52 protein-coding genes and 2 tRNA genes (2 of these 54 cut by a window edge) are annotated in these 56,040 nt (G+C 64.2%); 27 read left to right on the forward strand and 27 right to left on the reverse strand.

Going from position 1 to position 56,040, the window contains the following annotated elements; all coding sequences use genetic code 11:
* From WKW80_RS01595 to WKW80_RS01615, 5 genes are all read left to right on the forward strand, one after another.
* A protein-coding gene (locus WKW80_RS01595; protein WP_340361771.1) for a cytochrome b crosses the window boundary here: on the forward strand, positions 1–1,039 show its 3' portion. The gene continues 398 nt to the left of window position 1, outside the view; the window shows 1,039 of its 1,437 coding nt (coding positions 399–1,437); its start codon lies off the left edge, out of view; its stop codon occupies positions 1,037–1,039.
* 17 nt (positions 1,040–1,056) lie between these two features.
* Positions 1,057–1,812 (forward strand): cytochrome c1, encoded by a 756-nt coding sequence (locus WKW80_RS01600; protein WP_340361772.1) that lies wholly within the window; start codon positions 1,057–1,059, stop codon positions 1,810–1,812.
* A gap of 90 nt (positions 1,813–1,902) precedes the next feature.
* Positions 1,903–2,514, forward strand: a complete 612-nt coding sequence (locus WKW80_RS01605; protein WP_340361773.1) for a glutathione S-transferase N-terminal domain-containing protein — start codon at positions 1,903–1,905, stop codon at positions 2,512–2,514.
* 30 nt (positions 2,515–2,544) lie between these two features.
* A complete protein-coding gene (locus WKW80_RS01610; protein ID WP_340361774.1) occupies positions 2,545–3,105 on the forward strand; it encodes a ClpXP protease specificity-enhancing factor in 561 nt (186 codons plus the stop codon).
* A 49-nt stretch (positions 3,106–3,154) separates the two neighbouring features.
* Positions 3,155–3,230 (forward strand) — tRNA-Thr (locus WKW80_RS01615).
* A gap of 73 nt (positions 3,231–3,303) precedes the next feature.
* On the opposite strand, the gene WKW80_RS01620 is transcribed toward WKW80_RS01615, so the two are convergent.
* Positions 3,304–3,609, reverse strand: a complete 306-nt coding sequence (locus WKW80_RS01620; protein WP_340361775.1) for a hypothetical protein — start codon at positions 3,607–3,609, stop codon at positions 3,304–3,306.
* Positions 3,610–3,794: 185 nt separating this feature from the next.
* On the opposite strand from WKW80_RS01620, the gene secA reads away from it, so the two are divergent.
* The 4 genes from secA (at position 3,795) to WKW80_RS01640 (ending at position 9,323) form a co-directional block, all read left to right on the forward strand.
* Positions 3,795–6,575, forward strand: a complete 2,781-nt coding sequence (secA, locus tag WKW80_RS01625; RefSeq protein WP_340361776.1) for a preprotein translocase subunit SecA — start codon at positions 3,795–3,797, stop codon at positions 6,573–6,575.
* Between the two features lie 135 nt (positions 6,576–6,710).
* On the forward strand, positions 6,711–7,940 hold the full coding sequence (gene argJ / locus WKW80_RS01630; protein WP_340361777.1) for a bifunctional glutamate N-acetyltransferase/amino-acid acetyltransferase ArgJ: 1,230 nt from the start codon (positions 6,711–6,713) through the stop codon (positions 7,938–7,940).
* An 88-nt stretch (positions 7,941–8,028) separates the two neighbouring features.
* Positions 8,029–8,904, forward strand: coding sequence for an ATP-binding protein (locus tag WKW80_RS01635; RefSeq protein WP_340361778.1), 876 nt, complete (start codon positions 8,029–8,031; stop codon positions 8,902–8,904).
* Positions 8,901–9,323, forward strand: coding sequence for an NUDIX domain-containing protein (locus tag WKW80_RS01640; RefSeq protein WP_340361779.1), 423 nt, complete (start codon positions 8,901–8,903; stop codon positions 9,321–9,323). Before WKW80_RS01635 ends, WKW80_RS01640 begins: the two co-directional genes overlap by 4 nt.
* A 34-nt stretch (positions 9,324–9,357) precedes the next feature.
* Here the strand turns inward: WKW80_RS01640 and WKW80_RS01645 are convergent, their stop codons facing one another.
* The 11 genes from WKW80_RS01645 to WKW80_RS01695 form a co-directional block, all read right to left on the reverse strand.
* Positions 9,358–9,567: a DNA gyrase inhibitor YacG gene (locus WKW80_RS01645; protein ID WP_340361780.1), complete on the reverse strand. Its 210-nt coding sequence runs from the start codon at positions 9,565–9,567 to the stop codon at positions 9,358–9,360.
* Positions 9,564–10,319: a cell division protein ZapD gene (zapD, locus tag WKW80_RS01650; protein WP_340361781.1), complete on the reverse strand. Its 756-nt coding sequence runs from the start codon at positions 10,317–10,319 to the stop codon at positions 9,564–9,566. Before zapD ends, WKW80_RS01645 begins: the two co-directional genes overlap by 4 nt.
* Positions 10,320–10,352: 33 nt before the next feature.
* Positions 10,353–11,372: an alginate O-acetyltransferase AlgX-related protein gene (locus WKW80_RS01655; RefSeq protein WP_340361782.1), complete on the reverse strand. Its 1,020-nt coding sequence runs from the start codon at positions 11,370–11,372 to the stop codon at positions 10,353–10,355.
* Positions 11,373–11,395: 23 nt separating this feature from the next.
* Positions 11,396–12,409, reverse strand: a complete 1,014-nt coding sequence (locus WKW80_RS01660; RefSeq protein WP_340361783.1) for a hypothetical protein — start codon at positions 12,407–12,409, stop codon at positions 11,396–11,398.
* 132 nt (positions 12,410–12,541) lie between these two features.
* Entirely contained in the window at positions 12,542–14,032 is a 1,491-nt protein-coding gene (locus WKW80_RS01665; RefSeq protein ID WP_340361784.1) for an MBOAT family O-acyltransferase, read from the reverse strand.
* A gap of 88 nt (positions 14,033–14,120) precedes the next feature.
* Positions 14,121–14,723 (reverse strand): dephospho-CoA kinase, encoded by a 603-nt coding sequence (gene coaE, locus WKW80_RS01670; RefSeq protein WP_340361785.1) that lies wholly within the window; start codon positions 14,721–14,723, stop codon positions 14,121–14,123.
* Positions 14,724–14,734: 11 nt separating this feature from the next.
* The gene (locus WKW80_RS01675) at positions 14,735–15,697 is read right to left on the reverse strand and encodes a prepilin peptidase (protein ID WP_340361786.1); all 963 of its coding nucleotides are present in this window, start codon (positions 15,695–15,697) and stop codon (positions 14,735–14,737) included.
* Entirely contained in the window at positions 15,697–16,917 is a 1,221-nt protein-coding gene (locus WKW80_RS01680; RefSeq protein WP_340361787.1) for a type II secretion system F family protein, read from the reverse strand. Before WKW80_RS01680 ends, WKW80_RS01675 begins: the two co-directional genes overlap by 1 nt.
* Positions 16,918–16,936: 19 nt before the next feature.
* On the reverse strand, positions 16,937–18,664 hold the full coding sequence (pilB, locus tag WKW80_RS01685; RefSeq protein ID WP_340361788.1) for a type IV-A pilus assembly ATPase PilB: 1,728 nt from the start codon (positions 18,662–18,664) through the stop codon (positions 16,937–16,939).
* A gap of 132 nt (positions 18,665–18,796) precedes the next feature.
* Positions 18,797–18,873, reverse strand: a tRNA-Pro gene (locus WKW80_RS01690).
* Between the two features lie 49 nt (positions 18,874–18,922).
* A complete protein-coding gene (locus tag WKW80_RS01695) occupies positions 18,923–19,852 on the reverse strand; it encodes a polyprenyl synthetase family protein (protein ID WP_340361789.1) in 930 nt (309 codons plus the stop codon).
* Positions 19,853–20,130: 278 nt separating this feature from the next.
* Here WKW80_RS01695 and rplU point away from each other — a divergent pair, with 278 nt between their 5' ends.
* The 4 genes from rplU (at position 20,131) to proB (ending at position 23,108) form a co-directional block, all read left to right on the forward strand.
* Entirely contained in the window at positions 20,131–20,442 is a 312-nt protein-coding gene (rplU, locus tag WKW80_RS01700; protein WP_140839927.1) for a 50S ribosomal protein L21, read from the forward strand.
* A 9-nt stretch (positions 20,443–20,451) separates the two neighbouring features.
* Entirely contained in the window at positions 20,452–20,712 is a 261-nt protein-coding gene (rpmA, locus tag WKW80_RS01705) for a 50S ribosomal protein L27 (RefSeq protein WP_340361790.1), read from the forward strand.
* Positions 20,713–20,808: 96 nt separating this feature from the next.
* Positions 20,809–21,891, forward strand: coding sequence for an Obg family GTPase CgtA (gene cgtA / locus WKW80_RS01710; protein ID WP_340361791.1), 1,083 nt, complete (start codon positions 20,809–20,811; stop codon positions 21,889–21,891).
* 71 nt (positions 21,892–21,962) lie between these two features.
* A complete protein-coding gene (gene proB, locus WKW80_RS01715; RefSeq protein ID WP_340361792.1) occupies positions 21,963–23,108 on the forward strand; it encodes a glutamate 5-kinase in 1,146 nt (381 codons plus the stop codon).
* Positions 23,109–23,162: 54 nt separating this feature from the next.
* Here proB and WKW80_RS01720 read toward each other — a convergent pair whose 3' ends face one another.
* Together WKW80_RS01720 and WKW80_RS01725 are read right to left on the reverse strand one after the other, a co-directional pair.
* Positions 23,163–23,591, reverse strand: coding sequence for a CNP1-like family protein (locus tag WKW80_RS01720; protein WP_340361793.1), 429 nt, complete (start codon positions 23,589–23,591; stop codon positions 23,163–23,165).
* Between the two features lie 112 nt (positions 23,592–23,703).
* Positions 23,704–24,366 carry an RNA pyrophosphohydrolase gene (locus tag WKW80_RS01725; RefSeq protein WP_340362188.1) on the reverse strand — a complete coding sequence of 221 codons (663 nt, stop codon included), beginning with the start codon at positions 24,364–24,366 and terminating at the stop codon, positions 23,704–23,706.
* 118 nt (positions 24,367–24,484) lie between these two features.
* Between WKW80_RS01725 and WKW80_RS01730 the strand changes: the two genes are divergently transcribed.
* Positions 24,485–26,230, forward strand: a complete 1,746-nt coding sequence (locus tag WKW80_RS01730) for a proline--tRNA ligase (protein ID WP_340361794.1) — start codon at positions 24,485–24,487, stop codon at positions 26,228–26,230.
* A 103-nt stretch (positions 26,231–26,333) separates the two neighbouring features.
* On the forward strand, positions 26,334–26,915 hold the full coding sequence (locus WKW80_RS01735; protein WP_340362189.1) for a lytic transglycosylase domain-containing protein: 582 nt from the start codon (positions 26,334–26,336) through the stop codon (positions 26,913–26,915).
* Here the strand turns inward: WKW80_RS01735 and paeA are convergent.
* The 7 genes from paeA to hemA form a co-directional block, all read right to left on the reverse strand.
* Complete coding sequence (gene paeA, locus WKW80_RS01740; RefSeq protein WP_340361795.1) at positions 26,904–28,205, reverse strand: polyamine export protein PaeA; 1,302 nt, start codon at positions 28,203–28,205, stop codon at positions 26,904–26,906. The genes WKW80_RS01735 and paeA overlap by 12 nt on opposite strands.
* A gap of 44 nt (positions 28,206–28,249) precedes the next feature.
* Positions 28,250–29,245, reverse strand: coding sequence for an AAA family ATPase (locus WKW80_RS01745; RefSeq protein WP_340361796.1), 996 nt, complete (start codon positions 29,243–29,245; stop codon positions 28,250–28,252).
* A gap of 111 nt (positions 29,246–29,356) precedes the next feature.
* Positions 29,357–29,866 carry a cupin domain-containing protein gene (locus WKW80_RS01750; RefSeq protein ID WP_340361797.1) on the reverse strand — a complete coding sequence of 170 codons (510 nt, stop codon included), beginning with the start codon at positions 29,864–29,866 and terminating at the stop codon, positions 29,357–29,359.
* Between the two features lie 13 nt (positions 29,867–29,879).
* Complete coding sequence (grxD, locus tag WKW80_RS01755) at positions 29,880–30,206, reverse strand: Grx4 family monothiol glutaredoxin (RefSeq protein ID WP_340361798.1); 327 nt, start codon at positions 30,204–30,206, stop codon at positions 29,880–29,882.
* Between the two features lie 33 nt (positions 30,207–30,239).
* Complete coding sequence (gene prmC, locus WKW80_RS01760; RefSeq protein ID WP_340361799.1) at positions 30,240–31,073, reverse strand: peptide chain release factor N(5)-glutamine methyltransferase; 834 nt, start codon at positions 31,071–31,073, stop codon at positions 30,240–30,242.
* On the reverse strand, positions 31,073–32,188 hold the full coding sequence (gene prfA / locus WKW80_RS01765) for a peptide chain release factor 1 (RefSeq protein WP_340361800.1): 1,116 nt from the start codon (positions 32,186–32,188) through the stop codon (positions 31,073–31,075). The genes prmC and prfA overlap by 1 nt, the downstream gene beginning before the upstream one ends.
* A 173-nt stretch (positions 32,189–32,361) precedes the next feature.
* Positions 32,362–33,633 (reverse strand): glutamyl-tRNA reductase, encoded by a 1,272-nt coding sequence (gene hemA, locus WKW80_RS01770; RefSeq protein ID WP_340361801.1) that lies wholly within the window; start codon positions 33,631–33,633, stop codon positions 32,362–32,364.
* Positions 33,634–33,725: 92 nt separating this feature from the next.
* Between hemA and WKW80_RS01775 the strand changes: the two genes are divergently transcribed.
* Complete coding sequence (locus WKW80_RS01775; RefSeq protein ID WP_340361802.1) at positions 33,726–34,004, forward strand: hypothetical protein; 279 nt, start codon at positions 33,726–33,728, stop codon at positions 34,002–34,004.
* Positions 34,005–34,007: 3 nt separating this feature from the next.
* Here the strand turns inward: WKW80_RS01775 and WKW80_RS01780 are convergent, their stop codons facing one another.
* The 6 genes from WKW80_RS01780 to ugpB all read right to left on the reverse strand — a co-directional run bounded on the left by WKW80_RS01780 (position 34,008) and on the right by ugpB (position 41,725).
* Positions 34,008–36,482 (reverse strand): DUF3772 domain-containing protein, encoded by a 2,475-nt coding sequence (locus tag WKW80_RS01780; protein WP_340361803.1) that lies wholly within the window; start codon positions 36,480–36,482, stop codon positions 34,008–34,010.
* 45 nt (positions 36,483–36,527) lie between these two features.
* Positions 36,528–37,271: a glycerophosphodiester phosphodiesterase gene (gene ugpQ, locus WKW80_RS01785; protein ID WP_422822838.1), complete on the reverse strand. Its 744-nt coding sequence runs from the start codon at positions 37,269–37,271 to the stop codon at positions 36,528–36,530.
* Entirely contained in the window at positions 37,268–38,275 is a 1,008-nt protein-coding gene (gene ugpC / locus WKW80_RS01790; RefSeq protein WP_340361804.1) for a sn-glycerol-3-phosphate ABC transporter ATP-binding protein UgpC, read from the reverse strand. Before ugpC ends, ugpQ begins: the two co-directional genes overlap by 4 nt.
* Positions 38,276–38,284: 9 nt before the next feature.
* Positions 38,285–39,136, reverse strand: a complete 852-nt coding sequence (gene ugpE, locus WKW80_RS01795; RefSeq protein ID WP_340361805.1) for a sn-glycerol-3-phosphate ABC transporter permease UgpE — start codon at positions 39,134–39,136, stop codon at positions 38,285–38,287.
* A gap of 329 nt (positions 39,137–39,465) precedes the next feature.
* Positions 39,466–40,347: a sn-glycerol-3-phosphate ABC transporter permease UgpA gene (ugpA, locus tag WKW80_RS01800; protein ID WP_340361806.1), complete on the reverse strand. Its 882-nt coding sequence runs from the start codon at positions 40,345–40,347 to the stop codon at positions 39,466–39,468.
* Between the two features lie 64 nt (positions 40,348–40,411).
* Positions 40,412–41,725, reverse strand: coding sequence for a sn-glycerol-3-phosphate ABC transporter substrate-binding protein UgpB (gene ugpB, locus WKW80_RS01805; RefSeq protein ID WP_340361807.1), 1,314 nt, complete (start codon positions 41,723–41,725; stop codon positions 40,412–40,414).
* 167 nt (positions 41,726–41,892) lie between these two features.
* Between ugpB and serA the strand changes: the two genes are divergently transcribed.
* The 11 genes from serA to aspS form a co-directional block, all read left to right on the forward strand.
* Complete coding sequence (gene serA, locus WKW80_RS01810; RefSeq protein ID WP_340361808.1) at positions 41,893–43,122, forward strand: phosphoglycerate dehydrogenase; 1,230 nt, start codon at positions 41,893–41,895, stop codon at positions 43,120–43,122.
* A gap of 388 nt (positions 43,123–43,510) precedes the next feature.
* Positions 43,511–47,392, forward strand: a complete 3,882-nt coding sequence (locus tag WKW80_RS01815) for a DUF3683 domain-containing protein (protein WP_340361809.1) — start codon at positions 43,511–43,513, stop codon at positions 47,390–47,392.
* 14 nt (positions 47,393–47,406) lie between these two features.
* On the forward strand, positions 47,407–47,820 hold the full coding sequence (locus tag WKW80_RS01820) for a gamma-butyrobetaine hydroxylase family protein (RefSeq protein ID WP_340361810.1): 414 nt from the start codon (positions 47,407–47,409) through the stop codon (positions 47,818–47,820).
* 90 nt (positions 47,821–47,910) lie between these two features.
* Positions 47,911–48,642: a bifunctional demethylmenaquinone methyltransferase/2-methoxy-6-polyprenyl-1,4-benzoquinol methylase UbiE gene (gene ubiE, locus WKW80_RS01825; RefSeq protein ID WP_340361811.1), complete on the forward strand. Its 732-nt coding sequence runs from the start codon at positions 47,911–47,913 to the stop codon at positions 48,640–48,642.
* Between the two features lie 38 nt (positions 48,643–48,680).
* Positions 48,681–49,706, forward strand: a complete 1,026-nt coding sequence (locus WKW80_RS01830; RefSeq protein ID WP_340361812.1) for a Tim44 domain-containing protein — start codon at positions 48,681–48,683, stop codon at positions 49,704–49,706.
* 46 nt (positions 49,707–49,752) lie between these two features.
* Positions 49,753–50,307: a hypothetical protein gene (locus WKW80_RS01835; protein WP_340361813.1), complete on the forward strand. Its 555-nt coding sequence runs from the start codon at positions 49,753–49,755 to the stop codon at positions 50,305–50,307.
* Positions 50,304–51,869, forward strand: a complete 1,566-nt coding sequence (gene ubiB / locus WKW80_RS01840; RefSeq protein WP_340361814.1) for a ubiquinone biosynthesis regulatory protein kinase UbiB — start codon at positions 50,304–50,306, stop codon at positions 51,867–51,869. Before WKW80_RS01835 ends, ubiB begins: the two co-directional genes overlap by 4 nt.
* Positions 51,870–51,906: 37 nt before the next feature.
* The gene (locus WKW80_RS01845) at positions 51,907–53,355 is read left to right on the forward strand and encodes a high affinity choline transporter 1 (protein ID WP_340361815.1); all 1,449 of its coding nucleotides are present in this window, start codon (positions 51,907–51,909) and stop codon (positions 53,353–53,355) included.
* Between the two features lie 79 nt (positions 53,356–53,434).
* Positions 53,435–53,794 (forward strand): FmdB family zinc ribbon protein, encoded by a 360-nt coding sequence (locus WKW80_RS01850; protein ID WP_340361816.1) that lies wholly within the window; start codon positions 53,435–53,437, stop codon positions 53,792–53,794.
* Between the two features lie 9 nt (positions 53,795–53,803).
* Positions 53,804–54,424, forward strand: coding sequence for a DUF502 domain-containing protein (locus WKW80_RS01855; RefSeq protein WP_340361817.1), 621 nt, complete (start codon positions 53,804–53,806; stop codon positions 54,422–54,424).
* 33 nt (positions 54,425–54,457) lie between these two features.
* On the forward strand, positions 54,458–56,040 hold the 5' portion of the coding sequence (aspS, locus tag WKW80_RS01860) for an aspartate--tRNA ligase (protein ID WP_340361818.1). Its footprint extends 220 nt past the window's final position; 1,583 of the gene's 1,803 nt are visible here — the first part of the coding sequence; it begins with the start codon at positions 54,458–54,460; its stop codon lies beyond the right edge, outside the window.

The following is a 56,040-nucleotide window of genomic DNA, read 5'->3' on the forward strand; positions in this document are numbered from 1 at the left end:
GTTCGGTTGTGCCATCTTCCTGTGCCTGATGGCCGAGGCTTTCATGGGCTACCTGCTGCCCTGGGGCCAGATGAGCTACTGGGGTGCGCAGGTGATCGTGAACCTGTTCGCCGCCGTTCCTTTCGTCGGCCCTGACCTCGCGCTGCTGATCCGCGGCGACTACGTGGTGAGCGACGCCACCCTGAACCGGTTCTTCAGCTTCCACGTGATTGCCGTGCCGCTGGTGCTGCTGGGCCTCGTGGTCGCGCACTTGATCGCGCTGCATGAAGTGGGTTCCAACAACCCCGATGGCATCGAGATCAAGGCCAAGCGCGGCCCGGATGGCCATCCGCTCGACGGCATCCCGTCGCACCCGTACTACACGGTGCACGACATCTTTGGCGTGGTGGTGTTCCTGACCGTTTTCTCGGCCGTGATCTTCTTCGCGCCCGAGGCCGGTGGCTACTTCCTCGAGTACAACAACTTCATCCCGGCCGATTCCCTGAAGACGCCGAACCACATTGCCCCGGTCTGGTACTTCACGCCGTTCTATTCGATGCTGCGTGCGACTACCGATGACATGGTCAAGGTGTTCTCGCTGATCGTGGCGCTTTGCGCGGTCTACGCCTTCGTCAAGGGCAAGATGGGCCTGGGCCTCAAGATTGCAGCCGCCGTGCTTGCGGTCGTGGTGATCTATCTCCTGAACACCTTCGACGCCAAATTCTGGGGCGTGGTGGTAATGGGCGGCTCCGTCATCATCCTGTTCTTCCTGCCGTGGCTCGACAAGAGCGCGGTCAAGTCGATCCGCTACCGGCCGAGCTGGCACAAGTACGTCTACGGTGTGTTCGTCTTCTTCTTTTTGATCCTTGGCTACCTGGGCATCCAGCCGCCGGGCGTCTGGGGCACGATGCCGATCGGTTCGGGCACGCTCGACATTGCACAAACGATCTCGCAAATCGGCACGCTCCTGTACTTCAGCTTCTTCCTGCTGATGCCGGTGTGGAGCCGACTGGGCGAATTCAAGCCTGTCCCTGATCGCGTGGTTTTTGCTGCGCACTGAGACAGGAGACAAGAACAATGAAGAAACTGATCCTCACGCTGATGACCACGCTCGCCCTGATGGGCGGCGCACATGCCAACGAAGAAGGGATTGCCTGGGACAAGGCGCCCAACAAGACCAACGACGTTGCCTCGCTGCAAAACGGCGCGAAATTGTTCGTCAACTACTGCCTCAACTGCCACTCCGCGGCGTTCATGCGCTTCAACCGGCTGCAGGACATCGGCATCACCGAGCAGCAGATCAAGGAAAACCTGCTCTTCACGACCGAGAAGGTCGGTGAAACGATGAAGGCCAACATCGATCCGCGTCAGGCCAAGGAGTGGTTTGGCGCGGTGCCGCCGGACCTCACGCTGGTGGCACGTTCGCGCGCCGGCCATGGCGGCACTGGTGCCGACTATCTCTACACCTACCTGCGCACGTTCTATCGCGACGAGACCAAGGCCACGGGCTGGAACAACCTCGTATTCCCGAGCGTTGCGATGCCGCACGTGATGTGGGAGTTGCAGGGCGATCGCCGGCCGGTGTACGACAAGATCGAGGCACACGGCCACGAGATCGAAGTATTCAAGGGCTGGGAGCAACTCACGCCCGGCACGATGACGCCGCTGCAGTACGACCAGGCCGTTGGCGACCTGGTCAACTACCTCCAGTGGATGGCTGAACCTGCCCAGAACACGCGCGTGCGCGTCGGCGTCTGGGTGCTTCTGTTCCTGGTGATGGCCGTGGTCTTTACCTGGCGCCTCAACGCGTCGTACTGGAAAGACGTCAAGTAGTCCAACGCCGATCGGATGCACCGCGTCCGGTCCCGCAGAGTGGGTTGCCAACGCGACCCACTCTTTTTGATTTTTAGGAGGCCTTTCGCCATGATGGTTTTGTATTCAGGAACAACCTGCCCTTTCTCCCATCGTTGCCGCTTTGTGTTGTTCGAGAAAGGCATGGACTTTGAAATCCGTGACGTCGATCTCTACAACAAGCCAGAAGACATCAACGTGATGAACCCCTACGGCCAGGTGCCGATCCTGGTCGAGCGCGACTTGATCCTGTACGAGTCGAACATCATCAACGAGTACATCGACGAACGCTTCCCGCACCCGCAACTGATGCCCGGTGACCCGGTCGACCGTGCCCGCGTGCGCCTGTTCCTGCTCAACTTCGAGAAGGAACTCTTCGTGCACGTCTCGACGCTCGAGAACCGCACCGCCAAGGGCAATGAGAAGGCGCTCGAAAAGGCCCGTTCGCACATCCGCGACCGCTTGACGCAACTGGCGCCGGTGTTCTTGAAGAACAAGTACATGCTGGGCGACAATTTCTCGATGCTCGACGTCGCGATCGCACCCCTGCTCTGGCGCCTCGACTACTACGGCATCGACCTCAGCAAGAATGCTGCGCCGCTGCTCAAGTACGCCGAGCGCATCTTCTCGCGCCCGGCCTACATTGAAGCGCTGACGCCGTCCGAAAAGGTGATGCGCAAGTAGGTTTGCAAAATTAGGCAAACTACGCTGTAAATGATCAACGCCCTCGAATCGTCTTCCACCCGTCCCTACCTGATCCGGGCCCTGTATGAGTGGTGCACCGACAACGGCTTCACGCCGTATGTGGCGGTGCAGGTCGACGACTCGGTGCAGGTACCGCGCGAGTACGTGAAGAATGGCGAGATCGTCCTGAACATCAGTTTCGATGCCACCAGTTCGCTCAAGCTCGGGAACGATTTCATCGAGTTCAAGGCGCGATTTGCCGGCACGGCGCGTGAAATCAGCGTGCCAGTGGGCCGGGTGATCGCGATCTACGCGAGAGAGAACGGGCAGGGTATGGCTTTTCCGGCGCCTGCGCCGGCAGAACCGCCGGTGCCAGCGCCCGCAATGCCGGCGTTGCCCGTTCCGAATCCCGCCGCGCGCACGCCGCTGCGCGAATCCGGGCGCGGCGCCGCCGATGGCGATGCGGGCAAGGTGGTGCACCTGGTGCCTGACGATGGTGCCGGCACGGTCGGCAGTCACGCAGACCTTGACGAGCCTCCGCGTCCGCCTGCGGGCGGCGGTGCACGGCCCTCCCTCAAGCGCATCAAGTAGTGAAACGCAGCCAAGCGCGGGGGCGCTGCCCGCTAAAATCCGCAATTACGCCGCTTTAGCTCAGTTGGTAGAGCACCCGCCTTGTAAGCGGAAGGTCGTCAGTTCGATTCCGACAAGCGGCACCATTCGGCCGGCAGCAACCAGAGCCGCCTCGGCCATTGGCGCCCGGCAGCCATTGCGGATTTGCCGGTTCTTCATTCAGCGCTTCGACCGCACCTTGATGCGGATCGTGGCGTTGTCCCATCCCTTGTTCTGGAGCCTGGACTGCAGCAACGGCACCAGTTGGCGCAGTTTGGCGGCCGCGGCGCTGCCTTGGACCAACATGCACCACACGCCATCCTCTACCGGTCCGGCCTGGATGGCCGAGCGCATCTCGAGCGGGATCAGATCGAGCACCACGCGCAACCTCTCGTTGGTGTCGCGCACACGGGCCGCCAGGCTCGCGAGCGTCGGTGAAGCTTCGGTCGCTTGCTGAAGGGTGATGGCGTTGAATCGGCTGCTCATGGGGTGTGAAAGGGTTCCGGCAAGCGGGCTAAAATCTGCGGTTGGCCGGCGTTCGCGCTGGCCGGGCGAGCCTGCATTCTTGAAGAACTTGCAATTGCGCAAAGCGCGCCCACTTGCATCCACCATATCTTAGGGATTTCGGCCGCAGTGCCTGACGCTGTCGGGCGCCCGTCCATCCTCCACTCATGGCCACCAACTTCCTGACCCAACTTTTCGGCAGTCGCAACGACCGTCTCCTCAAGCAGTATCGCAAGACGGTCGACCGCATCAATGCGCTGGAGCCTGCTTTTGAAAAACTCGGTGAAGAAGCACTGAAGGCCAAGACCCAGGAGTTCAAGGATCGCCTCGCCAAGGGCGAAACGCTCGACGACCTGTTGCCCGAGGCCTTTGCCACGGTGCGCGAGGCATCCAAGCGCATCATGAAGATGCGCCATTTCGACGTGCAGTTGCTCGGCGGCATGGCATTGCACAACGGCAAGATTTCGGAGATGCGCACGGGCGAAGGCAAGACGCTGACGGCGACGTTGCCGGTGTACCTGAACGCGCTGTCGGGCAAGGGCGTGCACGTGGTGACGGTGAACGACTACCTCGCGAATCGCGACGCACAGTGGATGGGCCGGCTCTATGGCTACCTGGGCCTTAGCACCGGTATCAACCTGCCGAACATGCCGCGCGAGGAAAAGCAGGCCGCCTACCGCTGCGACATCACCTACGGCACCAACAACGAATTCGGCTTCGACTACCTGCGCGACAACATGGTGTACGAAGTGGGGGATCGCGTCGCGCGCGGCCTGAACTACGCCATCGTGGACGAGGTTGATTCGATCCTGATCGACGAGGCACGCACGCCGCTGATCATCAGCGGCCAGGCCGAAGACCATACCGACCTGTACCTCGCCATCAACAAGGTCGTGCCGCTACTGAAGAAGCAGGAGGGCGAGGCCGATCCGCGTACGGGAGAGGGCGTCATCACGCCGGGCGACTTCACCGTCGACGAGAAGACGCACCAGGTGTTCCTGACCGAGGACGGCCATGAGAAGGCCGAGCAGGTCCTGTCGGAATTCAAGCTGCTGCCCGAAGGCGCGTCGCTGTACGACCCGGCCAACATCACGTTGATGCACCACCTGAACGCAGCCTTGCGCGCGCGGCATCTCTACCACCGCGACCAGCACTATGTGGTGCAGCAGGGCGAAGTGATCATCGTCGACGAGTTCACCGGCCGCCTGATGACGGGGCGCCGCTGGAGCGACGGGCTGCATCAGGCCGTCGAAGCCAAGGAAGGCGTCGAGATCCAGGCCGAGAACCAGACGCTGGCTTCGATCACGTTCCAGAACTACTTCCGCCTCTACACCAAGCTGGCTGGCATGACCGGCACGGCCGATACCGAGGCCTATGAGTTCCAGGAGATCTACGGTCTCGAGACCGTCCTGATTCCGCCGAACCGCGCCAGCAAGCGCGACGACCAGCTCGATCGCGTCTACAAGACCACGCGCGAGAAGTACCAGGCCGCCATTGAAGACATCCGCGAGTGCTACGAACGCGGCCAGCCGGTGCTGGTCGGCACCTCGTCGATCGAGAACTCGGAAATCATCGATGGACTGCTGAACGAAGTGGGCCTGCCGCACCAGGTTCTCAACGCCAAGCAGCACGCACGCGAAGCGGAAATCATTGCGCAGGCGGGTCGCCCCAAGATGATCACGATCGCGACCAACATGGCGGGTCGGGGTACCGACATCGTGCTCGGCGGCAATGTCGAGAAGATGATCGAGACGCTCGAGGCCAACCCCGAGCTCGAAGAGGCCACGCGCCAGGCCGAGGCCGAAAAGCTGCGTAACGACTGGGCCAAGGAGCACGAGTTCGTGACGTCTCAGGGCGGCCTGCGCATCATTGCGACCGAGCGCCATGAATCGCGCCGCATCGACAACCAGTTGCGCGGCCGTTCGGGCCGGCAGGGCGACAACGGCTCCTCGCGTTTCTACCTGAGCCTGGACGATCCGCTGATGCGCATCTTCGCGGGCGACCGCGTCAAGGCGATCATGGACCGGCTCAAGATGCCGGACGGCGAGGCCATCGAAGCCGGCATCGTCACGCGCAGCATCGAGAGTGCGCAGCGCAAGGTCGAGGCGCGCAACTTCGATATTCGCAAGCAATTGCTCGAATACGACGACGTGAGCAATGACCAGCGCAAGGTGATCTACCAGCAGCGCAACGACATCCTCGATGCGAGCGACCTCACGGCGCAGATCGCGGCGCTGCGCGAAGGTTGCTTCACCGACCTGGCGCGCCAGTACGTGCCGGCCGAATCCGTCGAAGAGCAATGGGACCTGCCCGGCCTCGAAAAGGCGCTGTCCACCGAATGGGGCCTGGACCTGCCGCTGGTGAAGGAAGTCGAGGCCGCAACGGCGATCTCCGACGAGGACGTGGTCGAAAAGGTGGTTGCAGCCGCCAACGCTGCGTTCGCCGCCAAGGTCGAACTGATCGGCCAGCATAATTTCACCCAGTTCGAACGCATGGTGCTGCTGCAGAGTATCGACACGCACTGGCGCGAGCATCTGGCGTCGCTCGACTACCTGCGACAGGGCATTCACCTGCGCGGCTATGCGCAGAAGCAGCCGAAGCAGGAATACAAGCGCGAGGCCTTCGAGCTGTTTGGCCAACTGCTCGACTCGGTCAAGAACGAAGTCACGCGCCAGCTGATGACCGTGCGCGTGCAGTCGAGTGAGCAACTCGACGAAGCAGCCGACGCCATGGAAAGCCGCGCCGAGGCCATCTCGAACATCACCTACACCGCGCCCACCGAAACGGGCGAGGCCGAGACGCGTGTCGACGAGGAAAGCATTCGCCGTGCGGCAGTTGGCGGTGGCCTCAGCGTCGGCGCGGCCGCGTTCGCGCGCGTCGGGCGCAACGACCCATGCCCGTGCGGCAGCGGCAAGAAGTACAAGCAGTGCCACGGCAAGCTGACCTGAGAACCTGAGTTCACCTCGGCGTTGTGTTGATTGTGTCGCAGCGCCAACCCCCGTCCAGGGGCAGCACCAGCGGTTCGACAAAACCGGTTCCGCGGTGCTTCTGGAATCGAACGTGCCCGTCTGGAGAATCTTTTCATGCCCGTGAACCTGACCGCCCCTGATCCTGCCGCCCTGTTCGCGGTGCCTGGCGTACGCATCGGTGTCGCCGAAGCCGGCGTGCGCAAGGCCAATCGCAAGGACCTGACGGTCGTGCTGATCGACGAAGGTGCCGCGGTCGGTGGCGTCTTCACGCAGAACCGCTTTTGCGCGGCGCCGGTGCAGGTTTGCCGCGAGCATCTTGCGCAGAACTTCGGCATTCGTGCGATGTTGATCAATACCGGGAATGCCAATGCCGGAACCGGCGAAGACGGCTTGGCGCGCACCCGCGCCACCTGCATCGCGCTGGCACGCCACCTGGACATCGCCCCCGAGGAAATCCTGCCGTTCTCGACCGGCGTGATCATGGAGCCGCTTCCCATCGACCGTATCGAGGCGGGCTTGCCTGCCGCGCTGGCGGACGCATCGGCCGACCATTGGGCGCGCGCTGCGGAAGGCATCATGACCACCGACACGTTGCCGAAGGCGTTCAGCCAGCGCGTGCAGATCGGCGGGGCGACCGTCACGATCACCGGCATCAGCAAGGGTGCGGGCATGATCCGCCCGAACATGGCGACCATGCTGGGTTTCATGGCAACGGACGCGAAAATCGACCCGGCATTGATCCAGCCCTTGGCCAGGACGCTTGCCGATTCGTCGTTCAACCGCGTGACGATCGACGGCGACACGTCCACCAACGATTCGTTCGTTGTCATTGCCACGCAGAAGGCCGGGCACGCCACCATCACCTCGCTCGATTCGGCGGACGGCCGCGCGTTGGTCGAGGCGATGCGCAACGTCGCGCGCCTGCTCGCGCAGGCCATCGTGCGCGACGGCGAAGGCGCGACCAAGTTCATCACGATTCGCGTAGAAGGCGGCCGCGATGCGGCAGAGTGCCGGCAGGCGGCCTATGCGGTCGCGCATTCGCCACTGGTCAAGACGGCGTTCTTTGCCAGCGATCCCAACCTCGGCCGCATCCTGGCCGCGGTCGGCTATGCGGGCATCGACGACCTGGACCAGACCGGCATCGACCTGTATCTCGACGATGTGCACGTGGCCATCAAGGGCGGCCGCAACCCTTCGTATCGCGAGGAAGACGGCCAGCGCGTGATGAAGCAGAGCGAGATTACCGTGCGCATCGGCCTCGGCCGTGGCGACGCGAGCGACACGGTCTGGACTTGCGACCTGAGCCACGACTACGTTTCCATCAACGCCGACTACAGATCCTGATGACCCCCACGTTCGTCACATCGCGTACTTCGCTGCCGCCCTTCGAGGGGGCGACCGAGACCCATCGGCCGGCCAGGCCCGCGTCGATATGAACGAGGCATTCCAGCGCCTGATCGAGCGCGCCGAGCAGCTCATCACCCGTATCGAGTCGGTGTTGCCGCAGCCCCTGTCCGCGCCCGCGGACTGGAATGCGTCGATCGCCTGGCGCTACCGCCGCCGCAGCACCGGGCATGGCGTGCTGGAGCCTGTCCACCACGTGGCCGCGATGGCGCTCGACAACCTGAAGGAAATCGACGTCCAGAAGGAGAAGATCGATCGCAACACGCGCCAGTTCGTCGAAGGCAAGCCGGCCAACAATGTGTTGCTCACGGGCGCGCGCGGCACCGGCAAGTCGTCGCTCATACGCGCCTGCCTGCACGCCTATGCGCCGCAGGGCTTGCGCCTGATCGAAGTCGACAAGGCCGAACTCACCGACTTGCCCGACATCGTCGAGGTGGTCGCGAACCGGCCCGAGAAGTTCATAGTGTTCAGCGACGACCTGAGCTTCGACGAGGGCGAGCCGGGCTACAAGGCGCTCAAGTCGATCCTCGACGGCTCGATCTCCGCGTCGACCGCCAACGTGCTGATCTACGCAACGAGCAACCGGCGCCACCTGTTGCCGGAGTACATGAAGGACAACCTCAGCTACACCCACACCGAGGACGGCGAGGTGCATCCGGGCGAGGTCATCGAGGAAAAGATTTCGCTGTCGGAGCGCTTCGGCCTTTGGGTCAGCTTTTATCCATTCAACCAGAACGAATACCTCGCCATCGTCGCGCAGTGGCTTTCGTCGTTCGGCGTGGCGCCAGCTGCCATCGACGCGGCGCGCGCGGATGCGCTGGTCTGGGCGCTGGAGCGGGGTTCGCGCAGTGGGCGCGTGGCCTATCAGTTCGCGCGCGACTACGCCGGAAGGGCGGTGGCATGACCGAGGCGCGCAAGCACACTGAAGTAGCTGTCGGCATCCTGGTGCGCGGCGACGGTGCGATGCTCCTGTCGACACGGCCGGAAGGCAAGGCCTACGCCGGCTACTGGGAGTTCCCGGGCGGGAAGATCGAGGCTGGCGAAACTGTCGAGCAGGCGCTGCGACGCGAGTTGCACGAGGAACTCGGCGTCACGATTGCCGGCGCCTCGACCTGGAAGGTCACTGAACACGACTATCCACATGCGCTGGTGCGCCTGCACTGGTGCAAGGTGCATGCCTGGAGCGGCGAGTTCGAAATGCGCGAAGGCCAGAAGATGTGCTGGCAACAGTTGCCGCTCGAGGTGACGCCGGTATTGCCTGGGGCGATGCCGGTGTTGGCATGGCTTGCGGAAGAACGCGGTCTCCCGACGCTTTCAGCTTGACGCCGGATTGCCCGCCCGGCATGGGCGCCGCGGCCTATTGAAGCTTGGGATCGCCAAAGGGTTCGTCATCGGGCGGCGCGTCGGCCGCCACACGGAACGATTCGCTGGCCCACGCGCCCAGGTCAAGGCCCTTGCAGCGTGCGCTGCAGAACGGGCGATAAGGGTTGCGTGGCGAGTAGTAGGTGTCCTCGCCACAGCCGGGGCAGCGAACGATGCGTTCGCCAAAATTCACCGGATCCGTCATGCGCAGAGCGTGAGTTCGAATGGTGCATTTTCGCTGCTCTGATGCAGCCGATCGTCGTCGCCGAGCTTCATGAGGCGCACCGACACCATCAGGCGATTGCCGCTGATTTCAGGTACGAGGCCCATCGCCGGGTCGATGCGCATGCGCAGCAACTGGAAGGTCCGTCCCTGCGGCAGCGTCTGCTGGAACTGTCCATTGGCTGCGATCACCTTGTAGGGCACGTCGGCATCGCGGAGGAGCTTGAGCAGCAGGTAGATTGATTCGGCCAGCGGCGAGAGCGTGGCGGACCAGCGCTCCAGGTCCACGCGCCGCGCCGATGCCTTGTGATGCTGCCACGCATGGTAGGCAGGAAGATCGAACTCGCATGTGCCGCCCGGGATGCCCGCGCGGCTTCGGATGCTCATGAGCCATTCATTCTCGGTCAGCGACTGACCGGCCTTGCCGGGCACCGTGTTGAGCGTGTTGAAGTTGCGCTCGAGCTGGGCCACCACCTGGTCGAGCACCGCCTCGGAAATCGCCGGGTTGCCGCGATAGCTGTTGAAGACGTGCTTGTGCTTCTCGAGGTCGCGCATCACGTCGGCCTTGAGGTCGGCGCGAGCCGCGACGTCCATGATCTCGAAGATCGTGACGAGCGCGTAGTGGTGCAACAGCGCCGAATCGGCCGGCACCAGTTCGCCGAGTCGGCGAAAAAGGTGCTCGAGGCGCAGGTAGGTCCGGATGCGCTCGTTGAAGGGGTACTCGTAGAGGATCACGCGTATGGGAGGGCTATTGCGGGGATCATAGCTTCAAGGCGGCGTGCCCGGTGCAGGAGGAAGTATCTTGCGTACCTCCTGCAGCATCAGTTGACCTAGCAAGACCTGGCCGTGCATGGAAAGGTGCGTGTCGTTCGGAAAATAAAGGTCGCGGGTCTTGGTGCGCTGCTCGCGCATGAGGGCGAACAGGTCCGGTCCCACGCCGAGTTTGTTGAAGCCCTCGACGAATTCCCTGGAATTGTCCGGCCTCAGGTAGGTTGTGGTCTTGTTGGGAATCACCATCCACAACAGGGGCGTCGTCTTGCGTGCGGCAGTGAAGGCCTTGAAGCGCTCCAGCGTCTTGAGCGTCAGCGGACCGTTGTCGACATCGTCGGAGTAGAAGAGGGCGCGGTCGCACAGGCGGTGGCTGAAGAGTTCGCAGCCCTTGGGCACCAGGCGCACGACGGTGGCTCTGGAAATAAGCTCGTCCGACGTGGCCTCCTTGGCGCGCCGGGTGTTCCGGTAGGTGATGACGCCGGTGGTCAGCCTGGCCGTCCAGTTGAGTCCAAAGGCTGGCACTTCCCTGAAGGGTGGGACGAACGGTTCGGGCTTGGCCGTGAATTTCCTGCTCATCCGGCCATTCGCGCAAGCCTCCGACTTTTGCATGCGGTCGTCCAGCAGGCGCTCGACACTTTGAAAGATGATGAGCTTTCCGTGGAAGCCGGCGTCGGCGAGCCACTGCTCGAAGTCGCCGCACAGCGCCTCGCTGTAGGTGGCCCAATAGGTGGTGGTCACGTGGTAGCCGGCATGCACGAGCACGGACTGCCATTGCTGTGTCATCGAGAAGCTGTCGCCCACGACCAGGATGTCGGCCTCTGTCACAGGCGACTCGTACAGGTCTTTCTCGACGATCGCCGGCGGCTTGAGTTTCCAGCCGAACTCGTGCTCGGACACTCGCCCTATGCGCGACAGGTCGCCATAAGGTACGGGCGTGAACAGCGTGACGACCAGCAGCGCCGCAATGACGACGAAGCCTGCAAGGAAGACGCGCAGCCAAAGTTTGGCGGGATTCATGTCACCACGTTGCGTTCACCACGCTATTGCGGCGCGGCAGCGGGCTTGGCCAGTGCCTCGCGCACCGTTTGCAGCATCATCTTTCCCATGATTTCCTGCCCGTACGTCGATATGTGCGTGTCGTTCGGAAAATAGAAATCCTTGACCTTGTCGTGATTCTCGGCAGCCATCGTGAAAAAGTCGGGCCCGAGTTTCGCGGGCATGTAGACGTCGCGGAACGCCTTCGAATGGCCTGGGTCCAGGTAGGTGGTGGTCTTGTCGGGGAGAACCATCCACACATAGGGGATCAGGGTGTGCTTCGCGTTGAATTCCTTCATGCGCTCGAAGTCGCTGGCATCGAGTTCGCCGGCCTTGAGGTCCTGCTTGAAGAAGAGAGCCTTGGGGCACAGGGCGTTGCTGAACAGGGCGCACCCGTCCGGCACGACGCGGACCTGCGTTTCGTCGAAACTGATGTCGCCCGGGGATTCCCGCGCGCGCCGCGTACGGTCCCAGGTAATGATGCCCGTCGGCAGCGTCGCGGTGGAATTGAGGGCGAAGTCCGGCTTTTCGGCCAGTGCCACGACGGGGGGATTGAGCCGCGGCACGAACGGCGCGGTCATGTGCGCACATTGGTTGCTGAGCTTGAGTCGCTCCTTCAGCAGGCGCTCCACGGACTCGAAGATCACCAGCTTGCCGCGGAAGCCTGCGTCGATCAGCCATTGCTGCACATCGCCGCACATCGTTTCGCGGTAGGAACCCCAATAGATCGTCGTGACCTTGTAGCCGGCGCGCACCAGTTCGGCTTGCCAGACGTGCGTCATCGAAAAGCTGTCTCCGATGACGATGATGTCGGCCTCGGCCAGTGGTACCGCGCGCATGTATGCCTTCTCCGGCAGCTTGGGCGGGGGTTGTTGCCAGCCGAATTCGGCATCGGACAGGCGGCTCAGGCGCGAAAGGTCGCCATAGGGCACGGTGGTGAAAAGCGTCAGTATCAGCATCGCCACGATAACGACGAAACCGGCAAAGTACACCCGCAGCCAAAGCTTTGCCGGACTCATTGCCACGACTCGGTCGCAATGCGCGGGACGTTCGCAAACCGGAAGACGGTCTTCATTCCGGTTGCTGCACCGCGCAGCTGGTATCGCCCTCTCGAGCGGGAGGCGCCGAAAGCGCGTCGGGCGTGTTTCATCCTAAAACTGAAAATAGAGGAAGGGGCTGTACGAGCCGAGTTGCGACACGCAGAAGCCCAGCATCGTCACGGTCACCAGCGCCATCACGACGGTTGCGACCGAGCCCGCCCGTGGGCGCGTCGCGAGGAAGATCGGCTGCGGCACCCAACGCTCCAGCGTGATGGTCGGCGGCAGCGCCAGGCAGACCACCAGCGCCACCAGCAGCGTCTGGAAGAACTCCGGCTTGCGGTAGGGCACGAGGAATTCGCCGAAGGCACCGTCCGGCGTGCCATGCATGCCGAGCAAGCCCTTGTAGATCTCGATGGCCGCGGTCATGCTTTCCGCGCGGAAGACCACCCAAGCCATCATCACGCAGATGAACGTGAGCAGCCAGCCAAGCACCTTCGCGATGGGACCCGGCGGAATGTTGCGGCGGACCTTGGCGTTCCACAGGTGGTTGATCATGAGGAAGGTGCCGTGCAGCGCGCCCCAGATCACGAAGGTCCATGCGGCGCCGTGCCACAGGCCGCCCAGCAGCATCGTCAGGAACAGATTGAGATAGCGTCGCGCCGGCCCCTTGCGGTTGCCGCCCAGCGGCACGTAGAGATAGTCGCGCAGGAAGGTCGACAGGGAGATGTGCCAGCGGCGCCAGAACTCGATGATGTTGGTCGACTTGTAGGGCGAGTTGAAGTTGAGCGGCAGCCGCACGCCGAGGCAAAGCGACAGGCCCACCGCCATGTCGGAGTACCCGGAGAAATCGAAGTAGATCTGCATCGTGTAGGCGAGCACGCCAAACCAGGCCGTGTAGAGCGAAGGCAGGATGCCGCCATGCACGCCGTTGAACACCATGTCGGCGTACTGGCCCATCTTGTCGCCGATGAGCAGTTTCTTGGCCAGGCCGAAGGTGAAGATTGCCAGGCCGAGCGCGACCTTGTTCAGGTCGATGCGATAGGTCGACGGGTTCGCGAACTGGGGCATCATCTGCGCGTGATGCAGCACCGGCCCGGCGATCAGGTGCGGAAAGTAGGTCACGAAGAGCGCGTAGTGCACGAAGCTTCGCTCATGCACCTTGCCCTGCCAGCAGTCGACCAGGAAGGCGATCTGCGTGAAGGTGTAGAAAGAAATACCGATCGGCAATGCGATGTGCAGCATCGAGATCGGCGTGCCACCGGCTGCGGTCAACGCGTCGTTCACGTTCGCGATGAAGAAGTTCGCATACTTGAAGATGCCCAGGACGACCAGGTTGATCGTCAGCGCCACCACCAGCATGCGCTTGCGCTGCTTGTCGGATCGTCCCGGACCTGGTGTCAGGCGCAGGCCCGACCAGTAGTTGAAGCAGATCGACAGCACCAGCAGCGGCATCGCCTTCACGCTCCACCAACCGTAGAAGAACAACGAGGCCAGCGCGAGAAAACCTGCGGCCGCCCGGATGTTGTGCTTGCCGATGAGGAAGAACCCGATCAGCACGATCGGGAAGAAGGCGAAGATGAACGCGTAGGAGTTGAAAAGCATCGAATCGTGTGGCGTTGCCCGGTGAGCCCGGAAGCGCGTCGCATTGTTGTTGGCATCGTTTGCCGGAGCGACACCGGCGGGAGTGCAATTATCGCGCGTCGGCGCCCCACCACTCCAGCCACAGCGCGGCAACTTCGGCTTCGAGTTCCGCGAGGCTCAGGCCCTCGTTGAAGATCACGGCATCCGCTGCGGCGCGCCTTGCCTCACGGTTGGCCTGCTGCGCAATCACTGCCTGCACCGCTTCGCTCGACCACCCGGAACGCGCCATCACCCGGCTCAGTTGGGTGGCCTCGGTGGCATCGACCACCAGCACACGGTCGACGCGCGCGCGCCAACGGCCCGACTCGACCAGCAGCGGCACATCGAACACGACGATGCGGCCTTCCGCCTGCGCCGCCTGGCGATCGCAGGCCGTGCCGATCAGCGGGTGCAGGATGGCCTCCAACCGCCGCTTGGCGGACGCATCCTGGAACACGATTTCGCGCATGCGGTCCCGGTTCAGGCTGCCGTCCGCCTGCACGACGTCCTGACCGAATTGCGTGGCGATCGGCGCCATCGCTTCGCCGCCCGGCAATGTGAGCGAGCGTGCAATGGCGTCCGTGTCGATCAGCGCGGCGCCGCGCTCCACCAGCATGGTGGCGACTGTGCTCTTGCCGCTGCCGATGCCGCCCGTCAGGCCGATGCGACGCATGCCGCCGGCCCTCAAGCCAGCGAAAGGGGAAATGCGAACGGAGCAAGCAGGCGCACCGCATCCGGCCCGATCACGAAGCACACGATCCCCGTGCCGGCCAGGCACGGACCGAAGGAAATGGGAATGTCCTTGTGCGCCACCTTGCCGATGATGCGCAGCACGACCCAGAGGATGACGCCCACGATCGAGGACACGAGCACGATCGCCAGCAGGTAGTCGGCGCCGAGCCATGCGCCGATCGCTGCCAGCAACTTGAAGTCGCCATGCCCCATGCCCTCCTTGCCGCGGATCCTCTGGAACAACCAGGCGATCGTCCAGAAGAACAGGTAGCCGGAGAAGGCGGCCCAGACGGCCGAATTCAGCGTCACCCCGGTCCAGCCCAGTGCCGCACCGATCAGGCCCAGCCACAGCAAGGCGTAGGTGTATTCGTCCGGCAGCAACTGCGTGTCCAGGTCGATCAGGAACTGGCACACCAGCAACGCGATGAAAGCGGCCCACAGCCCCCCCACCGGGCTGATGCCGTAGCGCCACCCCACCAGCGCGAACAGGGCCGCGACGGACAGTTCGACCAGCGGATAGCGAATGCTGATGGATGACTTGCAGGCCGAGCATTTGCCGCGCAGCGCGAGATAGCTGAGCACCGGAATGTTCTCGTACCAGCGGATAGCGTGTCCGCAGGTGCCGCAGCGCGAGCGCGGCGTCGACAGGCTCAGCGGCTTCAAGGCTTCGATCTGCGCCAGGGCAGGGGTGGCGGCGGCTTCCAGCGCGGGGGGCGTGGTCGACTTGCCTCCGAAAACCAGCGCCCACAGGCTCGGCACGTCAGGCGATGGCGTCAGACCCGCCACCGAATCCGTCAGCCATTCCCGGTACATCATGGCCGGCTTGCGGTAGATCACGACATTGAGAAAGCTGCCGATCAGCAGCCCGAGCAGGCCGGCCGCCACAGCGGCCTCAGCCCCCGCCGACATCCACATCAGACGACCTGGCCGAGCTTGAAGATGGGCAGGTACATCGACACCACGATGCCGCCGATGATGACGCCGAGGATCACGATGATGATGGGCTCCATCAGGCTCGAAAGTCCGGCAACCATGTCGTCCACTTCCGACTCGTAGAAGTCGGCGGCCTTGCCGAGCATGTGGTCGATCGAGCCTGACTCCTCGCCGATGGCCGTCATCTGCAGCACCATCGAGGGGAAGATGTTGGCATTGGTCATCGCCGCGGTCAGGCTGGTACCGGTCGACACCTCCTGCTGGATCTTGACCGTTGCATCGGCATACACCGAGTTGCCCGAGGCGCCACCCACCGAGTCGAGCGCCTCGACCAGCGGCACGCCGGCGGCGAACATGGTGGCGAGCGTGCGAGTCCAGCGCGCGATGCACGACTTCTCGATCAGCGTGCCGAAGATCGGCATCTTCAGCAAAAGGCGGTCCATGAACTTCTGCACGCGCTCGTTGCGCTTCCAGGCTTGCATGAAGAAGTAGACGCCGCCGCCGACCACGCCGAAGATCAGCCACCAGTAGGCCACGAAGAATTCGCTGATCGCCATCACGATCAAGGTGGGTGCGGGCAGGTCGGCGCCGAAGGAACTGAACACCTGCTTGAATGCCGGGATCACGAAGATCATGATGACCGCGACCACCACGAAGGCCACCACGATCACCGATGTCGGATACATGAGCGCCGACTTGATCTTGGACTTGATCGCCTCGGTCTTTTCCATGTAGGTGGCCAAGCGGTCCAGCAGATCTTCCAGGATACCGGCCGCCTCACCCGCTTCGACAAGGTTGCAGTACAGGTTGTCGAAGTACTTGGGAAATTTGCGAAACGAGGCGGATAGCGATGTACCCGTTTCGACGTCGCCCCGGATGTCGTTCAGCAGTTTGGCAACGCTCGGATTCGCATTGCCCCGCCCGACGATGTCGAAAGCCTGCAGCAACGGCACGCCGGCTTTCATCATGGTTGCAAGCTGGCGCGTGAAGATCGCGATGTCCTTCGGCTTGATCGTCTTGCCGGAGCGCATCTTGCGCTTCTTGATCTTGGTCGCCAGCACACCCTGGCGCCGCAGCGAGGCCTGCACCTGGTTCTCGCCGGATGCGCGCATCTCGCCGCGTACCTGCTTGCCATTGCGGTCTCGGCCTTCCCATTCGAAGACCGTTTCCTTGATGTTCCGTGCGGATGTTGCGGTTGCCATTCAATCCTCGTGCGCCGTGTTACTCGTTGGTGACCGCCACCACTTCTTCAAGCGATGTCAGCCCCTGAATGACCTTCTTGAGCCCAGACTGGCGCAATGAGCGCACGCCTTCGGCTTCGGCCTGCCTGGCAATGTCCAACGCACTGCCGTCGCGCAGGATGATCTCCTGGATCTTTTCGCTGACCGGCATCACCTGGTAGATGCCGACGCGGCCCTTGTAGCCCCCGTTGCAGGCGGAGCAGCCGACCGGGCGGTACGGCTTCCAGGTGCCGTCGATTTCGCGATCCCTGAAGCCGGCATCGATCAACGCCTTGCGCGGTACTTCGTGCGGCTCCCGGCACACGGTGCACAGTCGCCGTGCCAGGCGCTGCGCGGTGATCAGGATCACGCTCGACGCGATATTGAACGGCGCGATGCCCATGTTGCGCATCCGCGTCAACGTGGTCGGCGCGTCGTTGGTGTGCAGCGTGGACAGCACCAGGTGGCCGGTCTGCGCGGCCTTGATCGAAATGTCGGCCGTTTCCAGGTCGCGGATTTCGCCGACCATGATGATGTCCGGATCCTGTCGCAGGAAAGCGCGCAAAGCCGTGGCAAAGGTCAGCCCGGCCTTTTCGTTCACATTGACCTGGTTGACGCCCGGCAGGTTGATTTCAGAAGGGTCTTCGGCGGTCGCGATGTTCACGCCTGGCTTGTTCAGCAAGTTAAGGCAGGTGTAGAGCGAAACCGTCTTGCCGGAGCCCGTCGGGCCAGTCACCAGCACCATGCCGTAGGGCCGGGCGATGGCTGCCAGCAGGCGCTCTTTTTCGTCGGGGTCGTAACCCAGTGCATCGATGCCGAGACGGGCGCTGCTCGGATCCAGGATACGGATCACGATCTTCTCGCCGAAGAGCGTGGGCAGTGTGCTGACCCGGAAATCGATCACGCGATCGGGGCCGATCTTCAGCTTCATCCGGCCGTCTTGCGGGATGCGCTTTTCGGAGATGTCCAGGCGCGAAATCACCTTGATGCGCGACGCCAGCTTGTCCTTGATGACGATGGGCGGCGTGGCAATCTCGCGCAATTCGCCGTCGACCCGGAAGCGCACGCGGTATTGAGTCTCATAGGGTTCGAAGTGAATGTCCGAGGCGCGCATGCTGAAAGCGTCGAGCAGCATCTTGTGCAGGAAGCGCACAACCGGTGCGTCTTCTACCTCCGCGACCGCTTGCTCGGTGTCTGCACTCTCGGTGGCTGCGTCGTCGAATTCGAATTCGGCGCCGACGATGTTGTCGATGGTTTCCGCAGCGGTGACCGCGGCGGCTTCGACCATGCGCGAGAGCTTGTCGTATTCGGCGATGACCCAGTCGACACCCATCTGCGAGGCGAACTTGATCTTTTCCGCCGCCTGCTGGTCCGAAGGGTCGGCCGTGGCGACGATGAGGCGGTTGCTCCGCTTGCTCAGCACCACGATCCGGTAGGCTTGGCAGAGCTTGGGGTCGAGCAGGTCTTTTGGCAGACGTTGCTGGTCGATCGCATCGAGATCCAGCAATGGCGCGCCAAACGCGTTGGAAAGCGTGTGAGCCAGATCCGCCGCCGACACCGCGCCGGTGCCCGTCAATTCCGCAATGAAGCTCGTTCGGCTCGACTGCGACTTTTGATAGATCTCTTCAGCTGTCTTTGCCGCCAACTTGCCAGCCGATATCAGCGCGCGAGCCAGTCCCGGTAGCGCGACAGGCGAGGTTTCTTTGACAAGAGGTTCGGCAGCGGCCATTCAATCAACGATTGTAAAAAACGTGAAAAATTGATTCACGATCATCGCTGATCGACCCTATGCTGTAAATCGCAGTCGTGCAACAGTGGCAACAACCTGCGAAGCATTTGGCAATTCCCAGCCGCAAATAGCTGGTCGGGGTGAGAGGATTCGAACCTCCGGCCTCTACGTCCCGAACGTAGCGCTCTACCAGGCTAAGCTACACCCCGATGGTTGCAAAAAACAGAGAAACGACCTGCGTAAGACTTTGAAGGTAACTTAGGTGCGACGCTCAAGCAACTGAGCCGCTAATTGTAGCAAACCTTGCGAGTACGAATTCGCGGGCATGCCATGCAGGGCATCGATGGCCCGTTGAGCCTCGGCTGCCGCGGCGGCACGGGTAGCGTCCAGGGCGCCCGTTGCCCGCACGATCGCAACGATGGCGGGGAGCTTTTCGGTGTCGCCGGCCTCGATCGCCTTTCGAATGAGGGCACTGTCTTCCGGCGTCGCGCGCTGCATCGCCAGGATGAGCGGCAACGTCGCCTTGCCTTCGCGCAAGTCGTCGCCGAGGTTCTTGCCGGTTTCGCTGGAGTCGCCGGCGTAATCGAGCACGTCGTCGATCACCTGGAATGCCGTGCCCAGCGCCTGCCCGAACGTGGCGCAGGCTTCTTCGACCGCAGGCGTGCTGCCGGCAAGCACCGCCGCCAGGCGGGTGCTTGCTTCGAAGAGCTTGGCTGTCTTCGATCGGATTACGCGCAAGTAGGCCGCCTCGTCGAGCGTGGCGTCGTGCATGTTCATCAACTGAAGCACCTCGCCTTCGGCAATCACGTTGGTCGCTTCGGCCAGGATTTGCATTACGCGCATGTTGTCGGCGTCCAACATCATCTGGAATGCGCGCGAATAGAGAAAGTCGCCGACCAGCACGCTGGCCGGGTTGCCGAAGGACTCGTTGGCGGTGGCACGGCCACGACGCAGCGTCGACTCGTCGACCACATCGTCGTGCAGCAGCGTGGCGGTGTGGATGAACTCGACGACTGCCGCCAGGTTGAAACGCTGCGCTCCGCAGTAGCCAAGCGCGCCACTCATCAACAGGAGCAACGCAGGGCGCAGGCGCTTGCCGCCGGCCGAGATGATGTAGCGAGAAACTTCGCTGACCAGCGGAACGCCGGTGTCGAGTCGGGTGGCAATCACACGGTCGACCTGGGCCATGTCTTCGGCGATCAGGTCAAGTACGGCGTTGGTGGGAGAGGCAGCAGAGGAGACTGACAAAACGAAAGGCGCCGCGACGGGTGATTCTGAGGGCGGCCTGCGCGGCCGGGTTGGCCGGATTATAGGGAGCGCCCTGCAGGCTTCACTCCGGTGGAGAGGTCTGCTGGCGATGATTGGGGATCTCGGGCTATAATCTTGGGCTCTGCGGAAATCCGTCCGTGGAGCCATCTCCCGAAAAACCCTTCACGGGGTCACTTCACAGGGTCAAAGAGGTCAACATGTACGCGGTCATAAAAACCGGCGGCAAGCAGTATCGCGTTGCTTCCGGCGAAAAAATTAAAGTAGAACAGATTGCTGCGGACGTAGGCCAGGAAATCGTGATCGATCAGGTTCTCGCAGTCGGCAACGGCTCGGATATCAAGATCGGAACGCCCCTGGTGTCCGGCGCATCCGTCACGGTGACAGTCCTGTCACACGGCAAGCACGACAAGGTGCACATCTTCAAGATGCGTCGTCGCAAGCACTATCAGAAACGTCAAGGCCATCGCCAGCAGTTCACCGAACTGCAAATCGGTGCGATCGCCGGTTAAGGAGCTGAAATGGCACAGAAAAAAGGCGGCGGCTCCACGCGAAACGGGCGCGATTCCAAGCCCAAGATGCTCGGCGTGAAGGCCTTCGGCGGCGAACTGATCAGCGCAGGCTCGATCATCGTGCGTCAACGCGGCACGCGCTTCCACCCCGGCGTGAACGTCGGCGTGGGCAAGGACCACACCTTGTTCGCCCTGGTCGACGGCCACGTGTCGTTCGGCGCCAAGGGTGCTTTGAACAAGCACACGGTCAATGTGACCCCTGCGGCTTAAGCCCAGGTCACTTCGATCCGCTTCGAAGCCCCGCTCGTCGGGGCTTTTTTGTTTTCCGCCCAACCCGGGCGCCTCTCTCTATAGACTGCACATCCCATGAAGTTCGTTGACGAAGCGTTCATCGACATCGCTGCCGGCGATGGCGGCAACGGCTGCGTGTCGTTCCGACATGAGAAGTACAAGGAGTTCGGAGGCCCGAACGGCGGCGACGGTGGCCGCGGGGGTCACGTCTTCGCAGTGGCCGATCCGAATCTCAACACGCTGGTCGACTTCCGCTATTCGCGCCGGCACGATGCCAAGCGCGGACAGCACGGCATGGGTTCGGACATGTTCGGCGCCGCCGGTGACGACATCACGCTGAAGATGCCGGTAGGCACGATCATTACCGATGCCGAAACCGGCGAAGTGCTGTACGAGTTGCTGGTACCGGGCGAAGTCATCACCATCGCGAAGGGCGGCGATGGCGGCTTCGGCAACATGCGTTTCAAGAGCGCGATCAACCGCGCACCGCGGCAGAAGACGCCCGGCTGGCCCGGTGAGAAGAAGAGCCTGAAGCTCGAACTCAAGGTGCTGGCCGATGTCGGATTGCTGGGAATGCCCAACGCCGGCAAGTCAACGCTGATCAGCGCGATTTCGAATGCGCGGCCCCGCATTGCGGATTACCCGTTCACTACGTTGCACCCGAACCTTGGTGTGGTGCGCGTGGGTCCCGAACAGAGTTTCGTGGTCGCCGATCTGCCGGGGTTGATCGAAGGCGCCTCCGAGGGCGCGGGTCTTGGTCATTTGTTCCTGCGCCACCTGCAGCGCACGCGCCTCCTGCTGCACATGATCGATATGGCGCCGTTCGACGACAGCATCGACCCGGTTGCACAAGCCAAGGCCATCGTTGGTGAGTTGAAGAAGTACGACGCAGCGCTCTATCAAAAGCCGCGCTGGCTGGTGCTCAACAAGCTTGACATGGTGCCTTCGGATGAGCGCGCCGCGCTCGTGAAGGACTTCGTCAAGCGGCTGCGTTTCAAGGGGCCGGTGTTCGAGATCTCGGCACTGACGCGCGAGGGTTGCGAGCCTTTGGTGAAGGCGATCTATCAGCATGTGAAAGCTGAACAGGTTGCCGAGCAGGCGCCGGCAGAAGTCGATCCCCGCTTTGCTCCCGAGCCGCCGCCGACCGAATCCGTTTGAGGTCTCGAGCTTCTCATTTGCTGTCAAAAAGATAGCTTTCATTCGCCAACCCACGTCCGCCCCAGCCCGAAATGACCCAACGCCCCCGTTCCACCGCCCTGCGTGATGCGCGCCGCATCGTGGTCAAGGTCGGCTCGAGCCTGGTCACCAACGAAGGCCGTGGCCTCGATGAAGCCGCAATCGGTGAATGGTGTCGTCAACTGGCTGCATTGGTGCGTGAGGGCCGCGAAGTGGTGATGGTGTCCAGCGGTGCCATTGCTGAAGGCATGAAGCGCCTCGGCTGGCGTACGCGGCCGCATGAGGTGCATGAATTGCAGGCGGCGGCGGCCGTCGGGCAGATGGGTCTTGCACAGATGTACGAGACCAAGCTGCGCGAGAACAACCTGGGCAGCGCGCAGGTATTGTTGACCCACGCCGACCTGGCGGATCGCGAGCGTTACCTGAATGCGCGCTCGACATTGGTGACCCTGCTCGCGCATGGCGTGGTGCCGGTCATCAACGAGAACGACACGGTGGTCAACGACGAGATCAAGTTCGGCGACAACGACACCCTGGGTGCACTGGTCGCCAACCTGGTCGAGGCGGATGCGCTCGTCATCCTGACTGACCAGAAGGGCTTGTACACGGCGGACCCACGCAAGGATTCGTCCGCGACCTTCGTGCACGAGGCCGTGGCCGGGGACCCGGCGCTCGAAGCCATGGCCGGGGGGGCCGGATCAAGCCTCGGGCGCGGTGGGATGATTACCAAGATTCTTGCGGCCAAGCGCGCTGCGGGCTCCGGTGCCTCGACGGTGATCGCGTGGGGCCGCGAACACGATGCGCTGCAGCGGCTGGCGGGCGGCGAAGCCATCGGCACGCTGCTGGTTGCCCAGACCGCAAAGCACCAGGCGCGCAAGCGCTGGATGGCCGATCACTTGCAGATGCGTGGCGCGGTCTTGGTCGACAACGGCGCGGCGGCCAAGGTCAGGGCTGAAGGCAAGAGCCTGTTGCCGATCGGCATGACCGCAGTGGAAGGCGACTTCTCTCGCGGCGATGTGATCGCGGTGCGTGACCCGGCCGGCGCCGAACTGGCGCGCGGGCTGGCCAACTATTCGAGCGCCGAGGCTCGGCTCCTGTGCCGCAAGCCGTCGGCCCAGATCGAGCAGTTGCTCGGCTACGTGGCCGAGCCGGAGATGGTGCACCGGGACAACATGGTCCTGATGCCGGCCTCCAGCTGAGGAGTCCGGGCGCTGCCTCTGCGGCCCGGACTTCGGAGCCCGGAGGCTATTGCCCTACTCGACTTCACGCACGGGCTTGCGCAACAGTTGCACCGTCTCCTGCACCGACAACTGGGGCGCGTGGCCGCGGCACAGGCCCTGGTAGGTCAGTCGCGTCACGTAGCTTGTCGGAATCAGCCGGTAACGCTTCCATTCGAGGTTCGTGGCCTCGTCCCATTTGCCGTTGTTGAAGCGGGCATAGGTCCTGACCTCTTCGCTGGAGCAGCGAACGCCTTCGTAAAGCGCGTTGGTCGCGCCGCCTGCCCGGCTCGCAATCACCACATATCGGACCACGCCATCATTGGTGATCGCGATGGTCGCGGGATCAATGCTGAACTTGAGGGTCGTGTAGCTCGGCATGTCGATGGGAATCGCACGGCTCTCGAGAAAGGCCGGCGGCGGTGGCACGTCGGTTTCCTTCCACTCGACGTCGCTGGAGGTCACCGTAGGAGGCGGGGGCGATCCGGCCTGGGCCCAGTCCGGGTTGTCAGTGCTGCGTCCGCTCGACGAGGCGCATGCAGCGAGGAAGCAGCAGGCGGCAAGGGCGAGCGCAAGCTCAGCGCTGCGTGGGTACGAAAGGCGCGTTGTTGGGAGAAGACTCATCGCTTGCAGAAGAAATATTGGGATTCGGATCGAATGAGCCGCCGGGCGGCAGATCCATGCCGACCGGTGCGCCGGCATCGAACGGATGGCGATCGAATTCCCGCCCCCGCACGTTGCTGCGCAAGAAGCGGTTGCGGAAATCCTGGCGCGGCAGGTAACGCGCCAGCTCTGTCAGGGCCATCTCATAGACACCGCGCTTGAACTCGACGACGACATCGAGCGGCACCCAGTAATCATGCCAGCGCCAGGCATCGAACTCCGGATGGTCCGTGGCCCGGAGGTTGAGATCCCAGTCGTGCCCCGTCAATTGCAGTAAATACCAGATTTGCTTCTGGCCTTTGTAGTGACCGCGTGCGTCACGGCGGATGAACCGATCCGGCACCTCGTAGCGCAACCAGTCGCGGGTACGGGCCACGATGCGCACATGCTCCGGCTGAAGGCCCACTTCCTCGTGCAGCTCGCGGAACATGGCTTGCTCGGGGCTTTCGCCGCGATCAATGCCACCCTGCGGGAACTGCCAGGAGTGGGTGCGTATGCGCTTGCCCCAAAAAACCTGGTTTCTCTGGTTGAGCAGGATGATGCCGACGTTGGGCCTGAAGCCGTCCCGGTCGAGCATAATCAAACCCCAAATTTCTATGAACTGAGTCGATTATGCACGCCGTGTTACGCACGGCAAGCGACCGGTTCGAAGGCCACCGAGCCCTCACACCCCCTCACTGTTCCTGGCGCGCAAGATGAAAGCTTCCCGTTTTTTTGTCTCAACCCTCAAAGAAGCACCGACTGACGCTGAAGTGGCGAGCCATCGCCTCATGATGCGCGCCGGCATGATCAAGAAGCTTGGCGCGGGTGTCTACACCTACATGCCGATGGGCTTGCGAGTGATTCGCAAGGTCGAGGCGATCGTGCGCGAAGAGATGGACCGGGCCGGGGCTGTCGAGCTCACCATGCCGGTGGTCCAGCCGGCCGAGCTCTGGCAGGAAAGCGGGCGCTTCGAGAAGATGGGCCCCGAGCTGCTGCGCATCAAGGACCGGCATGAACGCGACTACGTGGTCCAGCCGACCAGCGAAGAGGTCGTGACCGACATCGCACGGCAGGAGATCCGCAGCTACAAGCAACTGCCGCGCAACTTCTACCAGATCCAGACCAAGTTCCGCGACGAGCGCCGCCCGCGCTTCGGCCTCATGCGAGGGCGCGAGTTCACGATGAAGGATGCCTATAGCTTCGACCGCGACCTGGCCGGTGCGAAGGCGAGCTACCAGAACATGGCGCAGGCCTATCGCCGCATCTTCGACCGCTTCGGGCTGACCTACCGGGCGGTTGCAGCCGACAGCGGCGCCATCGGCGGCGACATGAGCGAGGAGTTCCAGGTGATCGCCGCAACCGGCGAAGACGCGATCGTCTACTGCCCCGACAGCAACTACGCAGCGAACATGGAGAAGGCCGAGGCCATGCCGCCGGCCGGACCGCGCCCCGCGGCTTCCAACCCGCTTGCGAAGACGCCGACGCCCGGCAAGAGCACCTGCGAAGACGTCGCGCAGTTGCTCGGCGTGCCGTTGGCCACCACCGTCAAGTCGCTGGTGCTGGCCACCGATACGCTCGACGCCGCCGGCAACATCGCCGGCGTGCAGGTCTGGCTGCTTCTGTTGCGCGGCGACCATGACATGAACGAGATCAAGGTGGGCAAGGTACCGGGGCTGGATGCGGGCTTCCGCTTTGCCTCCGTCGGCGAGATCGAGGCGCATTTCGGCTGCAAGCCGGGCTACCTCGGCCCGCTCAACACCAAGAAGCCGGTCAGGCTGGTGGCCGATCGCGAGGTGGCGATGATGGCCGACTGGATCACGGGCGCCAACGAGCTCGACTTCCACATGACCGGCGTGAACTGGGGCCGGGACCTGCCCGAGCCGGAGCTTGTCGCCGACCTCCGCAACGTCGTCGCCGGCGATCCTTCGCCCGACGGCAAGGGCCTGCTCGCCATCGAGCGCGGAATCGAGGTGGGCCATGTGTTCGTGCTCGGCACCAAGTACAGCAAGGACATGAATGCCACCTTCCTCGACGAAGGCGGCAAGCCGCAGTTCCTGGAAATGGGCTGCTACGGGATCGGCATCACGCGACTGCCGGCAGCGGCCATCGAGCAGAACCATGACGAGCGCGGCATCATCTGGCCGGACGCGATCGCGCCGTTCACCGTGGTCGTTTGTCCGATCGGCATGGATCGCAGCGCGGACGTCAAGGCGGCCGCGGAGGCGCTCTATGAGGAGCTTCGCGGTGCTGGCGTCGACGTGCTGCTGGACGATCGCGGCGAGCGACCCGGTGCGATGTTCGCCGACTGGGAACTGATCGGCGTGCCGCATCGCATCGTCGTTTCCGACCGCGGCATCAAGGAAGGGCAGTACGAGTACCAGCATCGGCGCGACACGGCGGCGACCAAGGTGCCCTCGGCCGAGGCTGCCGCCCATATCCGAGCCAAGCTCGCGGCATGAGCGGATCGCCCGGCAGCGCTGCGAGAGCTTGCACGATGGAGATCGCCCGGTGACACTTTTGCGGCGTTCGTGCCTGGGCGCCGCGGCAGCTGGTGCGCTGTCGATGGCGCTGCCGCGTGCGGCGAGGGCCGGCGCGCAGCTCGAGGAGCCGATGATGGACGCGGTGCGCAACGCATTGACCGCGTCGATACGAAGCGGCGCGCCACCGATTCCGGAGTTCAAGGACACCGATTCGAGGCTGGCCTACCTGCGATGGCTCGGTGAAATGAGCGAGCGGCTCAAGAAGAAGGTGCCGGAGCCGCAAGCGCGCATCGAGTTCCTGCAAACGGTCTGGTATGAGGCCAGGCGCTCGGCGTTGGACGTGAGCCTGGTGCTGGGACTGATCCAGGTGGAAAGCAACTTCCGCAAGTTCGCGGTGTCCAGCGCTGGCGCGCGAGGGCTCATGCAGGTGATGCCGTTCTGGACCCGGGTGATCGGCGACGGAGACTCGGCGCAGTTGTTTCGGATGCAGACCAATCTGCGCTTTGGCTGCGTCATCCTTCGCCACTACCTGGGCCTGGAGAATGGCGACCTGTTCCTGACGCTGGGCCGCTACAACGGCAGCCGGGGCAAGGCTCCGTATCCGAATGCCGTGTTCGCCAATCAGCGCAATTGGGTGTTCGTGGATCGCGCGTCAAACGCTTGAAGCCGTACCGCGCGTGACCATCACCTGGTCGATCCGGTAGCTGTCCACGTCCATCACCTCGAAGGTGTAGCCGCCCGCGACGACGCGGTCGGTACGGCGTGGCACGCGGCGCAGCATCACCATCAGGAAGCCGGCCATCGTTTCGTATTCGTCGGCATGTGGCAGCGATTCGATGTCGAGTGCGCGTTGCACGTCCTGCATGGGCGTGACGCCGTCGATGAGCCAGGAGTTGTCGTCGCGCCGGACGATCTGCGGCTCCTCGTCGAGTGCGGTGACCAGGTCGCCCATCACTGTGCTCATCACGTCGTTGAGGGTGATGACGCCGACCACCAGGCTGTACTCGTTGACGATGATCGCGAAGTCTTCGTGCGCCTGCTGGAACTGCTCCAGCACTTCCGTCAGCGACAAGCGGTCGGGCACGACCAGCGCCTTGTGCAGCGGCAGGCCCTGGTCGAAAGCGAGCGGCTGGCCGCTCAGCACGCGCTGGAACATGTCCTTGGCGTCGACATAACCCAGCACGTGGTCGATATCGCCTTCGCAGACCGGGTAGGCCGAAAACGGCTCGGCCACGATGCGTGCGCGCAGAACGGACTCCGGGTCGTCCTTCTGGAACCATGCGATGCGGTCGCGCGATGTCATGACGCTGCTGACGAGGCGCGTGTCGAGTTCGAACACGTTGGCAATCACCTGCTGCTCGCGCACGGCCAGAACGCCGGCGCGGGCGCCAGCCTCGGTCATGGCGAGGATGTCGGCCGAGGTGATCTTCTCGTCGCGCTGCAATGGCATGCCCAGCAATTTGAAGAGGCCATCGGTGCTGCGCGTGAAGAGCCACACCAGTGGTTTGAATGCGGTGATCAGCAGGTTCATCGGCCCGACCATGCGCACGGCAAGGCGCTCGGGGTCGGCCATGCCCAATCGCTTGGGGAACAGGTCGGCAAACACGAGAAACAGCGAGATCACGACGACGAACGAGCAGACGAAGGCCCAGCGCCCGGCCGCTTCCGGGCTGGTCCATTGCGCGAAGATCTGTACGAACCAGGGCGAGAAGGCGCCTTCGCCGACGACACCGCCGAGGATGGCGACGGCGTTGAGTCCGATCTGCACGACGGTGAAGTAGTGGCCGGGTTGCTCCTGCACGCGCAGCACGCGATCGGCACGCGCATCGCCTTCGTCGGCCATCTGGCGTAGGCGCAGGCGGCGCGACGCGGCGAGCGAAATCTCGGCAAGCGAGAAAAATGCGCTCGCGGCGATCAGGAGGGCAATCACGAGCAGGCTTTGGGTCAGGGTCATGGCACGGTCTTTACAGACCGCGATGGTGCCATGACCTTTCCAGGCTACTGCACGAAACCGATGCGGCTCTTGCTCGCCGAGGCGCGAGGCAGGTCGTCGATGCGGACTTCGTCGCGATGCGAGAGGCGCGCATTGCCGAAGCCGGTCATCAGCGCACGGCGCATTTCGCGTGGCGCCAAGGTGGACAGGTGGTCTATGACGTCGTCCGTGGGCTCGGGGTTGAGCAAGCGGCCCCAGTCGTGTTCACCGCGAATCGATGCGTAGAGGCTGCGCGCAATCTGCCGCGCGGCCTCGGGCGTTGGCGCTTCAATCTCGAACACGTTCATGCGGTTGAGAATCGGCTCGGGAATGCTGCGCTCATCGTTGGCCGTGGTGATCCAGATGACCTGGCTTGCATCGATGGCGACTTCGGCGAACTCGTCCATGAAGTGGTGGGCGGTGTCGTGCTCGAGCAGGTTGTAGAGCGCGCCGAGCGGGTCGTACTGGGCATCGGCGCCGGCCTTGTCGATCTCGTCGATCACGATCACCGGGTTGGCGTACTGGCCGTCGACCAGCGTTTCGAACACCCTGCCGGGCTTGGCGCCCTTCCATTGGGACGACGAACCCGAGAGCAGCCAGCCAGCGGTCATCGAATTCATCGGCACCAGCGACATGCCGGTGCCGAGCAGTTCGGCCAACTTCTTCGCGAAATGGGTCTTGCCGATGCCGGGCGGGCCGAGCAGGAGCATCGGCGTGACTTCGAGTCCATCGCGGCTGTCCTGCGCGAGCGCCACATGCCGGCGCACGTCGTCGAGCACTTCGGTGAAGTTGGGCAGTTGCGCGTAGAGGGCCGCCATCTCCGGCACACCGCTGGGCTTGACCTGGAAGCGCTCGGGGCCGCGCTCGAGCATGCGCTCGTAGGTGGTGCGGAGGTTTTCGTGGTCCCGATCGGGCAGCTTGGCGAGCTTGCGCTCGACATCGTGCGTCTGGAACACGCTGCGCAGGTTGGCGACCGGCAATTGAAAGGCGGGGGAAGCAGGGACGAGACTACGGGAATCCATGGACACCTCCGGTTTCGAACACTTCGATACAGGAGCATAAGCCGTGCCTAATCCCGGTGTCTGTCTAAGTTTTCTCGCTTTTTGGGTTTTTGCGACAGAGAAGGCAGGGCTTTACACGCCGCCGTGCGGGTGCGTGGGGTCGACCCAGAGGACCGTATCCGGCTTCTCGACCGGCTCGATGTCGAGGTTCACGGCGACTGCCTCGCCGTCGCTGCGGCACAGGACGCATTGCAGCACCTCGGTTGGGCTGGCGTTGATTTCCTGGTGCGGCACGTACGGCGGCACATAGATGAAGTCGCCCGGGCCGGCTTCGGCGGTGAATTCGAGATGCTCGCCCCAGCGCATGCGGGCCTTGCCGCTGACCACGTAGATCACCGATTCGAGGTGTCCGTGGTGATGGGCGCCGGTCTTGGCGTTCGCATGGATGGTCACGGTGCCGGCCCAGAGCTTCTGTGCGCCGACGCGGGCGAAGTTGATGGCGGCCTTGCGGTCCATGCCCGGCGTTTGCGCCGTGTTGCCGTCGAGCTGGTTGCCGGGGATGACGCGCACGCCGTCGTGCTTCCACGCCGGCTCGACGCTTTCGTCGTGCGAGTGGCCGTGGCCGGCGTGGTCGTGGCTCATCGAGACGGTGGAGTCAGGCGTTGGCGCCGTTCACCACTTGCTGCAGTTCGCCCGACTCGTACATCTCCATCATGATGTCCGAGCCGCCGATGAACTCGCCCTTGACGTAGAGCTGCGGAATGGTCGGCCACTGGCTGTATTCCTTGATGCCCTGGCGGATGCCGTCGTCTTCGAGCACGTTCACGGTCTTGAGCGATTTGGTGTCGACGCCGACGGCCTTGAGGATCTGGATCGCGCGGCCGGAGAAGCCGCACATCGGAAAGCTGGCGTTGCCCTTCATGAAGAGCAGGATGTCATTGGACTTGACGAGTTCGTCGATGCGTTGCTGGGCGTCGCTCATGGGCAGGCTCCTTGAATGGTGGGTTGGGGCGGATTATTTCACTGCGCGCCAGATTCCGCCGGAACAGCGCGCGATGCCGGCGAGGTCGTTGCGGCTTTGCGCGTCGGCGAATCCGCGCTCGGCAAGCAGGGCGCGCACGGCGGGAGCCTGGTCGAAGCCGTGTTCGAGCAGCAGCCAGCCGCCGTCTGCAAGGTGGGAGGGGGCGTCCTGGACGATGCGGCGGATGTCGTCGAGGCCATCGGGGCCGGAGGCCAGGGCGCTCAGGGGTTCGTGGCGCAAGTCGGCGAGATGGGCGTCGCCGGCGGCGATGTAGGGCGGGTTGGAGACGATCAGGTGGTAGCCGTTGTCCGCACCAGCCAGCCAGTCGGCTTGCGCAAAGCGCACGGGGAGCGCGAGCCGCTCGGCATTGGCGCGCGCCACTTCCAGCGCGGTGGCGCTTGCGTCGACTGCATCGATAGCCGCGTCCGGCCGCGCGTCTTGCAGCGCGAGTGCGATGGCACCGCTACCGGTGCCGAGGTCCAGCACGCGCGGTCTGATCGCCTGGGGCATCAGCGACAGCGCCCATTCGACCAGCGTCTCGGTGTCCGGGCGCGGCACCAGCACGCGCGCATCGACCTGCAGCGCGATGCCATGGAATTCTTTTTCGCCGAGCAGATAGGCCGCAGGCTCGCCAGCCGCCCGACGGGCGCAGAGCGCCTCGAAAGCCTCCCATGCCGTATCGGCCAGATCGTCGGAGTCGTGCGCGAGCAGCCACGCGCGCTCGTGCACCGGTCGGCCCATCGCGTGCAGCAGCAGCAACTGGGCGTCGAGCCGATCGACGCCCAGCGCGGTGGCGGCTTTCAGCGCCTGCAGGATCGACGTCGACATCAGGCGGGCAAGGAGGCCGATTCCAGCTCCGCCAACTGCTCGGCCTCGTGCGCCGCTTGCAGCGCGCCCAGCACTTCGCCGAGGTCGCCTTCCATGATGGCCAGCAACTTGTAGAGCGTGAGGTTGATCCGGTGGTCGGTGAGCCGGCCCTGCGGGAAGTTGTAGGTGCGGATACGGTCGGAACGGTCACCGGTTCCGATCAGGCCCTTGCGCTCGGCGGCGTCCTTGGCGGCGCGTTCGCTGCGGTCCTTTTCCTGGATGCGGGCCGACAGCACCTGCAGCGCCTTGGCCTTGTTGCGGTGCTGCGAGCGGTCGTCCTGGCACTCGGCCACGATGCCGGTCGGGATGTGCGTGATGCGCACGGCCGAGTCGGTCTTGTTGATGTGCTGGCCGCCCGCGCCGCTGGCACGATAGGTGTCGATGCGCAGGTCGGCCGGGTTGATCTGCACGGCAACGGCTTCGTCGGGCTCGGCCAGCACCGCGACCGTGCAGGCGCTGGTGTGGATGCGGCCCTGCGTTTCCGTGGCGGGTACGCGCTGCACGCGGTGGCCGCCCGATTCGAAACGCAGCTTGCCGAACACGCCGGACCCGGAGGGGCCGTCGTCGGCCCGGCCGATCACACGGATCACGACTTCCTTGAAGCCGCCGAGTTCGCTGGGGGAGTCGCTCACGATCTCGCAGCGCCATCCGGCGCGCTCGCAATAGCGCGTGTACATGCGCAGCAGGTCGCCCGCGAACAAGGCCGATTCGTCGCCGCCGGTGCCGGCGCGGATCTCGATGAAGGCGTTGCGCGCGTCGTCCGGGTCCTTGGGCAGCAGCAGGCGTTGCAGCTCGTCCTCGAGCTTCAGCAACTCGTCTTCGGCCGAAGTGATTTCTTCCTGAGCCATCTCGGCCATGTCCGGGTCATCGAGCATCTCGCGCGCGCTGGCCAGGTCGGCCTCGCGTTGCTTGAAGCGCAGGTAGCGGCCTGCTATCTGGGTGACCTGCGCATGCTCCTTCGACAGCACGCGGTACTGCGCCATGTCGGCCATGATGTCCTCGCGCGAGAGCAGGAAGTCGAGCTCTTCGAGGCGCTGGGCGTACCGGTCGAGTTGTTGACGGAGGAAGTTCTTCATTTGCGGGGCCAGAAATCGGAAGCGGGAACCGGACGCAGGGGTGCAAAGGTCTCGCAGAAGGCGGGTCAGAATGCAAAGGCAACTCCTGGAGGTCTTTGTGCGACCTCTGCGAAACCCTTGCGGCTTTGCGTTCGCTGTCCGCTTTCGACGGCGGACGCACAGCGAGAGCGTCGCTAACGCTCTTTGCGCAGGAAAAGCCGCGACAACGTCTGCGCCGTCTGCTCCCGCGCAGCGGCGTCGCCGGCATGCAGTTCGGCCATCGCGCCGTGCAGCATCTTTTGCGTCAGGCCGCGCGACAGGGCTTCGAGCACCGTGTCGATGTCTTCACCCTTGGCCAGCAGCTTGCGGGCGCGCGCCAATTCCGCGGTGCGCCACTCGTCGGTCTGCGCATTGAGCTGCTGGATGAAGGGCACCGTGCCGCGCGCCTCGAGCCAGCGCATGAAGTTCTGGACACCGGCGTCGATGATCACCTCCGCTTGCGCGACGGCGGCCTGGCGGTTGGCGTGGCCTTGCTTCACCACCTGGGCGAGGTCGTCGACGGTGTAGAGGTACACGTCCTCGAGCGCCTTGACTTCAGGCTCGATGTCGCGCGGCACTGCCAGGTCGACCATGAACATCGGCCGATGCTTGCGTTGCTTGAGCGCGCGCTCCACGGCGCCGAGGCCGATGATCGGCAGCGTGCTGGCCGTGCAACTCACGACGATGTCGAAGTCGGCAAGACGGCCCGGCAACTCGGCCAGCCGCATCGCCTCGCCGCCGAAGCGCGAAGCGAGTTTTTCGCCGCGCTCCAAAGTGCGGTTTGCAATGACCATCGACTTGGGGTTGCGCGCCGCGAAGTGCGTGGCGGCGAGGTCGATCATTTCGCCGGCGCCGACGAATAGCACGCGGGTCTTTGCAAGGTCTTCGAAAAGCTGCGAAGCGAGCCGCACCGAGGCGGCCGCCATGCTGATCGAATGCGCTCCGATCTCCGTGGCGGTCCGCACTTCCTTCGCCACTGCAAAGGAGCGCTGGAAGAGCTGATTCAGGGTGCTGCCCAGTGCGCCCGCCGTCTCGGCGGCACGCACTGCGTCCTTCATCTGGCCGAGGATCTGCGCCTCGCCGAGCACCATCGAATCGAGCCCGCTGGCGACGCGGAACGCATGGCGCGCGGCTTCCTGGTCGTGCAGGGTGTAGGTGTGCGAGCGCAGCAGGTTCGGCGCCACACCACCGCTTTCGGCCAGCCAGCCGACCGTGTGGTCCAGCGCGACGTGTTCGGCCGCGCAGTAGATCTCGGTGCGGTTGCAGGTGGAGATGATGGCCGCCTCGACCTGCGGATGGCGGCCGCTGCCTAAGGAGCTGCGCAGGCTGTGCAAAGTGGGTGCAATCTGGTCGAGCGCAAACGCGAAACGACCGCGCAGGTCGAGGGGCGCGGTCGTGTGGTTCAACCCGAGGGCCCAGACAGACATGCTGCGATTATAAAATTTGCCGCGCCCCTGCGGGCGCCGCCAGCGCCAATCCCTCCAATTGGGGCGTAGAACCTGCCTTTCCGCTGCCTTCGATGTCTGCGCTCGACCTCTTGAACCACCTGCTGAACTTCGCCGCGCCGGCTTTTTTTGTGGCGGGCGTGCTGGCCTTGCTGGCCGGCTTCCTGATGCCGAACGCCGCCGGAGCGCCCGCCCGGTGGGTCCAGTTTGCTCTTAATTTCATAGCGGGACTTGCCGTGCTGGTTGGCGGCCTCGCGTATTTCGGGCACGACGGAATGATGGCGACCTATGCGGCGCTGGTGGTCGTCTGCGGCACTGGCCAGTGGTTGCTGGCGCGGGGCTGGCGGCACTGAAGCTCAGGTCTGCACGGGCAGCGGCGGGGTTTCGGCCGGTATCACCGTCGGCGCCAAGGCACCCGGTGCGACCACCATCGTCGGCACCGACAAGGGCAAGTCGGCCGTCCGCAGCGCGTCGAGGATCTCGAACATCAGGTCGCTGCGCACTCCGCCGGCAAGCCGCGGGCTTGGCACAAACGCGATGGCCTGGAAAATCAGCGCGCCGCCTTCGACTCCTTCGAGCGTGACCGTCGGCGCGGGCTCCGGCAGCACCGTGGCGTGGGTGTTGCAGGCGGCCAGCATCAGGCTGCGCACCTTCATTGCGTCGGTCGACAGGGGCATCGGCAAGCGGATCAGCACGCGCCCTTCGGCATTGGCAAGCGTCATGTTGCGCACGATCTTGGTGATGAACTCCGAGTTCGGCACGATCAGCGTGGAGCGGTCGCCGAGCTGGATTTCGGTGGCACGCACGTTGATGCGCCGCACGTCGCCCTCGGACGTGCCGAGTACGACCCAGTCGCCGACCTTTACCGGCCGCTCGGCCAGCAATATCAGCCCCGAGATGAAGTTCTGCACGATCGCCTGCAGGCCGAAGCCGATACCGACCGACAACGCACTCGCGACCCACGCAATGCGGTTGACGCCGATGCCGAGCGCTGAAAGCGAAAACGCCACCACCAGGACGCCCCCGACGTAGCCGAGCAGCGTGGTGATCGAGCTTTGCATGCCGGGCTCGAGCGCGGTGCTGGGCAGGTAGCTCCGGGACAGCCAGCGCATCAACACGCGCAGCGCAATGAGGCCGCCCATCGCCACGGCGACTCCGCTGAAGATGGCGCCGGGCACCAGTTCGAACTCGCCGATCTTGAAGCCCGAGCCGAACTGTCCGCTGCGCTGGAACACTTCGCCCGGGCTCGTGCCCAACGGTGCCCACAGCGCAATCACCATGTAGAAGAACAGGGCGACCCGGCTCAGCCCCGACAGCACGACGGCCGCCTGGTCCAGCGTTTGGGGCGCGAAGCCGAAACTGCGTTGCAGGCGCATGCCGACGCCGCTCTTCGACGACACGATCGCGGCGAACAGGTCGTCGGCGAACTTGAACAGGACGTAGAACGCCGCCAATACGATGCCGCCCCAATTGAGTTGTGTTGCCAGGAAGCTCGCCATGGCCACGTAGCCGATCGCCACCAGCACCCAGATCACCACTACCACGACCATCACGGTGCTCAGCAACAGGCCCACCCACACAGCCCTGGCCGGCATCGGGGCGGCATCTGCGGCGTCGCTCGCGGGAGCGCCTGCGTCTGCAGCAGGGGTTTCTGCAGCGGCCGGCGCGGACGGGCCGCTCATGCCCAGGCGCATCACGATCGTGCTGATCAACGCGGTCAAGGAGAGCGCCGTGAACACATGGGTGGCGAGCACGGCGGCGTCGCTCGCATCGACCACTGCGTTGATCTGTGCCGGCGCCCATACCGCGGCGCCGACGAGTGCGATCAGCCAGGGGAAGGGCGCCAGCCGCTTCGCCAACGCGTTCGGGATGGGTGGCAAGCGCCAGGACGGCCGGCTTATCGACAGCAGCGCGCGACCGAGGCCGACCACGAAGGCGATGAAGATGCTCGATGCCACCAGCGCCTGCGCCACTTTCCGCGTCAGTGGGCCCCAGGCGCCTTGCGCATCGAGCGCCGACAGCAACCACTGCGCGGCGACGCCGACCAGCAGGACGTTCGTGCCCACGATGGCGATCACCAACAGCGATCGTCGCAATCGCCCCGGCGGCAGCAGCCGCGCCGCGAGCCGGGCCAGGCCGATCTCCGCCAGCCAGTTGCCCAGCAACGCCAGCAGCAGCGCGGCACCGATGCTGACCAGAACGGTAGGAAGGTTTTGCGGCTGCCGGACGACGGCCATGCCGTTGCGAAACTCGGTCCCCAGGTCACTCAGCCGGTCGCGGTCGTCATCCCATGCGTCGCCGATGTCCGACCAGAAGGCGCGCCCGAGCGGAGAGTGCGCGCGTTCGGTGAGCTTTGCCTCGAACAGCTTGCGCCGCTGGGTCAGCAGGTCGCTGCTTCGCTGCTGTGCGTCGATGGCCAGCAGCTTGGCCAGGCGGATATCGGAATCGAGTGCGTTGCGTTGTTTGGTCAGGGCGACGCGCTGACGTGTGATGCTGGGATCCTCGGCGCCGGGCAGGGTGGGGACCGCGCCGAGTTCACCGAGTCGGGCGTTGAGGTCGGCGAGCGACGCGGTACGCGAGGTGATGAAGGCATCGGTCTGCGCGGCAATGGCGTTGATCTGCGCGAGCAGGATGCGCAGGTCGTCATTGTTTTCGGCCGTGCTCGGCAGTCTGGTGAAGCGGCCGCGCAGTTCGGCAATGCCCGTGTCGGTGGGCGCCTGCGTGGCAAGGGTTGGCGTGGATGCGCTGGTCGCGGGCTCTTGCGCGAAGGCCGGCGCCAGCATCAGCACCGCCAGCAGCAGCGCGGTGCGGCAGCATGAAATCGGGTTCATCGCCACATCATAGGAGGCGGTCTCTGCCGCCTGCCGGGTGAACGGCTACGCGACGGGGCTGAAAAGGTCGACGCGGTCGGTGATGATGCCGTCCGTGCCCAGCGTGATCAGCCGTTCGGCTGCCCACTCGTCATTGACCGTGTAACTCAATGTGCGCATGCCGGCTGCCTGGACCATCGATACGGTAGGCGCGTCCCACAGGGCGTAGTTGCAAACGATCGCGGCGCAGCCGAGCTTCTGCGCAGTTTCCAGCCAATGCGGAGGCATTGTGTCGAGCAGCAGGCCGCGGGGCAATTCGGGCGCCGCCTCGCGCGCGCCAGCAAGCGCATCGGGCTCGAAAGAGGTCAGCAGCGGCGGCACTTCGGCGTTCGCCCAGAGCGCTTGTGCGCGCTTCGCCACTGCCCTGCCGGTGCGCTCCGCCGAACCGGGCGTCGGCTTGATCTCGATGTTCAGCAGGTGGCCATTGTTCAGGCAAAAGTGCGCAATGCTCTCGAAGCTTGCCAGCGGCTCGCCGGCAAATGTGCGCGAGTGCCAGCTGCCCGCGTCGAGCAGCGACAACTCGGCCCAGGGCCGCTCGCCGCCGATGCCCCGGCCGTTGGTGGTCCGCTCCAGGGTGGCGTCATGCATCAGGAAGGGCACATCGTCGGCGCTGAGCTTGACGTCGCATTCGAACATGCGATAGCCGTGCATGGCACCCACCCTGAACGCAGCCAGCGTGTTCTCAGGCCCCAGCTTTCCGGCGCCGCGATGCGCGATCCAAAGCGGGTAGGGCCAGTGATTCAGGCTCACGATGCGCGCTTGCCGGAGCCGGCATCGAACCAGTGCAGCTTGTCGACGCGCGCCGCGATCTTCACGGTGTCGCCGGCGACCGGCGGGTGATCGCTTTCGTCGGTGCGCATGATGATCTGCTCTTCGCCGATACGGCCGTAGACAAGGCGCTCGGCGCCCAGCAACTCCACCGATTCCACCTGCACCGTCCAGCCGCTCTCGTCGAGCGCCAGGTGTTCGGGGCGAATGCCGAGGATCTGACCGGGACGCACGCCGGGCGCGTGAACCAGCAGGTTCATCGGCGGTGAGCCGATGAAGCTCGCGACGAAGGTGGTGGCCGGGCGGTTGTAAACCTCCTCGGGGGTTGCGAATTGGTCCATCACGCCGCCGTTCATCACGATGATGCGCTGGGCCAGCGTCATGGCTTCGACCTGGTCGTGCGTGACGAACAGCGAGGTGATGCCCAGTTCACGGTGCAGCTTCTGGATCTCGATGCGCGTTTGCGCGCGCAGCTTGGCGTCCAGGTTGGACAGCGGCTCGTCGAACAGGAAGACCCGCGGCTGCCGCACGATCGCGCGCCCCATCGCCACGCGTTGGCGCTGACCGCCAGACAACTCGCGCGGCTTGCGCTTGAGCAGGTGGCCAAGCTCCAGGATCTTCGCCGCCTTGTCGACGCGCGTCCTGATCTCCGGCACCGGCACCTTGGCGATCTTGAGCCCGTAGGCCATGTTGTCGAACACGCTCATGTGCGGATAGAGCGCGTAGTTCTGGAACACCATCGCGATGTCGCGTTCCGAAGGCTCAAGGTTGTTCACCACGCGGTCGCCGATGCGAATCTCGCCGGCCGACACTTCCTCCAGCCCCGCGACCATGCGCAGCAGCGTGGACTTGCCGCAGCCCGAGGGCCCGACGATGACGATGAATTCGCGGTCGGCAATCTCGGCGCTCACGCCGTGGATCACCTGGTTGGCCTTTGGCCCATGGCCATAGCGCTTGATGACGTTGCGAAGGGAGAGGGAGGCCATTGATTTCTCTTATTTCTCGGTGTCCACGAGGCCCTTGACGAACCATTTCTGCATGAGTACGACGACCAGCGCCGGCGGCAGCATCGCGAGGATGGCCGTGGCCATGACCACGTTCCACTCGTTCTGCGAATCGCCACCGGCGATCAGGCGCTTGATGCCGACCACGATCGGGTACATGTCTTCGCCGGTGGTCGCCAGCAGCGGCCACAGATACTGGTTCCAGCCGTAGATGAACTGGATCACGAACAGCGCTGCAATGGACGTCTTCGACAGCGGTAGCAGCACATCGAAGAAAAAACGCATCGGACTGGCGCCGTCCATGCGCGCGGCTTCGGTCAGCTCGTCGGGCACGGTCATGAAGAACTGGCGGAACAGGAAGGTGGCCGTGGCCGAGGCGATCAGCGGCACCGTGAGGCCCGCATAGGTGTTGAGCATGTGCAGGTCCGACAGCACCTTGTAGGTGGGCAGGATGCGCACTTCCACCGGCAGCATCAGCGTGACGAAGATCATCCAGAAGCAGATCTTCCTGAACGGGAACTTGAAGTACACGATGGCAAATGCCGACAGCAGCGAGATCGAGATCTTGCCGATGGCGATGACCAGCGCCGTCACCAGGCTCACCCACAGCATGTGCGCCACCGGTGCGTTCGACCCCGCGCTCGTCGCCCGCCCGAAGAGCGCCGACTTGTAGCTCTCCAGCATATGGTTGCCGGGCAGCAGCGGCATCGGTGCCTGCACGATCTCCTGCGCCGTGTGCGTCGACGCCACGAAGGCGAGGTAGATAGGAAAGGCGACGATAAGCACGCCGAGCCCCACCACCACCTGGGCAAGGATGCCTTTGGAACCGCGTTTTTCAACCATGATCAGTCTTCCGCCGGAGTGTCATTTCAGTTTTCCAGCGCGCTATCGCATGACCCGCGACGCACGAAACCGGCGCCGTCAAATGCCAGGGATACCGCGGAACCGGCTTCGCCGGGCTGCTGGTATCGCCCCCTCGAGGGGGAGGCGCCGCAGGCGCTTCGGGGTGTTTCATTTCAGTTGATCCACCGCGCTTCACGTACCCGGCGCCAGGACGAGCGCTGCGAAGTCAGTTCGTGGGCACCCGCGGAACCGGCTTCGCCGGGCCGCCGGGTGCGCCCCCTCGAGGTCCCTCGAGGGGGAGGCGCCGAAGGCGCTTCGGGGGGGTGCCATCAGTACTGCACCTTCTTCTCAACGTAGCGGAACTGGATCACCGTCAGCACGACCACGATCACCATCAGCACCACCGACTGCGCCGCTGAGCCGCCCAGGTCCATCGCCTTGAAGCCGTCGTGATAGACCTTGTAGACGAGGATCGATGTGTCCTGCCCGGGCCCCCCCTCGGTGGCCGCATGCACGATGGCGAAGGTCTCGAAGAACGCATACACGACATTCATCACCAGAAGGAAGAAGGTCGTCGGCGAGAGCATCGGGAACTGGACCGTCCAGAAGCGCCGCCACGGGCGGGCGCCGTCGATGGCGGCGGCCTCGATCAGCGACTTGGGAATCGACTGCAGGCCGGCCAGGAAGAACAGGAAGTTGTAGGAGATCTGCTTCCAGATCGCCGCCATGACGATCAGCGTCATGGCGTGGCGCGAGTTGAGCAAATGGTTCCAGTTGAAGCCGAGCTTTCCGAGCGCATAGGCCACCACGCCCAGCGAAGGCGAGAACATGAACACCCACAGCACCGCAGCCACGGCAGGCGCCACCGCATACGGCAGGATCAGCATGGTCTTGTAGAACACACCGCCGTGCACGATGCGGTCGGCAAACACCGCGAGCGCCAGCGAAATGGCGATCCCGATGCCGGCCACCAGTGCCGAGAAGATCGCCGTCGTCTTGAATGATGCGATGTAGGCCGGGTCCTCGAACAACTGCTTGAAGTTGTCCATGCCCACGAAGTCGACCGATGTACCGAACGCGTCCTGTTGCTGCATCGACTGCAGGACCGCCTGACCGGCCGGCCAGAAGAAGAACACCACGATGACCGCCATCTGCGGCAAAAGCAGTGCCCAGGGCAGCCAGCCGGATCGGAAGGTGACGCGTTTTTCCATGGGGCCTCAAATGAAGAAAAGCCCGCCGGCTGTTGTCGGCGGGCTTCGCGAGTCTACTGGTGTGTCAGCCCTTGTTGGCCTTCTGGAATCGCTCCAGTTGCTCGTTGCCGCGCTTGACGATTTCATCCAGCGCTTCCTGGGCGGTCTTCTTGCCGTTCCAGACCTGCTCGAGTTCCTCGTCCTCGATCGCGCGGATCTGCACGTAGTTGCCCAGGCGGATGCCGCGGCTCTTGTCGGTCACCTTGCGGATCATCTGCGTCACGGCCACGTCGGTGCCGGGGTTCTCCTTGTAGAAGCCCGTCTTCTCGGTGAGTTGGTAGGCGGCGGTGGTGATCGGCAGGTAGCCGGTGCGCTTGTGGCTGGCGGACTGCACTTCAGGCGTCGAGATGAAGCTGAAGAACTTGGCCACGCCCTTGTATTCGGCTGGCTTCTTGCCTGACATCACCCACAGGCTGGCTCCGCCGATCACGGTGTTCTGCGGTGCGCCGGGCACGTCCTGGTAGTAGGGCAGCGGCGCGAGTCCATAGGCGAACTTCGCGTTCTTGGCCACGTTGCCGTAGAAGCCCGAGGACGTGTTGATCATGGCGCACTCGCCCGAGACGAACGAGGCCTCCGGGACATTGCCGCGGCCCTTGTAGACGAACAGGCCCTGCTTGGCCATGTTGGCCAGGTTCTCGATGTGGCGAACGTGCAGCGGCGAGTTGATCTTCATGCGCGCGTCGAGTCCGGCCAGCCCGTTGCTCTTCGTCGCGAACTCGACGTTGTGCCATGCAGAGAAGCTTTCGAGCTGCGTCCAGCCCTGCCAGGCGGTCGTGAAGGGGCACTTGTGGCCGGCAGCCTTGAGCTTGGCGGCCGCGTTGATCACCTCGGGCCAGGTCGTCGGCGCCTTGTCGGTGGGCAGGCCGGCCGCCTTGAAGGCGTCCTTGTTGAAATAGAAGATGGTGGTCGAGCTGTTGAACGGGAAGCTCAGCATCTGGCCATTCGGCGCGGTGTAGTACCCGGCGACGGCGGAAATATAGGCCGCGGGGTCGAACTTCTCGCCCGCGTCCTTCATGACCTGGCCGACCGGGACAATCGCGCCCTTGCTGGCCATCATGGTGGCGGTGCCCACTTCGAACACCTGCAGGATGTGCGGCGCGTTTCCGGCGCGGAATGCGGCGATCGACGCCGTCATCGACTCGTCATAGCTGCCCTTGAAGGTCGGGACGATCTTGTATTCCTTCTGGCTCTCGTTGAACTGCTTGGCCAGGTCGTTGACCCACTCGTTGTTGACGGCAACCATCGAGTGCCACCACTGGATCTCGGTTTGGGCTTGTGCCGTGCCGGCCAGCGTGGCTGCGGCCAGCATCGAGGCAACGGCGAGCGTCTTGAATCGCATGAAAACTCCTGAGGCGGGATGGGAAAGGCGCGGATGTTATGGCACGTGTATGTCACGGGTGAGGCGCTTTTGTCGCATGCGGCAGGTGGCGGGTCCAACCGGGGAAACCCTTTCGGACTTGGCCGCACGGGGTGTATGTTGCGGCGCACCATGCTAGCCTTTGCAGCATGACCAAGACCTCCCTGGACAAAAGCAAGATCAAGTTCCTGTTGCTCGAGGGCGTGCACCCTTCCGCCCTCGAAGTGATTCGCGGCGCGGGCTACACGCAGATCGAAACCCTGCCGAAGGCATTGCAAGGCGAGGAGCTCAAGGCAAAGCTCGCAGACGTGCACTTCCTCGGCATCCGTTCCCAAAGCCAGCTCACGGCCGAGGTGCTGGAGAGTGCGTCGAAGCTGGTGGCGGTCGGGTGCTTTTGCATCGGCACCAACCAGGTCGACCTGAACGCGGCGCGGGAGCGTGGCGTGGCGGTTTTCAACGCGCCGTATTCCAACACCCGCTCGGTGGCCGAACTGGTGCTGGCCGAGGCCATCCTCTTGTTGCGGGGCGTGCCGGAGAAAAACGCGCTGGCGCACCGCGGCAAATGGCTCAAGTCGGCTGCCAACTCGCACGAGATTCGCGGCAAGACGCTGGGCATCGTCGGCTACGGCTCGATCGGCACGCAACTGTCGGTCCTGGCCGAGGCGCTGGGCATGCAGGTGGCGTTCTTCGACGTGGTCAGCAAGCTGCCGCTGGGCAATGCGCGGCAAGTGGGCAAACTGCATGATCTGCTGGCGCAGAGCGACATCGTGTCGCTGCACGTTCCCGAATTGCCGTCGACCCAGTGGATGATCGGCGCGGCAGAGATCGCGGCGATGAAGCCGGGCGGCATCCTCATCAATGCGGCGCGCGGCACGGTGGTCGAGATCGAGCCGTTGGCCGACGCGCTGAAGGCCAGGAAGCTGTGGGGCGCGGCGATCGACGTGTTTCCGCAGGAGCCGGGCAGCAACAACGAGGAGTTCACTTCGCCATTGCGCGGACTGGACAACGTGATCCTGACGCCGCACGTCGGCGGATCGACGATGGAGGCGCAGGCCAACATCGGCCTCGAGGTGGCGGAAAAGCTGGTGAAGTACAGCGATAACGGCACCTCGACGTCGTCGGTCAACTTTCCCGAAGTCGCGCTACCGGCGCATCCGGGCAAGCATCGCTTGCTGCACATCCACCGCAACGTGCCGGGGGTGCTGTCGGCAATCAACCAGGTGTTTGCGGACAACGAGATCAACATTGCCTCGCAGTATCTGCAGACGAACGAGAAGGTGGGGTACGTGGTGATCGACATCGATGCGGAGTCGTCGGACCTGGCGCTGGAGAAATTGGCGAAGGTGCCGGGGACGATTCGGAGTCGGGTGTTGTTTTAGGCTTGATGATCGGTATCGGTATCGGTATCGGTATCGGTATCGGTATCGGTATCGGTATCGGTATCGGTATCGGTATCGGTATCGGTATCGGTATCGGGTTCGTTCGGAGTGCGGCGACGGGCGGCCTGGACGCATCCCGGATCGCCGCCGCGGACGCGGTCGTGGTCGATCTCCCTCTCCCTCGGGAGAGGACCGGGGTGAGGGCAGTCGCACTCCGAGAGGCGCGAGGCGTTCGCCGGCCCCCAAGCTGCGCACCGCGTACCGCGCGCTCTCCGCGAAGAAGGATTCCAGACACCATCCCCCGCAATCCGCAAGCCTTCACACCCTGACCTAAAATCGCCGACCACTGGTTAGTGGGCGCGCAGCGCCCGACCGAGACCCCATCCCGATGAATGCTCCGACCGCGTTGACCGCGTTGTTGTCGCAGGCCGAAGAGCCCGTGCGACTCCGCGAGATCCCGTACAACTACACCAGCTTTTCCGACCGCGAAATCGTGATCCGCCTGCTTGGCGCACGCGGCTGGGAACTGCTGCAAGTGCTGCGCAGCGAGCGCCGCACAGGCCGATCGGCCCGCATGCTCTATGAAGTGCTGGGCGACATCTGGGTCGTGCAGCGCAATCCGTACCTGGTCGACGACCTGCTCGACAATCCGCGCCGGCGCGGGCAACTGGTCGATGCGTTGAACCACCGGCTCACCGAAGTGGGAAAGCGCCGCACGCCCGATATCGACGCGCAGCGCGATGCGCTGGTTGGCGAACTGGCTGGCCTGGTGTCGCAAGCCATCGCCACCTTCGACGCCATGTTCCGCGACGTCGCCGCGCTGCGCCGCAAGGCCACGCGCGCCTTCCGCAGGCTCACGGCCAAGGACAACATCAAATTCGACGGCCTGTCGCGCGTCTCGCACGTGACCGACGCGACCGACTGGCGCGTGGAATACCCGTTCGTCGTCCTGTGCCCCGACACCGAGGCCGAAATGGCGCTGCTGGTCAAGGGCTGCATCGAACTGGGCCTGACCATCATCCCGCGCGGCGGCGGCACCGGCTACACCGGCGGGGCGATTCCGCTGACGTGGAACAGCGCCGTCATCAACACCGAGAAGCTGGAGGCGATGACCGAGGTCGAGATGGTCTCGCTGCCGGGAATCGATGCGCCCGTGCCGACGGTGTGGACCGAGGCCGGCGTGGTCACGCAGCGCGTGGCCGATGCGGCCGAGCGTGCGGGCTATGTCTTCGCCGTCGACCCGACTTCGGCGGAAGCGTCCTGCGTCGGCGGCAATGTCGCCATGAACGCCGGCGGCAAGAAGGCCGTGCTGTGGGGCACCGCGCTCGACAACCTCGCCTCCTGGCGCATGGTCACGCCGCAGGCCGAGTGGCTGGAGGTCACGCGCATCGGCCACAACCTCGGCAAGATCCACGACGTCGAGAGCGCCGTGTTCGAACTGCAGTATTTTGCGGCCGACGGCAAGACGAAGCTGCGCACCGAACGCCTCGATATTCCTGGCAAGACCTTCCGCAAGGAAGGCCTCGGCAAGGACGTGACCGACAAGTTCCTCTCGGGCCTCCCCGGCATACAGAAGGAAGGTTGCGACGGCCTCATCACGAGTTGCCGCTGGGTCGTGCATCGCATGCCGGCGCATACCCGCACGGTCTGCCTCGAGTTCTTCGGCAACGCCAAGGATGCGGTGCCCAGCATCGTCGAGATCAAGGACTTCATGTTCGCCGAGCAGAAGCGCACCGGCGTGTTGCTCGCCGGCCTCGAGCACCTCGATGACCGCTACCTGAAGGCCGTCGGCTACGCGACCAAGTCGAAGAAGCACGGCGGCGGCCTGCCGAAGATGGTGCTGTTCGGCGACATTGCCGGCGACAACGCTGACGACGTGGCGCGTGCGACCTCCGAGGTGGTACGCATCGCCAACTCGCGCAGTGGCGAAGGCTTCATCGCCATCAGCCCGGAAGCACGCAAGAAGTTCTGGCTCGACCGCAAGCGCACCGCCGCGATCAGCCGGCACACCAACGCCTTCAAGATCAACGAGGACGTGGTGATCCCGCTGCCGCGCATGGCCGAGTACACCGACGGCATCGAGCGCATCAACATCGAGCTGAGCCTGCAGAACAAGCTGGCCTTTGCCGACGAGCTGGAAGCCTTCTTCGCTCGCGGCAACCTGCCGCTGGGCAAGACCGACGATGCCAATGACATCCCGTCCGCCGAGTTGCTGGAAGACCGGGTCGCACAGGCCATTGCGCTGGTCCAGGAAGTGCGCGCGCTGTGGGCGGGCTGGATGCGGGACATCGACGGTCTGTTTCCGCAGTTGCAGGACCACACGTTGCGCGCGAGCTGGAAGACGCAGTTGCGCGCACCGTTGCAGCAGATCTTCTCGGGCGCCGAGTTCGCGCCCATCCTCGACGAGTGCAACGCCATCCACCAGCGCGTGCTCAAGGGCCGTGTATGGGTTGCGCTGCACATGCACGCGGGCGACGGCAACGTGCACACCAACATCCCCGTCAACAGCGACAACTACGAGATGCTGCAGACCGCCCATGCGGCCGTGGTGCGCATCATGGCGCTGGCGCGGTCACTCGACGGTGTGATCTCGGGCGAGCACGGCATCGGCATCACCAAGCTGGAGTTCCTGAGCGACGACGAACTGCGGCCGTTCATGGACTACAAGAAGAAGGTCGATCCGGAAGGGCGGTTCAACAAGGGCAAGCTAGTGCGCGAGACGGCCCCGCACCCCGAGGCCCTGCACGCCGACCTCACCAACGCCTATACCCCCAGCTTCGGCCTGATGGGCCACGAATCGCTGATCATGCAGCAGAGCGACATCGGCGCGATCGCCGAAAGCGTCAAGGACTGCCTGCGCTGCGGCAAATGCAAGCCGGTGTGCGCCACCCACGTGCCGCGCGCCAACCTGCTTTATTCGCCGCGCAACAAGATCCTCGCCACCTCGTTGCTGGTCGAAGCCTTCCTCTACGAAGAGCAGACCCGGCGCGGCATCAGCATCAAGCATTGGGAAGAGTTCGAGGACGTGGCAGACCACTGCACCGTGTGCCATAAGTGCCTGACGCCGTGTCCGGTGAAGATCGACTTCGGCGACGTCTCCATGAACATGCGCAACCTGCTGCGCAAGATGGGGCAGAAGTCGTTCCGTCCGGGCAATGCGGCGGCGATGCTGTTCCTGAACGCGACCAATCCGCAGACCATCAAGGCGATGCGGATGGGCATGGTCGACATCGGCTTCAAGGCGCAGCGCCTGGCCAATGACCTGCTGCGCGGCCTCGCGAAGAAGCAGACCGCCGCACCACCGGCCACGCTGGGTCCGGCGCCGGTGAAGGAACAGGTCATCCATTTCATCAACAAGAAGATGCCGGGCGGCCTGCCGAAGAAGACGGCGCGCGCGCTGCTCGACATCGAGGATCCGGACTACGTGCCGATCATCCGCAACCCGAAACAGACGACGTCGGAGACCGAGGCCGTCTTCTACTTCCCTGGCTGCGGCTCCGAGCGCCTGTTCTCCCAGGTCGGCCTGGCCACGCAGGCGATGCTCTGGCATGCCGGCGTGCAGACCGTGCTGCCGCCGGGCTACCTGTGCTGCGGCTACCCGCAGCGCGGCAGCGGCCAGTTCGACAAGGCCGAGAAGATGATCACCGACAACCGGGTGCTCTTCCACCGCGTCGCCAACACGCTGAACTACCTCGACATCAAGACCGTCGTGGTGAGCTGCGGCACCTGCTACGACCAGCTCCAGGGCTACCAGTTCGACAAGATCTTCCCGGGCTGCCGCATCATCGACATCCACGAGTACCTGCTCGAGAAGGGCATCACGCTGAACGCGAGCCAGGGCGCGGGATACCTCTACCACGACCCCTGCCATAGCCCGATGAAGCTGCAGGACCCGATGAAGACCGTGAAGGCCCTGGTCGGCGACAACGTGCTCAAGAGTGACCGGTGCTGCGGCGAATCCGGCACGCTGGGCGTGACCCGGCCCGACATCTCGACGCAGATCCGCTTCCGCAAGGAAGAGGAACTGAAGAAGGGCGAGGCTGCATTGCGCGAGTCCGGCAAGATCGGCGCGAAGGAAAACGTCAAGATCCTCACGAGCTGTCCGAGCTGCCTGCAAGGCCTGAGCCGCTACGGCAACGACCTGAACAATGGCCTGCTCGAAGCCGACTACATCGTTGTCGAAATGGCCAAGCAGATCCTGGGAGAACAGTGGCTGCCGGAATACGTCGCCGCCGCCAACCAGGGTGGCATCGAGCGCGTGCTCGTGTAACCAAGGAGAGATGGATGGCGGGCCTTCAAGCCGGCGCACCGACGCCGCAATCGATCACCGTACACGGCGCCTCGCGTGTGCTGGAAATCGGCTTCTCCAATGGTGCGAGCTTTCGCATCCCGTTCGAGCTGATGCGCATCTACTCGCCTTCGGCCGAGGTAAAGGGGCACGGCCCCGGCCAGGAGGTGCTCCAGACTGGCAAGCGCGATGTGACCCTGGTCGCGCTGGAGCCGGTGGGCAACTATGCGGTCAAGCCGGTCTTCAGCGACGGCCACGACACCGGCATTTTCTCGTGGGACCTTCTCTACGAGCTGGGCTCGAAGCAGTCGCAGCTGTGGGCCGAATACGAAGCGCGACTTGCAGCAGCCGGCGTCGATCGCGATGCGCCAATGGCCGGCAAGGGCGGCCACGGCTGCGCTTCGCATTGAATCGATGCTTGATGCACCACCGAGGGTAATTCCCGCCGCCCAACGGGGTCGTCGGCTTGTTATCCGCACTTACGCCCTAACATCGGGCGCATGAGTACAACCCACTTCGGCTTCGAGTCGGTCGACGAGAAGGACAAGGCGAAGCGCGTTCGCGGCGTGTTCGACTCGGTCGCGTCCCGCTACGACGTCATGAACGACCTCATGTCGGCCGGTCTCCATCGTGCATGGAAGGCCTATACGGTCATGGTCGCCAACGTTGCCGAAGGCTCCAGGGTACTGGACCTCGCCGGTGGCACCGGCGACCTCGCGTTGGCATTTGCCAAGAAAGTGGGTGCAAGTGGCCAGGTGGTGCACACCGACATCAACGAAGCCATGCTGCGCACCGGCCGCGACCGCCTGCTCGATGCGGGCGTCGCGCTGCCGACGCTGGTCTGCGATGCCGAGAAGCTCCCGTTTCCCGACAATCATTTCGATGTGGTCACTGTCGCCTTCGGCCTGCGCAACATGACGCACAAGGACGTGGCGTTACGCGAGATGAACCGGGTGCTCAAGCCCCGCGGCAAGCTGCTGGTGCTGGAGTTCTCCAAGGTCGCCAAGCCATTGGCCAAGGCCTACGACTGGTATTCGTTCAGCGTGCTGCCCAGGCTCGGCAAGCTCGTGGCAGGCGACGACGCGAGCTACCGCTACCTGGCCGAATCCATCCGCATGCATCCGGGGCAGGAGCAACTCAAGACCCTCATGAAAGAGGGCGGTTTCGGCCATGTGGACTATCACAACATGACGGGTGGCGTGGTCGCCCTGCATGTTGGAATCAAGTGTTGAACAAACAGCCGTTGATCGGCAACGACAGAGGAGACGTCATGAGAAGAATTGGATCGGTCTTGCTGGTTTGCGCCATGGCGCTGGTCAGCGTGCAGGCCGACGCGGCACGCCTGGGTGGCGGCAAGTCGATGGGTCGGCAGTCGAGCAACGTCACGCAACGGGAGGCTGCGGCACCGTCCGCGCCGTCGCAGAACGTGACCAACAATGCCGCCGCGGCAAAGCCCGCAACGCCGGCGCCTGCAACCCCGGCAGCCCCTGCCGCGGCACCGAAGCGGCCCTGGATGGGCATGCTCGGCGGCCTCGCTGCCGGCCTCGGCCTCGCATGGCTCGCGAATTCGCTCGGTCTTGGTGCCGCGTTCGGCAACATGCTCCTGATCGGCCTGCTGGTCCTGGCCGCGGTCGTCGTGTGGCGTATCTTTGCAGCACGTTCGCGTCCCGCGGCTGCGCGCACGGGTGGTCTGGCCTTCGAAGGTGCAGGCAGTCCGGCCAATGCCGGCGCACCGGCGCAATACAGAACTGCGGATGTCGGCAACGACGCCTCGGCGCGTCCGTGGGAACAGCAAGCCGCCGCGTTCGACGCTACCCCCGCGCATGGCTCGTCGATGGCCGGCGCAGCGGGTGCGGGCGGCGGCAGCATGATCGGGTCGGCACTGGCCGGCTCGCAAAGCTGGGGCATTCCGGCAGGCTTCGACACCGAAGGCTTTCTTGCCGCGGCCAAGCGCAACTTCGTGACGCTGCAGGACGCCTGGGATCGCAACGACCTCACCATGCTGCGCTCGATGATGACGGACAGCATGCTTGGTGAAATCCGCATGCAACTGGCTGAGCGCGAAACCCACACGGGCGGCCAGCCGAACAAGACCGAGGTCGTGATGCTCGACGCCAAGCTGCTCGGCATCGAGGAAACGCCGGACCTCTACCTCGCCAGCGTCGAGTTCTCGGGGATGATCCGGGAGGACGCATCGGCCGGCCCGAGCCCGTTCCGCGAAGTGTGGAATATGAGCAAGCCCACGGCGGGCGGTCAGGGCGGCTGGCTGGTGGCCGGCGTGCAAGCACTGCAATAAGCGTGCATCCACCGGCTTGCGTGCCGGCTCAACCGATAATGGGGACATGGCCACACCATCGTCCCCATTTGCTTTTCTCGGCGACCTGTTCAACCGCGTCGGCGAGCGCCTGCAGCCGCCGCCGTGGGTGGTTCATGAAATCCAGCACCGCGCGGTGCTGTTCCTCAACCATGTGCTGCAGCAGGAACCGGAAGCGCAGCAGCGGTTGATTCGCCAGCAGGGCAATGTGGTGCGATTCCAGTGGCGTTTCATCACGATGCAGCTGGTTGCCACGCCGGCCGGCCTGCTCGATCTCGCACCCGAAGGCGCGGCCGCCGATCTCACGCTGACCGTCATGCAGGAATCCCCGCTCGACATCGTGCGCAGCAGCCTTCGCGGCGACAAGCCGGAGGTGCAGATCGTCGGCGACGTGCAGTTGGCGGCGGAGGTCAACTGGCTGGTCGATCACGTGCGCTGGGACGTCGAGGACGACCTGGCCCGCCTGATTGGCGACGTGCCGGCCCATGCCATCGGCACTGGCGCCCGTCGCGTGGTGGGCGCGTTGCGCCAGTTCGTCGGTGACCGCGCCGGTCGTGCCGCGGCATCGGCGGGCGACGAATGAGGCGTTTCTACCGCGGCATCTACATCGTCTGGGTCGCACTTCGCTACGGCCTGGACGAGCTGGTCCTGACCAGCTTCGACAAGCCCTGGCTCGTCAGGGTCGCCCGAATGCTGGCGGTGGGCCGCAACCTCGACGCGCCTCGCGGGCAGCGCCTGCGCGAGGCGCTGGAAGGCCTGGGCCCGATCTTCGTGAAGTTCGGCCAGGTTCTCTCGACCCGGCGCGACCTGTTGCCGCCCGACATCGCCGACGAACTCGCACGCCTGCAGGACCAGGTGCCTCCGTTCCCGTCGAGCGTGGCAATCGCGACCATCGAGCGTGCGTTCCGCCGGCCCGTCGGCGAAGTGTTCGTGCAGTTCGAGGAAGAGCCCGTGGCGAGCGCGTCGATTGCCCAGGTGCACTTCGCGACCCTGCGCACGCGTGACGGCCAACTGCGCGACGTGGCCGTGAAGGTGCTGCGTCCCAACATGCGCGGCGTGATCGAAAAAGACCTGGCGCTGATGGCCATGATGGCCGGCTGGATCGAGAAGGCGTCCCCCGACGGCAAGCGGCTGAAGCCGCGCGAGGTGGTTGCCGAGTTCGACAAGTACCTGCACGACGAGCTCGACCTGGTGCGCGAGGCCGCCAATGCCGCCCAGTTGCGCCGCAACATGGTTGCGCTGGATCTGGTTCTCATTCCCGAGATGTTCTGGGACTTCTGCCACCCGGAAGTGATGGTGATGGAGCGCATGAGGGGCGTGCCGATCGCGCAGATCGACCGGCTGCGCGCGGGCGGCATCGATGTGCCCAAACTGGCGCGCGACGGCGTCACGATCTTTTTCACGCAGGTATTTCGCGACGGCTTCTTTCACGCGGACATGCATCCCGGCAACATCCAGGTGAGCCTGGACGCCGCCACCTTCGGGCGCTACATCTCGCTGGACTTCGGCATCATCGGCACGCTCACCGAGGTCGACAAGGAATACCTGGCGCAGAACTTCGCGGCTTTTTTCCGGCGCGACTACAAGCGCGTGGCCGAGCTGCATGTGGAAAGCGGATGGGTGCCCCGGAGTACCCGTGTCGACGAACTGGAAGCCGCCATCCGGACCGTGTGCGAGCCTTACTTCGACCGGCCGCTCAAGGAGATTTCGCTAGGCATGGTGCTGATGCGCCTGTTCCAGACCTCGCGCCGCTTCCAAGTCGAGATTCAGCCGCAACTCGTGTTGTTGCAGAAGACCCTGCTCAATATCGAAGGCCTGGGACGCCAGCTCGATCCGGAGCTGGACTTGTGGGCCACGGCGAAGCCGTTCCTCGAGAAATGGATGGTCGACCAGATCGGCCCGAAGCGGCTCATGGCGCAATTGCGCGCCGAGGCGCCGCGCTATGCCAAGCTGCTGCCGCAACTGCCGCGCCTGCTGCATGACTTCATGGAAAATCGGCCAGCAGACCACCGGCGCGAATTACTCGAATTGCTGGCCGCACAGAAGCGCACCAACAAGCTCCTCCAGGCCCTCCTCTACGGTGGCATCGGGTTTGTATTGGGATTGATCGCCTTCCAGCTGGTGCTGCGCGTTCGCCTTTTCTAGTTTTTTTCGCAACCTCCATTGCCTCAGGAGAGCCGCCGTGTTGCTGACCCTGGTCATCCTTTACCTGTTGATCACCATCGCCATCGGGCTGATCGCGGCCCGCCGCGTCAAGAACACCACCGACTTCGCCATTGCCGGGCGGCACCTGCCGCTCTACATGATCGTGACCACCACGTTCGCGACCTGGTTCGGGTCGGAGACGGTGCTGGGCATTCCGGCCAAGTTCATCGAAGGCGGCTTGAACGGCGTGATCGAAGACCCTTTCGGCGCGGGCACGTGCCTGATCCTCGTGGGGTTGTTTTTCGCAGGCAAGCTCTACCGCATGACGCTGCTGACGATCAGCGACTATTACCGTGAACGCTATGGCCGCACGGTCGAGATCGCGTGTTCGCTGATCATCATGCTGAGCTACCTGGGCTGGGTCTCGGCACAGGTCACGGCGCTCGGGCTGGTGTTCAACCTGCTGTCAGCGGGTGCCGTGAGCATTCCGGTGGGCATGGCGATCGGCGTGGTGTCGATCCTGGCCTACACGCTGTTCGGCGGCATGTGGTCGGTGGCGGTCACCGACTTCATCCAGATGATCATCCTGGTGTGCGGCCTGGCAGTGATCGCGATGTTCGCGGGCAACATGGCCGGTGGCGCCGAAAAAGTGGTCGACCTGGCCCTGAGCCGTGACCTGTTCAAGTTCTGGCCCGAGCCGAACTTCCACGACATGGTCTTCTTCTTCGCGGCGGCCATCACGATGATGCTCGGCTCGATTCCGCAGCAGGACGTGTTCCAGCGCGTGATGTCGGCCAACAGCGTCAAGTCGGCCACGCGCGGCCCGGTCATCGGGGGCGTGGCGTATCTCCTCTTCGCGTTCGTGCCGATGTTCCTCGTGGCCAGCGCGCTTCTGATCATGCCGGAACAGACTGCGACGCTGCTCAAGGAAGATCCGCAGAAGGTGCTCCCCACGCTGGTGCTCGAGAAGATGCCGTTCGTAATGCAAGTGCTGTTCTTTGGCGCGCTGCTGTCGGCCATCAAGTCGACCGCTTCGGCCACGTTGCTCGCTCCGAGCGTGACTTTCACGGAGAACATCTGGCGCCAGTTCCGCCCGGCGGGAACCGACAGGCAGAACCTCATGACGATGCGGATCACGGTGCTGTTGTTCAGCGCCGCCGTGCTGACATACGCCATCCGCATGCAGGGCACGCCGATCTACGAGTTGGTGTCGAGCGCGTACCAGGTGCCACTGGTGGGCGCTTTCATCCCACTGGTTGCGGGGCTCTATTGGCAGCGCGCCAGCACGCAGGGGGCGGTGGCGGCCGTCGTGCTGGGCATTGGCGTGTGGGTGCTGTTCCTGAACATGCCCTGGGGCGCGGCATTTCCGGCCCAATTGGCCGGTGTGTTCGCCTCCCTTTCCGGCATGGTGGCTGGCTCGCTGGCGCCGCAGTGGGTGCCGAATCAGCGCACGCCGCATCGCCCGCTCGCCACGGCCAGCGCCTGAGAATGCTTGCGGGGGCGGGCCCTATAATCGAGGGCTTTGCGAGCGGTTTCTCTGCTGCTCCTTTCGGTCCCCCCATTCCATGCCCATCTACGCCTATAAATGCAGCGCCTGCGGCTTTGCCAAGGACGTGCTGCAGAAAATGTCTGACGCACCCCTGTCGGTGTGCCCCACCTGCCACGCGAGCGCGTTCGAAAAGCAGGTCACGGCCGCCGGCTTCCAACTCAAGGGATCGGGTTGGTATGTGACCGATTTCCGTGACGGCAAGAAGAAGGCGGGCGAGAGCAAGCCTGCCGCCGCTGCCAACGGCGAAGCCGCCACGCCGGGCGGCGACGCAGCCGCTGCTGCCCCTGCCCCTGCCACCGCCGACACTGCACCCGCTCCCGCCGCAGCGACCGCCACTGCTCCGAGTCCGGCACCTGCTGCCGCCAAGAGCGACTGAGGCCCTTCGATGCACGCCTTGCGCAAATGGCTGCTGTCCGGCTTGCTGGTCATCGTGCCGCTGTTCATCACGCTGGCGGTGCTCAAGTGGATCATCGACACGCTCGACCAGACGTTGTGGGTGCTGCCAGCCGTGTGGCAGAGATGGCTCTACGACAACAATGTGCGCGGCCTCGGCGTGCTGCTCACGCTGGCCATCCTGCTGGTGGTCGGAGCCGTCGCCAGCAACTTCGTCGGCAAGCGCCTGCTTGGCTGGGGCGATGCCGTGGTGCGGCGCATCCCGGTGGTGCGCTCGATCTACTCGAGCGTCAAGCAGGTGTCGGACACGCTGTTCTCCGAGAATGGCAACGCGTTCCGCACGGCCGTGCTCATCCAGTGGCCGCGTGAACACGTCTGGACCATCGCCTTCGTCACCGGTGCGCCGGGCGGCGAAGTCATCCGGCACCTGGACGGCGCGGAATACCTCAGCGTCTACGTGCCGACCACGCCGAACCCGACCGGCGGCTACTTCGTGATGCTCAAGCGCAGCGACTGCATCGAACTCAAGATGAGCGTCGACGAGGCGCTCAAGTACATCGTCTCGATGGGCGTGGTCGTCCCCGGCCCCACCGCCCTCCCGACGACCCGATAACAACATGCGCCGCAGCGGCGCTCGGAAATTCATATGGCCATGCGTTCTCACTATTGCGGTCTCGTGACCGAAGCCCTGATGGGCGAAACCGTCACCTTGTGCGGCTGGGTCAACCGCCGCCGCGACCATGGCGGCGTGATCTTCATCGACCTGCGCGACCGCGAAGGCTATGTGCAGGTGGTGTGCGACCCCGATCGCGCCAGCACCTTCGCCGTGGCCGAAGACCTGCGCAACGAGTACTGCGTGCAGATCAAGGGCCTGGTGCGGGCGCGCCCCGAGGGCACGACCAACGACGCCCTCAAGAGCGGCAAGATCGAGGTGCTCTGCCATGAACTGAAAGTGCTGAACCCGTCGGTCACGCCGCCGTTCCTGCTGGACGACGACAACCTCAGCGAGACCACGCGCCTCACGCATCGCGTGCTCGACCTGCGCCGCCCCGCGATGCAGCGCAACATGATGCTGCGCTACAAGGTCACGATGGAAACGCGCAAGTTCCTCGATGCCAACGGCTTCATCGACATCGAGACGCCGATGCTCGGCAAGTCCACGCCCGAAGGCGCACGCGACTACCTGGTGCCCAGCCGCGTGCACGACGGCAGCTTCTTCGCGCTTCCGCAATCCCCGCAACTCTTCAAGCAGTTGCTGATGGTTGCCGGCTACGACCGCTACTACCAGATCGTCAAGTGCTTCCGCGACGAGGACCTGCGCGCGGACCGCCAGCCCGAGTTCACGCAAATCGACATCGAGACCTCATTCCTCGCGGAAGAAGAAATCCGCGACATGTTCGAAGGCATGATCCGCAACGTGTTCCGCAACGCGGCCGGCATCGACCTGCCCGTGTTCCCGACCATGAGCTACGCGGACGCGATGTTCAAGTACGGCTCGGACAAGCCCGACCTGCGCGTCAAGCTCGAGTTCACCGAACTCACCGAGATCATGAAGCGGGTCGAGTTCAAGGTGTTCTCCAACGCCGCCACGATGAAGGGCGGCCGCGTGGTCGCGCTGCGTGTGCCGGGCGGCGGCGCCGAAGGCGGCCTCTCGCGCGGCGAGATCGATGCGTATCAGGAGTTCGTCAAGATCTACGGTGCCAAGGGCCTGGCGTACATCAAGGTCAACGATGCGGCCGCCGGCCGCGAAGGCCTGCAGAGTCCGATCGTCAAGAACCTCGACGATTCGGCGCTGGCCGAGATCATCGCGCGCACCGGCGCCCGCAACGGGGACATCCTGTTCTTCGGCGCTGACAAGGAGAAGGTCGTCAACGACGCGATCGGCGCGCTGCGCGTGAAGATCGGCCACAGCGCATTCGGCAGGAAGAACGGCCTGTTCGACGACCGCTGGGCGCCGCTGTGGGTGGTCGACTTCCCGATGTTCGAATTCGACGAGGATGGCCAGCGCTGGTCCGCCGTTCACCACCCGTTCACCGCACCGAAGGACGGCCATGAAGACCTCATGGACACCGCGCCCGAGAAGTGCATCGCCAAGGCTTACGACATGGTGCTCAACGGCATCGAGATGGGTGGCGGCTCGGTGCGTATCCACCGTGAGGAAGTGCAGAGCAAGGTGTTCCGCGCGCTCAAGATCAATGCGGAAGACGCGCAACTCAAGTTCGGCTTCCT

The sequence above is a fragment of the Variovorax humicola genome, assembly GCF_037889915.1.
In the GTDB taxonomy this organism is placed as follows: Bacteria; Pseudomonadota; Gammaproteobacteria; order Burkholderiales; family Burkholderiaceae_C; genus Variovorax; species Variovorax humicola.

What these genes read in the sequence shown, in the direction of transcription:
- paeA (WP_340361795.1), bottom strand. Translation starts at nt 28,205, where the DNA reads ATGACCCTGACCCAAAGCCTGCTCGTGATTGCCCTCCTGATCGCCGCG.
- hemA (WP_340361801.1), bottom strand. Translation starts at nt 33,633, where the DNA reads ATGTCTGTCTGGGCCCTCGGGTTGAACCACACGACCGCGCCCCTCGAC.
- pilB (WP_340361788.1), bottom strand. Translation starts at nt 18,664, where the DNA reads ATGGCCGCTGCCGAACCTCTTGTCAAAGAAACCTCGCCTGTCGCGCTA.
- WKW80_RS01855 (WP_340361817.1), top strand. Translation starts at nt 53,804, where the DNA reads ATGCACGCCTTGCGCAAATGGCTGCTGTCCGGCTTGCTGGTCATCGTG.
- cgtA (WP_340361791.1), top strand. Translation starts at nt 20,809, where the DNA reads ATGAAGTTCGTTGACGAAGCGTTCATCGACATCGCTGCCGGCGATGGC.
- WKW80_RS01730 (WP_340361794.1), top strand. Translation starts at nt 24,485, where the DNA reads ATGAAAGCTTCCCGTTTTTTTGTCTCAACCCTCAAAGAAGCACCGACT.
- WKW80_RS01745 (WP_340361796.1), bottom strand. Translation starts at nt 29,245, where the DNA reads ATGGATTCCCGTAGTCTCGTCCCTGCTTCCCCCGCCTTTCAATTGCCG.
- serA (WP_340361808.1), top strand. Translation starts at nt 41,893, where the DNA reads ATGACCAAGACCTCCCTGGACAAAAGCAAGATCAAGTTCCTGTTGCTC.
- WKW80_RS01610 (WP_340361774.1), top strand. Translation starts at nt 2,545, where the DNA reads ATGATCAACGCCCTCGAATCGTCTTCCACCCGTCCCTACCTGATCCGG.
- coaE (WP_340361785.1), bottom strand. Translation starts at nt 14,723, where the DNA reads ATGCGTCGCATCGGCCTGACGGGCGGCATCGGCAGCGGCAAGAGCACA.
- WKW80_RS01820 (WP_340361810.1), top strand. Translation starts at nt 47,407, where the DNA reads ATGGCGGGCCTTCAAGCCGGCGCACCGACGCCGCAATCGATCACCGTA.
- WKW80_RS01655 (WP_340361782.1), bottom strand. Translation starts at nt 11,372, where the DNA reads ATGAATCCCGCCAAACTTTGGCTGCGCGTCTTCCTTGCAGGCTTCGTC.
- WKW80_RS01780 (WP_340361803.1), bottom strand. Translation starts at nt 36,482, where the DNA reads ATGAACCCGATTTCATGCTGCCGCACCGCGCTGCTGCTGGCGGTGCTG.
- argJ (WP_340361777.1), top strand. Translation starts at nt 6,711, where the DNA reads ATGCCCGTGAACCTGACCGCCCCTGATCCTGCCGCCCTGTTCGCGGTG.
- WKW80_RS01635 (WP_340361778.1), top strand. Translation starts at nt 8,029, where the DNA reads ATGAACGAGGCATTCCAGCGCCTGATCGAGCGCGCCGAGCAGCTCATC.
- proB (WP_340361792.1), top strand. Translation starts at nt 21,963, where the DNA reads ATGACCCAACGCCCCCGTTCCACCGCCCTGCGTGATGCGCGCCGCATC.
- prfA (WP_340361800.1), bottom strand. Translation starts at nt 32,188, where the DNA reads ATGAAGAACTTCCTCCGTCAACAACTCGACCGGTACGCCCAGCGCCTC.
- secA (WP_340361776.1), top strand. Translation starts at nt 3,795, where the DNA reads ATGGCCACCAACTTCCTGACCCAACTTTTCGGCAGTCGCAACGACCGT.
- WKW80_RS01815 (WP_340361809.1), top strand. Translation starts at nt 43,511, where the DNA reads ATGAATGCTCCGACCGCGTTGACCGCGTTGTTGTCGCAGGCCGAAGAG.
- ugpC (WP_340361804.1), bottom strand. Translation starts at nt 38,275, where the DNA reads ATGGCCTCCCTCTCCCTTCGCAACGTCATCAAGCGCTATGGCCATGGG.
- grxD (WP_340361798.1), bottom strand. Translation starts at nt 30,206, where the DNA reads ATGAGCGACGCCCAGCAACGCATCGACGAACTCGTCAAGTCCAATGAC.
- WKW80_RS01665 (WP_340361784.1), bottom strand. Translation starts at nt 14,032, where the DNA reads ATGCTTTTCAACTCCTACGCGTTCATCTTCGCCTTCTTCCCGATCGTG.
- WKW80_RS01735 (WP_340362189.1), top strand. Translation starts at nt 26,334, where the DNA reads ATGGCGCTGCCGCGTGCGGCGAGGGCCGGCGCGCAGCTCGAGGAGCCG.
- WKW80_RS01600 (WP_340361772.1), top strand. Translation starts at nt 1,057, where the DNA reads ATGAAGAAACTGATCCTCACGCTGATGACCACGCTCGCCCTGATGGGC.
- WKW80_RS01675 (WP_340361786.1), bottom strand. Translation starts at nt 15,697, where the DNA reads ATGTGGATGTCGGCGGGGGCTGAGGCCGCTGTGGCGGCCGGCCTGCTC.
- ubiE (WP_340361811.1), top strand. Translation starts at nt 47,911, where the DNA reads ATGAGTACAACCCACTTCGGCTTCGAGTCGGTCGACGAGAAGGACAAG.
- rpmA (WP_340361790.1), top strand. Translation starts at nt 20,452, where the DNA reads ATGGCACAGAAAAAAGGCGGCGGCTCCACGCGAAACGGGCGCGATTCC.
- WKW80_RS01605 (WP_340361773.1), top strand. Translation starts at nt 1,903, where the DNA reads ATGATGGTTTTGTATTCAGGAACAACCTGCCCTTTCTCCCATCGTTGC.
- WKW80_RS01645 (WP_340361780.1), bottom strand. Translation starts at nt 9,567, where the DNA reads ATGACGGATCCGGTGAATTTTGGCGAACGCATCGTTCGCTGCCCCGGC.
- WKW80_RS01725 (WP_340362188.1), bottom strand. Translation starts at nt 24,366, where the DNA reads ATGCTCGACCGGGACGGCTTCAGGCCCAACGTCGGCATCATCCTGCTC.
- ugpA (WP_340361806.1), bottom strand. Translation starts at nt 40,347, where the DNA reads ATGGAAAAACGCGTCACCTTCCGATCCGGCTGGCTGCCCTGGGCACTG.
- WKW80_RS01620 (WP_340361775.1), bottom strand. Translation starts at nt 3,609, where the DNA reads ATGAGCAGCCGATTCAACGCCATCACCCTTCAGCAAGCGACCGAAGCT.
- WKW80_RS01660 (WP_340361783.1), bottom strand. Translation starts at nt 12,409, where the DNA reads ATGAGTCCGGCAAAGCTTTGGCTGCGGGTGTACTTTGCCGGTTTCGTC.
- WKW80_RS01775 (WP_340361802.1), top strand. Translation starts at nt 33,726, where the DNA reads ATGTCTGCGCTCGACCTCTTGAACCACCTGCTGAACTTCGCCGCGCCG.
- WKW80_RS01835 (WP_340361813.1), top strand. Translation starts at nt 49,753, where the DNA reads ATGGCCACACCATCGTCCCCATTTGCTTTTCTCGGCGACCTGTTCAAC.
- WKW80_RS01850 (WP_340361816.1), top strand. Translation starts at nt 53,435, where the DNA reads ATGCCCATCTACGCCTATAAATGCAGCGCCTGCGGCTTTGCCAAGGAC.
- WKW80_RS01830 (WP_340361812.1), top strand. Translation starts at nt 48,681, where the DNA reads ATGAGAAGAATTGGATCGGTCTTGCTGGTTTGCGCCATGGCGCTGGTC.
- WKW80_RS01640 (WP_340361779.1), top strand. Translation starts at nt 8,901, where the DNA reads ATGACCGAGGCGCGCAAGCACACTGAAGTAGCTGTCGGCATCCTGGTG.
- rplU (WP_140839927.1), top strand. Translation starts at nt 20,131, where the DNA reads ATGTACGCGGTCATAAAAACCGGCGGCAAGCAGTATCGCGTTGCTTCC.
- prmC (WP_340361799.1), bottom strand. Translation starts at nt 31,073, where the DNA reads ATGTCGACGTCGATCCTGCAGGCGCTGAAAGCCGCCACCGCGCTGGGC.
- ugpB (WP_340361807.1), bottom strand. Translation starts at nt 41,725, where the DNA reads ATGCGATTCAAGACGCTCGCCGTTGCCTCGATGCTGGCCGCAGCCACG.
- ugpE (WP_340361805.1), bottom strand. Translation starts at nt 39,136, where the DNA reads ATGGTTGAAAAACGCGGTTCCAAAGGCATCCTTGCCCAGGTGGTGGTG.
- WKW80_RS01750 (WP_340361797.1), bottom strand. Translation starts at nt 29,866, where the DNA reads ATGAGCCACGACCACGCCGGCCACGGCCACTCGCACGACGAAAGCGTC.
- ubiB (WP_340361814.1), top strand. Translation starts at nt 50,304, where the DNA reads ATGAGGCGTTTCTACCGCGGCATCTACATCGTCTGGGTCGCACTTCGC.
- WKW80_RS01695 (WP_340361789.1), bottom strand. Translation starts at nt 19,852, where the DNA reads ATGGCCCAGGTCGACCGTGTGATTGCCACCCGACTCGACACCGGCGTT.
- WKW80_RS01680 (WP_340361787.1), bottom strand. Translation starts at nt 16,917, where the DNA reads ATGGCAACCGCAACATCCGCACGGAACATCAAGGAAACGGTCTTCGAA.